Below are 56,946 nucleotides of genomic sequence, written 5' to 3'. Positions count from 1 at the left end.
CCCAGTGATACCGCCAGGCCACCGGCACCGCGGCAACCACCACGACCAGCGGTGCGATCACGAAGAGGATCAGATAGCCGACGCGGCGAGGTGCACCGATCGGCAGCACATCGGCACGCCGGGTCTCCCGCGCCGAATTGTGCCCGAAGTTCGCGGGAGTACTCATCGTGGTGTGTCTTTGCCGAAGGTGACCAGATGAGTCTTCTTGTCTTCGGGTGTGTTCCGGTTGACGATCTGCGAGAACGAGTGCGTCGACTCGATAATGCGCATGCCCTCGGGCGAAAAGGTCTGCGGTGTAAAGAGTCTGGGCGCCAGCAGTGGGTGGTTAAGCAACTCGGAGAAGGCGGCCACGACGAACATCCGCCCCATGAGGCGACCCCACAGCGCGCCGGGTGCGGGTTCTTCGGCGGCTTGGCCTACGTAATAGTCGATATCGTCGACGCTGCGATAGCGGTCCCGCAGACCCGCAATAACCGCTTGGTCGCTGGATATCTGTCGCCAGTCTGTCACCCGCTGCAGGCCCGCGAACTCGCGGTAGTCGTTGTAGGAAGCCATTTTCAGCTCCCGGCTCATCGAGATACTTGCTTCCTCGATCGGCAGCAGCGAGGGGTCGGTGTTGAACAAACCCAGTTTGCCCGCCGATTGGGTGGACAGGTCTTCGAATAGCGGGCCGAGACCGCGCTCCTGGACGAGTTTCCCATTGGTTCGAGTGTCGGACAACGGCACAGTGGTGCCGGCTATCCGGTATTCGGACGGGAGCATGCTGTGCCAGCGATACGACAGGCTGTATTCGACAGTGACCCAATTGGGTTGGATCCATGGGCCGCGGTAGGTGCGTCGCGGGTCCAGGCCGAACCGGAAATAGAAGGGCGTGAGATGGTTGACGTAGTTCTCCAGAGCTACGCGGGTGAGTAGCACGATCATCACATTGCGAGAGGTCTGAAATACTCGCTCGTCATCCCAGCCGGCATGTGCGCCGGCGATGATCCCGGCGATCCGGTTGTGTTCGCGCAGAAAGAGAGTGGAGAACAGTTGGGTGCCGATGGTGGAATTGGAGCCGTCGCCGCCCAATGCGAACAGGGTGTCGCGGTTGGCCTCCGGAATCTGCTCGAAACGGACCGGTACCAGCGCCGCGAATTCGTCCTTGACCTGCCCACCTGCACACAGCAGCGGCGGGAACTCCGCGTCGCCGATGAATCGACTCTTCAGCCGCCCGCCCTCGAATGTGCGCAGGGCGTTGCTCGTCTGCTCGGTGTGCCCGTAGAGCGGCCTGGCATCGACAATGTGCGTCGAGTCGATGCGGGCGGGATCGGGATCGTTTCCGCGGTGCAGGAATCCGTCCGTGAACCACTGCGACCAGGCGGGGAGTAGCGCGCTGGATCGTTCGGCGGGCCGGGTCGGCCCGGTTCGGCGGAACAATTCGGCGGTCTCCGCGGGTGTGGGTAAGTCGGCCCGCAATTTCTCGACCGGCGGCAATTGCCGTCCGATATAAGACCGGTCGGTCATCGACGGCCACGTGGTATAGGAGCTTCGAGTGCTCAATGGTTCGGGGCGGGTCGGCAGGTTTCGCATAGCAAGGTGCGTCAGCCAGCCATTGAGCCGGCGCTGAATCGGAGAGGCGCGGTGTAGCGCAGCCCATAGCGGCCCATAATGCGACAAAACGTGCGCGGCGAGTCGTGCGGGTCGTCCATCACGAGATGTATCTCGCCCGGGCATGACGGTATTGGGAACACTGGACATGAGACACCCTCACAGATAGGTAATGCCGCAAGTAGTGGAGTTGGGCTTCCCTTGCCCAGCTATCGATCTCGATCAATGCTATAGCCAGCGCGTAACTGTAAAGAAGTGTAACGCTCGATGAGCGAGCTCGGTATCGCTCTGGCGCAATGAGTTCCGCAGGTTTGCCCTGTTGCCCGACGAGTCGGCATTCGCATCAGACCGGTTGGTTCCTGGCGAAACGTGTAGTTCTGATCCTGAGGTTCTTCTTCGGAGATCCACAGGCTATGACCAGGACCGCGCGGCACTGTGGATGGAGTAATGGTGTCGGCGAAAGCGAGGTCCACGATGGTCGAGTTCGAGCTCACGGGGACGACTGTGACAGTGCATGTGACCGGAGCGCATCGGGTGCTGGCGCTGCGCGAGCAGGTGACTTTCGATCTATCGCAGATCACCCAGGTCGTGATGGCCGAAGTGGATCTGCGCCCGCCGTGGGTGCGCGCACCCGGCACCTTCTTCCCCGGCGTGATCGCGGCAGGCACCTTCCGTGGCAAGGGCCGCAAGGAGTTCTGGGACACCCAGTTCGGCGGCCAGGGCATCCGCATCGAACTCTCCGGAGCTCCCCTGACCCGCCTCGTTGTCGACGTGGCAGATCCGAAACTGGCCATGGCCACCCTGCGCACCGCTGCCGCGGCCGCCTGATTCGAGCCGCTACCCGGCGACCGGCGCCCCGGTCGCCCGGACCAGTGCGTTGTACAACCACACCTGTCCCGCACCGGCTGTGGTTGTGCTGCGCATGATCTCGCCCGCGCAGTGCCAATAGCGTTGAACGCGCTGGTCGTTATCGTGCCTGCCGGAGCGGAGGCGTTCGCGGAATCCGGGGGTGTCACGCATAGTGCGAGCGGTCGCGTGTGCGTCCACGAACCGGTCCAGTGCCGGGCACGGAAAAGGCTCGACGCCGCGGGCGATCAACGATTCGGCCATACCGCACGCCTCGGCGACTCCGGCGAGCAGACCGGCCCGGTCGCGAATCGTCATCGGGTCGCAGCGCCAGAGTTGCTGCGAGACAACCGTGCCGAATTCCCGGTCCCGGATGAGCGTGACGAGTTCGGCGTAACCGACCACCTGATCGGGTGTCGGATCACGCTGTGGCCGCGGCACATTCATCTCGACGAAGGCCTCGAACAGCTCCGCGGGCACCGGCGACAGCAGGCGCCGCCAGAACATGATGAGCGCATCGTGCGCACCGGGCCCGTCCTGCACCGCGGCCAGCAGTTCGAGTCTGGCCGCGCGCTCGGCCGGTGCCGCATTCTCGATGGCGGACAGCGACGCTCGCCGCCATGCCAGTGCGCCGAGTTCGATATCGACCGCCGCGCGCTCGGCGGCGACCGCCTCGGCCATCGACCGCTCGCCCGACAGCACCGCGGCGATCGCGGTCAAACCCAGCCCGAGCGCCCGCAACCGGCGAATCAGGAGCAGCCGATCCACCGCCGGAGTGCGATCGAACATGCGGTGGCCGCCGGAGCTGCGGACCGATTCCACAACGCCGCTGTCGCAATAGAACCGAATCGTGCGGACGGGCACCCCGGTGAGCTCCGAGAGCTCGCCGATGGTCAGCCACGCCTCGCGAATTGTGTGGTGAGTCACAATCGCTTGAACCTCCACTCGGGTGGAGTTCCTACGGTACTAGCGCCCTACCGGAAAGGAATTCACCCTGATGATCACCACACCCGATGAGATCTGGCGAGCGGTCTCCGCCGAACGCACCACCCTGGTGGAACTGCTCGAAAAGCTTCCCGAGACGGAGTGGGACCACGCTTCGCTCTGCGCGGGATGGCGTGTCCGCGATGTGGTCGCCCACGTGGTGCTGTCGAGCCGGCCGACAGTCCTCTCGCTGCTGGCCAATCTGATTCGCGCGCGCGGCAGTATCCCGCGGCTGAATCTCGACAGCGCGATTCGCTATGCGGATGCGACCAGCTCTCGGCAGCTGCTGACCGATCTGCGCGCTGTTGTCCCGATGCGCCGCACTCCGCCCGGCACCACTCCGGACGATCGTCTGATGGATGTGCTCGTACACATCCAGGACATTGCCCTGCCGCTCGGGCTGGAGTATGAAATGTCCACGGCATCAGCACGTCTCGCGCTCGAGCGGGTCTGGCGGACGCGGTGGCTGTTCCGTGCTCAGGAGCGGTTCTCCGGTTTCCGGCTCACCGCCACCGACACCACGTGGACAGCCGGGACGGGCCCGGCCGTCGAGGGGACCGTCGCGGATCTGTTGCTCCTGGTAGCCGGTCGAGATGCGCGACTTTCCGCGCTCACCGGAGAGGGTGCGGGCATGCTGCCGGAACGATCTCTGCGCACCCTCGGATAACGATCCGGCGGCGTCGTGGTCAGCGGATGGACACGTCGTGCGTGGACGGGGGTGGGAACGGGAATACCACCCCTGCAAGCTTTTCGAAAGCGGCGACCGAGGAGGACACCATGAACGAGCCCGTGTGCATCGACTGCTGGCGCCGCGACAACCTCACCTTTGTCCAGCGGCTGGATCCCGCGTTCTACCGGCCCGGTCCGGTGCACCGCTGCGCCATGCACCGCGCCCTGCACGAGGATCCCAGCACCGGCACCGGAACCATCCGCAAAGCTGCGTAATCCGAGTTCGGCGCGGGCCCTGCGCTTTTCGGCACAGGGCTCAACGCTTTTGGGCAGGGGGCCGAGCGTCGTGATCACCGGTGCGCCCGTGCCCCGGACGGTGTGAGCTGATACGGCGCGGCAAGATTGGCGAAATCGCGAATTTTGCTGTCGTCATTACCTTTTCGCCAGACCAGAACCACCCGGGCGTCCGGCATGCCAGTGAACGGGATGAACTGCACACCGGGGTGCGAGAAGTGGGTCGGCATAGCGGTCGTGGTCAGGAACACCCCCCGGTTGTTCGCGACGGTGCCGAGCATTTCCGGTTCGGTGCGCGCCGCCGGTAACCGGGGGATCGGGCGGCCGGTGGGGGTGAGCGCGGGCGGCCAGAAGGTGCGCGCCAATTCCGGCGGCACCTGCGGGGACGGGCCGATGACAGGGAGATCGGCCAGGTCCTCCAGGGTGAGGACCGCCGAGTTCGCCCTCGGGTGTGTTTTGGCTATTGCCAGCAGGCGCGGGAAGGTGGCGATTTCCGGTCCGATGACCAGACCCGGTTGCTCGACGGGCGCCAGGCACAGTTGCAGATCGATCTCCGAGCGGTACAGCGCGCCGAACACATCGGTCCACGGCACCTGGACGAGCTCGACCGGGCAGTCCGGGAACCGGGCCACATGGTGCGCGATCGGTTCGCTGAGCGTGCTGACATACGGACCGAGAAAGCCGATGCGCAGACCCTGTGCGGCGGAACGGGTATCGGCGACCACCCGCTGCAGTTCGGCGAAGGCCGGGCGCAGCCCGCGAAGCAGGCGCTCGCCCAGCGGGTTCAGCGTCACTCGGCGACTGGTGCGCTCGAACAGCAGTCCACCGACCCGGCGCTCCAGCGCGCGCAGCAGCTGACTCACCCGTGGTTGCGAGAGACCGAGTCGCGCTGCTGTGCGGCCGAAATGGAGCTCCTCGGCGAGAGTCAGGAAGATCTCCAATTCGTTGAGATCAATGCGATCGGTGTCCATAACTCCTCAGCCATTGATAATCCCTGCTTCTCAATAGTGGCCGATTCTCTCGTTGATAGCCAACGCGGGAGACTCGATCCTTGTCGGGTGGACAAAACGCAACGACTCGTCGTGGGTATCAGCGGTGCGACCGGCATCGCCTACGGTGTCCGCGTGCTGGAGCTGGCCCGCAAGGCCGGCGTCGAAACCCACCTCGTTGTCACCCCGGCGGCACAGCAGACCAGGGCGTACGAGACGGATTTGAACGCCCGCGATCTCGCCGCCATGGCGGATGTGACCTATCGGCCCGCGGATATCGGCGCGGCTATCGCCTCCGGCTCGTTCCGCACCGCGGGCATGATCGTGGCGCCCTGCTCGGTGCGGACGCTGTCGGCCGTGGCCTACGCCAATAACGACAATCTGCTGACCCGCGCCGCCGATGTCACGCTCAAGGAGCGCCGGAGGCTGGTGCTGATGGTGCGCGAAACCCCGTTCACCCTGGCGCATTTGCGGGCGATGACGGCCGTGACGGAAATGGGCGGCATCATCATGCCGCCGGTGCCCGCGTTCTATCTGAAGCCGGACTCGGTCGAGGACATTGTCGACCACACCGCGGGCCGTGCCCTCGACCTGCTCGGCATCGACGTTCCGGATCTGCCGCGCTGGGGCGAGTAGTCCACGAAACCTGTTCGGTCAGTTCGCTATTTGGCAGTAAGGACATCCCTGTATGACGCACCTGCGCAGCCTGCGTGAGTTCATTTCGGAGCTGGAGAGCATCGGCGAGATCCAGCAGATCGACGCCGAGGTGGACTGGAATCTGGAACTGGGCGCGGTGATCCGCCGATCCTACGATCTGCGCGCTCCCGCACCGCTTTTCACCAATATCACCGGCTACGGCGACAGCGGTTTCCGGGTGCTCGGCGCGCCCGGTGCGCTCAGTGGCCCGAAGCACCGGCTGGCGCGGATCGCGCTCGCGGTCGGTCTGCCCTATGACGCGACCGGTCAGCAGATCGTGGAGGCCCTGGCCGATGCGCGGTCCAAGCCGGGCATCGCGCCGGTGGTGGTGTGGCCCGCCGATGCGCCGTGCAAGCAGAACATCGTGACCGGCGACGATATCGATCTGTTCGCGTTCCCCACGCCGCTGATCCACGGCGGCGACGGCGGCCGCTACATCCAGACCTACGGCATGAATATCGTCAAGACGCCGGACGGCTCCTGGACCAACTGGTCGATCAACCGCATGATGATCGCCGATAAGAACACGCTGGCCTGCCTGATTCCGGGGCCGCAGCATCTGGGCATCATTCGTTCCAAGTGGATCGAGGCCGGCGAACCCATGCCGATCGCGCTGGCCATCGGCGTCGAGCCGGGGCTGCCGTTTGTCGGCGGTATGCCGATCCCCGAGGGCGAGGACGAAAGTCATTACCTGGGAGCGCTTTTCGGTGAGGGCATCGAACTGGTCGCGGCCGAGACCGTCGACCTGCTGGTACCCGCGACCGCGGAAATAGTGATCGAAGGGCACATCCTGCTCGACGAGACGATCATGGAGGGGCCGTTCAACGAGTTCCCCGGCTACAACGCCACCGAGGCCAGCCCGAAGCAGGTCTTCAAGGTCAGCGCGATCACCTACCGCGACGGCGCGATTCAGCCCGTGGTCGCCGCCGGTCCGCCGGTAGAGGAGGACCACACCATCATCGGCACCACCAGCGCGGCGGAGATCCTCTACCTGCTGCGTCAGGCGGAACTGCCGATCGCCTCGGCCTGGTACAACTACGAGGCCGCGGTGCACTGGCTGACGCTGTCGGTGCGCCAGGATTGGCACGAGACGACCGGGCTGGGTTCGCACGAGCTGGTGGACAAGATCGCCGAGGTGATCTTCACCGGTAAGCCGTCGGTCAATGCGCCCAAGATCCTGCTGGTCGAGGACGATGTCGACATCACCGATCTGGAACAGGTGGTGTGGGCCTTCGCCACCCGCTCGCATCCGGACCTCGATCGGGGCGAATTCCATTACGCCCACAAGGTTTCCGATCAGCTCGCGGTGTATCTCTCCACAGAGGAGTCGCACACCTTCATGGCGGGCAAGGTCATCTACAACTGCCTGCTCGCCGATCTGTACCCGGAGGGTAAGCGCCCGGTGAAGGGCAGCTTCGAAAACGGCTGGCCCACCGAGATCCAGGAGCGCGTGCTGGCCAATTGGGAGAAGTACGGCTACCGCTAGCACCGGCCGGCCCGGTCGTGGCGGATGTCGAGGGGTCCTCCGCTACGACCGCACCTCGGGTGCCGCCGTCGAACGCTCTTGCTCGCGTTCGGCGGCATTGGCGAGGTAATCGCCGAGTTCGCGGCGCAGCGTGACATCCAGCGAGCGGGCCAGCGTGGAGTGCACCGAGGTGACGGCCAGCTCGCGCATCTTGTTGAGCATGGCCGTGGTGTCGGCGATCTCGCTACTGGTCTCCGGCAGCCAGCCGCGGCCGTGTGCCTGTTCGATGTGCTGTTTGGCCGCGGTGATCATGGTCTGGGTGATGTCGTCGATCCGCTCGGCGACCTGCGCGTAGATCTCGATGAGAGTGCGCAGTTCGAGGCCGTACTCGTGCAGTTCGGCGAACGAGGTGAGCAGTGCGGTATCGGTGAAGGTGACGGTGTCGCCCTCGATGCGCACCAGCTTCATATCCGCGAGCTGGTCGAGCACGTCCTCGGTGTCCGCGCCGAGGATGGTGCCGACGAGTTCGCGCGGCACCTCGAAGGTTTCGGCCTCGCCCCAGGCGGCGGTGACCGCATGCTGCAGGCCGAGCACCTCGCTGAGATCCTTGCCGGTCTCCCAGCTGGTGATGAAGTCGCCGATATGCGAGGTGGTGAACCCGCGCTGCAGCAGTGCGTCGATGAGACGCAGCCGTTCCAGATGGGTGTCGTCGTAAATGCTTGCGCGCCCGGCCTTTCCGGCCGGTGGCGGCAGCAACCCGCGCTCCTGATAGGCGCGCACATTGCGGGTCGTCGTGCCCGCGGCGCGAGCGAGGTCGTCGATCCGGTACTGCGGCACCGATATCACCTCCCTCGCCTCGGGGCGCCGGCCGAGCCGGCGGCCGGAACACACACGGTCCTGGACCGACCGAGTCTATCGTCCTGGCCGCCGGCCGCCGTCACCTACGAATTCACCACGATCCGTGGCGCCGTCCGCTCCGCACCGACCGGCACGACGTGGTAGTCATCGAGCTCGACCGTGCGCAACTGACCGACGTACTGGGTGGCGAAGCCCGGGTACATGGTGGCATTGAACCCGTCCTCGGTCAGATACCAGCTGCGGCAGCCCGAATTCCAGGTGGTGCTGTCCAGCCGGCGCTGGATGGCGGCGTTGTACTCGTCCTGCCGTTCCCGGCGTACATCGAGCATGCGCAGATCCCGGTCGAGAACGGTGCTGATCGCCTCGACGAGATAGTTGATCTGCGCCTCCATGTACACCAGCGCCGAATTGTGGCCCGGGCCCGAATTCGGGCCGAAGGTGAAGAACAGATTCGGATAGCCGGATACCGCGATGCTCTTGTAGGCGAACGCGCCGCGCTGCCATTCGGTGGCGAGCACGCGCCCGTCCCGGCCCACGATCGGAATGGGCGTCCCGGCCTTGGACACCTCGAAGCCGGTGGCGAAGACAATGCAATCAGCCTGGTGCTCAATGCCTTCCGCGGTGCGGATACCGCGCTCGGAGATGCGCGCGATCGGCCACGTCACCAGTTTGCAGTTCTCACGCTGCAGAGCCGGGTAGTAGTCGTCGGTCATCAGCAGCCGCTTGCAGCCGGCGCGGAACTCCGGGGTGAGCTGACGGCGCAGCCACGGATCCTTCACCTGCCGGCGCAGCTGGGCACGGCCGACCATTTCCACGACCCGGGTCAGCGGCGTATTCCACACGACACCGAGCGCGACCGACTCGTGCCCGTAGAACCATGCTGCGCGCGACAGGGATTCGGCCGCGGGGACCCGCCGGTAGAGCTCCTTGGTCAGCGGGCTGGTCTGCCGGTTGATGCGCGGCAGCACCCAGCCCGGCGTCCGCTGGAACACCTTCACCGAGGCGGCCTTGTCGACCAGTTCCGGAATGATCTGCACCGCACTGGCTCCGGTGCCGACGACCGCGACCTTCTTACCGGTGAAGTCGTAGTCGTGATCCCAGCGGGCGCTGTGGATCTTGTGCCCCTGGTAATCCTCGATGCCTGGGATCTTCGGCAGGCTGGCATTGGCCAGCGGACCCGAGGCCAGCACCACGGTGCGGGCCCGGACGATATCGGCGCGACCCTCGACCGAGATATCCCACACGCCGGCGTCCTCGTCGAAGGCGATGCCGGTGATGTTGTGCCCGAACCGGAAATGCCGGTGCAGACCGAACTGCGTGGCCATCGATTCGATATAGCCGAGGATCTCATTGCTGCCCGAGTAGGTGTGCGACCAATTCGGATTCGGCGCGAAGCCGTAGGAGTACAGCCGCGACGGGATATCGCAGGCCGCACCGGGATAGGTGTTGTCGCGCCAGGTGCCGCCGATCGAGGCGCCGCGTTCGAAGATGGCGAAATCGCCGATCCCCTTCTGCTTCAGGCGAATCGCGGCGCCGATCCCGGCGAACCCGCCGCCGATAATGGCGACGTCGAGTATCTGGGTGTTCATGGGATCCTTCGTCATGCCGCGGGCTCGTAGGTGAGTTCCTTGGACCAGGTGGGCTGGCGCAGCCACCGCTGCGGTACGTGCGCGGAGACCTTGACCAGGGCATCGGCCATCAGGTGATACGGGTGCTCGCGATTGATCACCCAGCCGCTGTGCCGCTTGACGATCTGGAACATGGGCAGTCTGCGGGCGAATTCGCTGCGCTCGCCGACATTGGCGTAACGCTTGAACGCGGCGTACAGCTTCTCCTCGTCGACGCCCATCTCGACGATATTGTCGCGCATCTTGTTCAGCAGTGGCACGTAGCTCAGGACGCCGATGAGGAAGGTCGGCTTGACCCAGCCGCCGACCAGTTCGGTGAGCAGTTTGCGCATTCCGGCGTGCCCGAGCAGATCCATGACGGCGAAATCGACTGCGAGGTGCCGGGATTCGTCGGAATTGATCTTCTTGAACGCCTCCTGGCAGATGGGATCCTCGATCTCGTCCATGATGAACTTGATGAGCGCACCGTCCAGGGCGACCTCGAGCATGGGAATCACGGTGCCCAGGAACGACAGCGACATATCGTCGGAGTACTTGTCCAGGAAGTCGATGACCAGCTTGACATTGATATTCGGCTCGGGAATCTCGTCACCGTCGAGCATGCCCCAGCGCCGCATGAGCGCCAGTTCCGCATTGGCGTGCTTCTGCTCTTCGGCGTGGAAGTAGCGGTAGATCTCGCGCAGCGTCTCGGTGGGCGCCTTCTTCGCCATGGCGGCGAAACCGCGCGCGCCGACATTCTCGATCCACATGAGATCGGCCATGAACGGCTGGAGTTTGGCGTGCAGTTCGGGCGAGATCGTTTCCGCGCCCGGCGCATCCCAGTCGATATCGGCCAGCGCCCACTGCCGGTCCTTGATCTTCTGCAGCATATCGTCGAAATCCATAGCGTTCGCCATGTCAGACTCCCGTCTTGTCGGAGACCGAGGTCCGGTCGAGGGTGGTCGGATGCTCCTGCGGCAGTAGCCGATCCAGGAGGCCCAGCGCATAGGTGTACTGCGCGGGGAAGTAGCGCTTGAGACGCCAGACGACGTGTGCGTCCACTTGCGGCAGCACATACAGCTGGCCGCGATCGTGGGCGTCGAGGGTGGTGCGCGCGACATGCTCGGGGGAGAAGCCGGTCAGGCGCATGAGGGTGTCGGCCAGGCGGGCCGACTGCTGGGTGATGCGGCCGTCCCGCGCTACATTGGTCTTGACGAAGGTGGGGCACAGCACCGTGACCGCGACTCCGGTCCCGCTCATCTCGGCGGCCAGGGTCTCCGACAGCGACATGACCGCCGCCTTGGAGGTGTTGTAGACCGCCATCGAGGGCGCGGCCGCGAAACCGGCCGCCGAGGCCACATTGATGATGCCGCCGCGGCGGGCGGCGCGCAGTTGCGGTGCGAAGATCTCGCACCCGTGCACCACACCCCACAGATTGATGCCGAGCGCCCACTCCCAATCGGCGAAGCCGATCTCGCCGACATGTTTGCCGCCGATGCCGACGCCGGCATTGTTGATCACCAGTGTGATCGGGCCGCCGAAGACCGATTCGGCAAAGCGCGCAAGGACTTCCACGTCATCGCGCTTGGCGACATCGCAGCGGAACGGGTGTGCGGCGCCCGGATGATTCGACTCGATGAGCGCGGCGGTTTCCGCGGCGCGGACCTCGTCGATATCGGCGCAGATGACCTGGCCACCGCGAGCGGCGATTTCGAGCGCGAAGGCCCGGCCGATGCCGCTACCTGCTCCGGTCACCACGGCGCGGGCGTCGTAGCTGCGGCGGGGCCGGATGCTGAGGGGGATGAGTTTTTCCAGTCCGAACATGTCAGCCCACTCTCTCCGTGGCGGTATTGCTGGAATTCAGTGCGGCACCGAGGAATTCGGCGACACGCGCCAATGCCGGATCGGCCTCCGGGACGAGCAGGGGAAGTGCCTGGAAGACGTGCACCTGACCGGGCCAGATCTCCAGCTCGCACGTGCCTCCGGCGGCACGGACCATATCGCGCAGGTGCCGTGCGTCGGCGCTGAGCATTTCGGCGCCACCGACCTGAACCAGCATGGGCGGCAGAGTGATTCCCTTCGGCAACCGCAGGTGCAAGCGCGGGGAATCGGCGGGTAGGTCCCGGGTGTAGGCGTGCGGGAGCCGGGCGGCGATGCGGGCGGAGATGACCGGATCTCGGCGCCGCCGTTCCTGTTCGGCGGCCAGGCCGAAGGTGAGATCGATCAGCGGGGAGAACAGCGCCACCGCCGCCGGCTGCGGCCGGGCATGGCGGTCGTTCTCGATCAGCAGATCCAGCGCCAGATGCCCGCCCGCCGAATCACCGGCGATGACCAGGTCTTCCGCGGCGATGCCCTGCTCGAGCAGCCAGCGATATCCGGCCTCGACGTCATCGGCGGCGGCGGGAAAGCGATGCTCGGGGGCGAGGCGGTAGTCGGTCAGGAACACCGGCAGCCCGGTCTTCTTCGACAGCTGGGAGGCCAGTCCCCGGTGCGTGCGCGCCGAGCACAGCACATAGCCACTGCCGTGGATGTAGTAGATGGCGCGGGTGGCATTCGGGGCGGGACGGGGGACGATCCGGGAATCGACACCGGGCGCGCACACCCATTCGCCGCGTACCGGGCCGGATCTGACCGGAACGACGGTCGTGCCCGGCACCGGTGGACCCGCCGTGGCCATGATCGTCGCGATGAGCTTGCGTGCGAACCACACTCCCGGTGCGTTCAGCGGTACCGCATTATTGAGCGGCCGCAGCCCGATCCCGCATGCCGTGGCTGCGAGCCGGGATCGGGCGGAGGCTACCGCCGGAACGCCGGGGACCGAGGTCCTCGTTGACCTTGTCATGCCTTTAGAGTCACCGATGAATGTGCCAGTTGTCAATGGCACAGTTAGAAGTGGTGCTTGACTGCGGCAAAAAACGCCCCGGCCGAGTGCCGGCCGGGGCGTGTCGGGAGCGAGCGCTAGCGGCGGCCGCCCACGCGGTTGTAGACGAACAGCAGCACCACCGCACCGGCGAGGCAGGTGAAGAAGCTGAACCAGAGACCGGCGTCGCGGACGTCGACGCCGAAGATCTTCAGCAGGAACCCGCCGACCAGACCGCCGACGACCCCGACCACAATATTGAGCACGATGCCCTGCTGGGCGTCGGTTTTCATGATCTTGCTCGCGATCCAGCCCGCGAGCCCGCCGATAATGATCCACCCGATAATGCCGAGACCGAGCATGGCGTTCTCCTGTCTATCAACGGCTGACCTATCGCCTCAGCTTCACACACAATTCGAATAATCCGTTGTATCGGCAGGGTCGATTCGCGTGGTTTTCGAATACTTGTGTGGCGACTTTTCGGTTTTGTGATCACTCGCTGTCACAGGCGGTCGGCGCCGACCGCGGCGGCGATGAAGCGCCACAGTCCCTCGGTGGCCTCGTCGACCGACGGGCGGGGGTGGCGGCGCAGTTGTTCGGCGATGCCGTGGCGCAGTGCGCCCATGACGCAGGCGCCGGCGAGATCCGGATCGATGGCGGGATCCAATTCGCCGGATTGCTGGCCGGTGCGGATATTGCGGCCCGCCGATTCGATAATGCGCGCGAGTGCGGCGGCCTCCAATTCGGCGACCTCGGGTTCGGTGCTGATCGGTCCGAGCAGGAGTTCCGAGAGTGGGTCGGCGAAATGGTAGGCCACGAAATTGCGGGTGCGGGCGCGTTCACGTGTGCCCCATCCGATCGAGTCGGCGATCGTCTCGTCGGCAATGGCGGCAACCAGTCCGGCATGGAATTCCTCGTAGATCGCCACCAGCAGACCGGCTTTGGAGCCGAAATGGTGATACAGCGCGCCGGTGCTCAGCCCGGAGCGGCGTTTGAGCGCATTGAGATCGACGGTGCCGCTGCCCGCCACCAATTCCGCGCGCGCGGCGTCGAGCAGTTGTTGACGTCCGAGGGGAGCCCGTGCCATGCTGCGGAGCATAACAGAACTCAGTTATGTTTCGGAGGTGCGCCGTGGGCGCTGAGGTGTCATCCGTAACCGATCTTTCCGGTGATCTCGCCGGAACCTATCGCCGAACCGAAAGCAGCGGCAGCACAGTCGATCCCGCCGTGGTGGACGCGGATCTGGCCGCGGTACTGCGCGACGGCTACGTCATCCTGCCGGATCTGCTCACCCCGGAGGAACTCCAGGATATTCGCGACAGCACGGCGGAATTGCTGAATCTCAAGGGCCGCAACAATTTCGAAGGCCATGCCACACAGCGCATCTACAGTGTGCTGAACAAGACCCGCAGCTGCGACCGGATCGCCTCGCATCCACGGGTGCTCGCGCTGCTCGACCGGCTGCTCATGCCGAACTACCTGCTGTCCATGCTGCAGGTCATCAATATCCTGCCCGGGGAATCGGCGCAGATGCTGCATACCGATGACGGCTTCTATCCGCTGCCGCGCCCCCGGGCCGCGCTCAGCGCCGCAACCATCTGGGCCGTAGACGATTTCACCGCCGAGAACGGCGCGACCGATATCGTGCTCGGCAGTCACGAGTGGGGTGACATCCTCCCCGTCGAGTCCGCCGAACGTCAGCCCGTCATCATGAGCGCCGGATCCTGCGTCTTCTTCGTCGGCACACTGTGGCACGGCGGCGGTGCGAACCGCACCGATGCCGCGCGGCTCGCCGTCACCGCGCAGTACTGCGAGCCCTGGCTGCGCCCGCAGGAGGCCTTCACCCTCTCCACCCCGCACGATATCGTCCGCACCGTGGACGAGGACATTCGCCGCATGCTCGGCTACAGCATCCATCCGCCGTTCATCGGACAGGTCGACGGCATGCACCCCAAGCGCCTGCTGGACAACGATCCCGAAGGCGCGTGAGGGCGTCGGTCAGAGCTTCGGTGCGGCGGTGAGGAAGTCGATGACCACGCGATTGACTTCCTCCGGACGCTCCAGATAGCCGTAGTGCCCGCACTTTTCGATCTCCACATAGCGGGCGCGGGGGATGGCCGCGGCGACCTCACGGCCGAAGGCCGGTGGCAGCATGCGGTCGTCGGCGAACCCGACGACCAAGGTGGGCACGGTGATTCGGGCATATTCGGCGAGCCGGTCGCGGGAGCGATCCATACCCAGCTGTGCGCGGACGCCCGGCGACGGGGCGGTGCCCGCGCCGTATTCGAGAATGTCGAGCCATTCCTGGGCGCGGTTCGGATCGTGCAGGGTGTGCGGCGAGAAGTTCAGGATCGCCTTGATCGCCGCGGAGTATTCCGCGGGCAGTGTGATGCCCTGATCCTGCAGCGCCTGCTCGCCGCGATTGAGCATCTGCGACACCGGATGCGGGCGGCCGGTGGTGGCCAGCAGGACGGCCTTGCCGACCAGCTCCGGTCGCGCGAGCGAAAGCTCCTGCGCCACTCGGGCGCCCATCGAGGTGCCGACGAGGTGGGCGGGCCCGCCACCGAGATGTTCGATGAGCGCGGCGGTATCGGCGACAAGATCCTCGATGCGGATGCCCGCGGCGGATTCGTCCGAGGGCGCGATGCCGCGGTTGTCCATGGTGGCGACGCGGAAACCGGCCTTCACCAAGGCCGGAACCTGATAGGTCCGCCAGACGCGTCCGGGACTCCCGGTGCCCATGATCAGCAAGACCAGTGGGCCGGTACCGGTCACTTCGTAGCTGAGCCGGATTCCATTGAGAGTGGCGATAGGCAAGTTTCGGTCTTCCTTCAGTGGGCTGCGGTGCGGCGGCTGACTGTATCGCGAACGCCGTGCCCGAATCCCGCCGGACACCGGATGATCGTGTCCGTTGAATGGTCTTCATGAGCGAAACCGGAACGCAGAGAAGGAAAACAGCCCTGGTGACCGGGGCGAGCAAGGGCATCGGCCGTGCCGTCGCCGAGCGCTTGGCCCGCGAAGGTGTGCTCGTGGCAGTGCATTTCGGCCGGGACGAGGCAGCGGCGAAAGAAGTGGTCGCGGGCATCGAGTCGGAGGGCGGGCGCGCGTTCGCGGTCGGTGGTGATCTGGGCTCCGCCGACTTCGCGGCACTGCTGAACGAGGTGGACGAAGGCTTCCTCGGTCTCGGTGCGCCCGCGGGCCTGGACATCCTGATCAACAATGCGGGCATCACCGTGATGAAGGGTGTCGATGCCATGACACCCGCCGAATTCGACACCCTCTTCGCCACCAATGTCCGCGCGCCGTTCTTCCTGGTGCAGGGCATTCTGGACCGGCTGCGCGAGGGCGGTCGCGTGGTCAATCTGTCCTCGGCCGTCACCCGGATCGCGATCCCGGACATCCTGGCCTACACCATGACCAAGGGCGCGATCGACAGCTTCACCCGCGTGCTCGCCCAGGCCCTCGGCTCGCGCGGCATCACCGTCAATGCCGTAGCCCCCGGCTACGTCCTCACCGATATGAACGCCTGGCTCATCGACAACCCGGACGGACAGCGTGAGGCCGCCGCCAATGTCGCACTCGGCCGCATCGGCCGCCCCGCGGATATCGCCGATATCGTCGCCTTCCTGGTCGGCGACGACGCCCGCTGGATCACCGGCCAGACCCTCGATGCCAGCGGCGGCACCGCCCTCTAGCAGGGGTTATGGGCGGATGGTGAGGAGAATCTCCACCCGGGCGCGGGCTGATTGGGTATGGTCGATGGCGAGTCGCGGTCTGCGACCCACTGGACGATCGGAACCGTACCCAGGCAGCGCAAAGACGGTATTTCCTGAAAGGAATATCTGTCATGGCCTGGTTGGTTCTCGCGATTTCCGGTGTGCTCGAAGCGGTTTGGGCCACAGCGCTCGGTAAATCCGAAGGGTTCACGAAACTCGCACCGACTGCCCTGTTCGCCGGCGCGTTGTTGCTGTCCATGGGCGGGCTGGCCTATGCGATGCGGACGCTGCCCATCGGCACCTCGTATGCGGTGTGGGTGGGCATCGGCGCCGTGCTGACGGTGGGCTACTCGATGGCCACGGGCGCCGAGAGCGCCTCTGCGCTGAAAATGGTGTTGCTGGTGATGATCGTCGGCGGCGTGGTCGGGCTGAAACTGGCGCACTGATCGCGAGGTTCACCCGATCTGCTACCCGGCCAGCACGCGATGCCGGATGGTCTCGATCAGGCCGTCGATCGCCGCGAGTGAGGATCCTTCGTCCGCGCAGACGACTCCTGGGTACTGCGAGGAGCGCGCGACGAATGCCGCGTCCGGCGGGGACCATTGGACTTGGAATGCGGAGAGCTGTATCTGGCGTTCGATTTCGTCCATTGTGGCCTCGGTTGAAGAGCGACTTTGCTGGTTGACCACTGCCTATTATCAAGTTCTGACCGGCCGGTTCGAATTCCCTTACGGAACTTTGACGGCCTGCTCCGTTTCTTTTACGACCCAACATCTTTGAGGTCGAAGTCGGAATTGCGGTGCGCGTCACTATTGCGGATCGGGGATTGACATCTCCAGAATCCTCCACTCATGATTGGCGCCGGCAAACATTTCGCGAGGCGGAGGTTGCCGGAAAGCAAACATCCTGTGCAGCTTGCCGATTCGCGTTTCATCGGCAAGCGGATCAGTCACGCCTGCAGAAAGAAACTTGATGAAGTTCCGCAATATCGCTGCGACCGCCACCATCGCGATCGCCGCACTGTCGATCACCGCTGTCACCGCGAACACGGCCTACGCAGAGCCGAATGCGTCGAGCAACAACTCGGTCACCACGGATATCGCGCCGGGCATCCACTACAAGGCGAATATCGTCGATCACTCGGTCGTCATCGCCACCGATGCGGGCTCGCTGGCGGTCAAGGACAACCAGGTCCAGATCGTCGACGGCACCGGCGCGGCCGTGGCCACCGTGCCGCTGAGCTACCAGCGCGACGGTAAGTCCTTCCCGATCGCGGCGCAGATCGACGGCAATACCGCCACCCTGACCCCGAACACCGATCCGGCCGCCGGTCAGCCGATCGCCCCCAGCGCTCCGGTCATCAAGGAGGTCGACGCCACCGCGAACGCCAACTTCAACCAGGCGCTCAGCAACCTGACCAACGAGGTCTCCGTCGGCGTGGCGCTCGGCAGCCTCATCGGCACCGTGGTCGGCGCGGGCATCGGCTGCATCGCGGGCGGCACCGCGGTGGCCCTGGGCGCGACGGCGATCAGCATCGGCACCCTGACCATTCCGGGCTTCCTCGGTGGTTGCCTGGTCACCGGTGCGGCCGGCGCCGCTATCGGCATTGTGGCCGGCACCATCTTCGTCGGCGGACCCGTCGCGACCGTGGCGCTGTTCCAGTTCTTCAACGATCTGAACACCCCGCCGGCTCCGGCCGCCACCCCGGGCGCCTGAACAACCCATAGCGCGCCTGCACAACCCATAGCGTGTGGCGGTGGCCGGATTCCGGTCACCGCCACATTGCCGTCCGGCCTCGATGTGCGGCGTTCGGGTCCCGGCCGCGTTATGTTCAGGCCCAGATCAACTGGAAGTGCTGGTCGTGGTGCATGGTGTGCAACGACCGGCCGGTATCCGGCCACCGATCAGGAGTGCACATGACAGAGTCCACGCCCGCACCCTCCGAAGCGGCGGTGGCGACGATTCATCTGTCGCAACTGCTGAAGTCACCGGTGATCTCCGAGTCCGGGGAGTCGATCGGCCGCGTCGAGGATCTGATCGTCCGGCTGCCCGGCGGCGATGCCTATCCGCCGGTATCCGGAGTTGTGGTCGGAGTGGGCGGGCGGCACGTGTTCGTCTCGGCCGACCATATTGCCGAGTTCACGGCGGATCGAATCACCTTGACGCGCAACAAGGTCAACCTCACCGGCTTCGAACGCCGCGAGGGTGAGGTGCTGCTGCGCGCCGATATTCTCGGCCACCGGCTCATCGATGTGGCCGCGGCCGAATTGGTCCGGGCCTACGACGTCGAATTGGACGACACCGGCTCCGGCTGGGTGCTGGCGCGGCTCGACACCCGCCGTCCCGCCCGGTTTTTCGGCCTGCTCAAGACCTCGTCGGGGCATGCCTCGCGGGATTGGAAGGCGTTCGAACCGCTCATCGGGCACAGTCAGTCCATGACGGTGCGCGTCAGCGGGCGGGTCAGCGGCCTGAAACCGGCCCAGCTCGCCGATCTGCTCGAGGACGCCGATAAGCGCGAGCAGGGCGAGATTCTGGATCGGGTGCACAGTGATCCGGAGCTGGAGGCCGATGTCTTCGAGGAATTGGATCCGGACAAGGCCAGCCGGCTGCTCAATGACAAGAGCGATGCCGATGTCGCCGCACTGCTCGGCCGAATGCGCGCCGACGATGCGGCCGACGCGGTCATGGATCTGCGGCAGTCCCGGCGCCGGCGCGTACTGGATCTGATGCCCGCCGGACAGCGGACCAAGGTCATTACGCTCATGGGCTTCAACCCCGCCAGTGCGGGTGGCCTCATGAATGTGGACATCGTGTCCTGTGGGACCGATGCGACTGCGGCACAGGCGGTCTCGGTCATCGCGTCGGCGGTAACGCTGCAGCCGGAGGCGCTGCTGAAGATGCACGTACTCGCCGAATCCGGGCGGCTGGTCGGTGTGATCTCACTTGTCGCGCTGCTGCAGGCCCCGCCTGGAAGCCTGGTCGCCGACCTCATGGATTCCGATCCGGTGCGGGTCGGACCGGAGGCCGATCTCACCGATGTCGCGCTGCTCATGGCCGACTACAACCTCTACACCATTCCGGTCGTCGACCAGGACGATCATGTCCTGGGTGTGGTGACCGTCGACGATATTCTCGAGGCGACCATTCCCGAGGACTGGCGCCGCCGCGAGCCCGCGCCCCGCCCGGCCCGGGAATCGGGACCGCTCACGGCGGAGAACGCCGGCAGCGGGACCGGCGGTCCCGCGCGATCATGAGCAGCAATGACGAAAGACTCTCTGCCACAACCGAAAACACCGGACCACCCGTCGACCACGCGGACGTACCGGCAGCACCCGCGCCGGTAACAGCTGCTGCGCCGGGAGCAGCGGGTACAGGCGCGTCTGTGACGACCACCGCGGTCGCGCATGCGACCACGGCATCGGTCGAACCCGATGCTCCTATGGTCGCCCCGCCCCGGCAGTCGGCCGTGCTCGATACCGCGCATCTGGGTGATATCGAAGGCGCACTGGGCCGAATCAAGCTGTCCGACAGCGATCGTCCGCGCGATATGCGCACTCGGATGCTGACCATGCTGGCGATTGTCGGCCCCGGCCTGATCGTCATGGTCGGTGACAATGACGCCGGTGGTGTCGCCACCTATGCGCAGGCCGGCCAGAACTACGGTTACAGCCTGCTCTGGGTGCTGCTGCTGTTGATTCCGGTGCTGATCGTCAACCAGGAGATGGTGGTTCGGCTCGGTGCGGTCACCGGCGTCGGGCACGCACGCCTGATCAATGAGCGCTTCGGCCGCGGCTGGGGCTGGTTCTCCGTCGGCGACCTGTTCATTCTGAACTTCCTGACCATCGTCACCGAATTCATCGGCGTCTCACTGGCCGCGGACTACATCGGCATCTCGAAATACATTGTGGTGCCCACCGCCGCGGTGGCGCTCATCGTGATCATGGCCAGCGGCAGCTTCCGGCGCTGGGAGCGAGCCATGTTCGCCTTCATCGCGATTACGCTGCTGCAGATTCCGATGCTGCTGCTCTCACATCCCGATTGGAGCCGCGCCGCACACGATTTGGTGGTGCCGGGCGTTTCGGGCGGGTTCACCTCGGATGCGGTGCTGCTGGTCATCGCCATTGTGGGCACCACCGTGGCGCCGTGGCAGCTGTTCTTCCAGCAGTCCAATATCGTCGACAAGCGCATCACCCCGCGCTTTATCGGCTACGAGCGCGCCGACACCACCCTGGGCGCCTTCGTCGTGGTGATCGGTGCGGCGGCGGTGCTGATGACGGCCGACTATGCCGCTCGCGCAACCGATTCCGTCGGCAAGTTCATCGATGCCGGCGATATCGCGCACCTGCTCGGCGATGTGGACGGGAAACTGGGATCGATCTTCGCGATCGTGCTGCTGGACGCGTCCATTATCGGCGCGGCCGCGGTCACCCTGGCGACCAGCTACGCCTTCGGCGATGTATTCGGCATCAAGCACTCGCTGCATCGAGGGTTCAAGGACGCCAAGCAGTTCTACGTCTCCTATATCGCGATGGTCGCCCTCGCCGCGGGCATTGTGCTGATCCCGGGCGCGCCGCTGGGCCTGATCACCACCGCTGTGCAGGCGCTGGCCGGACTGCTGCTGCCCAGTGCGAGCGTCTTCCTGCTGCTGCTCTGCAATGACCCACAGGTGCTGGGGCCGTGGGTGAATCGTGCCTGGCTCAATATCGTCGCGGTCGTCATCGTCGCGGTCCTGCTGCTGCTGTCGGGCATTCTCATGCTGACCACGCTGTTCCCGGATATCGATGTGGTCGCCACCGCGGAGTATCTGGCGGTCGCCATGGTCGTGCTCGCTGTCGTCTCCATGGGTGCGCTGAAATGGCAGCGCCGCCGGTCGCCGCTGCCGCCCGCATCCGTGGTGCCGGTGATCAGCGCGAGCGAGAAGGACAGTTGGCGCATGCCGCCGCTGGCGCTGCTGGAACCGGTGACCTGGTCTGCCGGAACAAAACTCGGCATGCTCGCCCTGCGCGGCTACCTCGTGGTGGGCGCAGTCCTGTTGCTGGTGAAGGCAGTTCAGCTCGGTCGCGGATAATCCTCACGCCTGCGGGCGGCGGGAGCGGCGCAATTGGGAGCGCCGGCTCGGGCTGGCACCGCGATGCAGGCTCGGTCGCAGCAGGGCGATCACCACCGCCAGCACGATCAGCAGGACGATCGCCGAGCCGACCCAGACCTCGGTGGCGCTGTACGCCGGGACGCCGTCGGCCCCGAGCGTTGCGATCGCTTCGATACGGAATGAGATCACCAGACCAACGATATCGGCCGGTGCGGGCCGTGGCCCGTAAAGATTCCGCGCCGATCAGAGGAACGGGACGACCTGGGTGACGGCTTCGATGGGGTGACCGGCCTGGATCGGCTGGCCCAGGGACTGGATCTTCCAGACGCCGTCCTGCCGATGCACCTTGGCCACCACCATGCCGGTGTGCGGCCCGCCCGCGCTGAGATTGGCGCGGGTGAGCTCGGCACTGCTGCTGCCGTCGATGAGCCGCCAGAAGGCATTGCGGACCCGTTCGAAGGTGTGCCCGGCGTAGGAGGTGATCACGAAGACGATCGCGGTCGCGCGCATGGGCAGGCGGGTGAGGTCGACGGTGATGACCTCGTTGTCACCCTTGCCCTCACCGGTGAGATTGTCACCGGAGTGCCGAATCGCGCCGTCGCGGGTGGACAGCTGGCCGTAGAAGGCGGCGTCGATGAGATCGTTGCCGGCGAAGACCAGCGCCGAGGCATCGAGGTCGATCTCCGCCGGGCGCGATCCCCAGCGGCTCTGCACATGGACCGGATCCCAGCCCAGCGCCAGCTTCACATTCGCCAATTCCTTGCCGCCGTGCGTGCGCAGCGCGACATCCTGGCCGGGCTGCAAAACCGCGGACCAGGCGGGCTCGGTGGACTGGGCGGGTTGGGAGGTACTGCCGATCGATACGGCGTGCGCGGCCACCAGCGCGGCGAACCCACTGGCATAACCGTGCCCGACCGCCCGGGTCTGCCAGCCGTCGCCCGTGCGATCGAGATCGAGCGCCACGAGCGTCGACTCCGGGCCGAGCCCCTCGATGACGTACTCGTACAACGGGTTTGCCTGCGCGTCCGCGATGGTGAGATGCGGCGGCGGGTAATCGTTGAAGTGCGCATTGCGGTCATCGAGCGCCAGCACGATGCGAATGAACCCGATATCGGCCGGAATCTCGCGCAGATTGATCGCGAGCGAGGTCTGGCCCGGAATCAGGCGCACCCCCGGACCGGCGGGCTGGTTGTAGAAGACGAGGTCCTCGTCACTGCGCACCCGCCCCCGGGCAGTCAGTAGGAGTGCCGCCAAATCGACGCGGGCACTGTGGAATACGGTAACGACGAGTTCGGCGAGACCGAGCTCGCCGGCCTGGCCCTGGGTCAAGAGTGCGGCCGCCACACCTGTCACTCTACGGTGGTTTCGGCCCAGTTCGCCGTCATCCGGTGGTTACGCGAGTCAGCGCGCGTTCGGCCTCGATCGTGAGTCGTTCGACCAGTTCCGCGGCCGAGGGCGCATCGGTGACCAGATCTACAGACTGACCTGCCCATACGGGCGCGACCAGGCCGTTTCCGTGCGGGGCGCCGGTGCGATAGGCCCGCTGGGCGTCGAGATTGTGCACCAACTCGTCCTCGCGGCCGCGCCAGCGATCGACATCCTCGGTGCGCACGGTTCGGGCCGAATATTGCGGCGGCCAATCCGCGCCGCGCAGGATATCGGTGATCCGGCTGCGCTCGGTATCGCCGCCGCCGGCATCGATCAGCGCCTTGACGACCTCGGCGGGGACGCGCGCTTCGAGACTGGCCTGGAATCGGGTTCCGATGAGCGCCCCCGCGGCTCCGAGCGCCAGGGCGGCCGCGACCCCGCGACCGTCGGCGATACCGCCCGCGGCCAGGACCGGTGTGCTCTCGGCGAGGTCGACGACGGTCGGCACGAACGACATGGTGGACCAGCCCGCCCGGCCGTGCCCGCCCGCCTCGCCGCCCTGCGCGATCAGCAGGTCGACGCCCAGATCGAGTGCGTGCTTCGCCTCGTCGAGATCGGTGACCTGCACCAGTACCGGGATGCCCGCTCTGCGTACCCGCTGTACGAACGGAGCCGGATCGCCGAAGGAGAACATGACCGCGGCGGGGTGATGCTCCAGAACCTTCTCGATGGTGCTGATATCCACCGCCCACGCGAGAAACCCGATGCCCCAGGGCTTATCGGTCGATTCGGCGACGAGCCGCAGGTCCTGGCCCAGCCAGTCGTGATCGCCGCGGCCGCCGCCGACCATGCCCAGCCCGCCGCCATTGGATACCGCCGCCGCCAGCGCGCCGCCGGCCGCACCGCCCATGGGAGCGAGCGCGATCGGACTCTCGATTCCGAAGGTCTCAGTGAACCTCGTGGTCAACGACATAGCCCCCAGTGTCGGCACACGATTTCGGCGGGGTCAAGGAATTCAAGGGATGTTTGTGATTTCCAATAGCGCGAGTGCCTGCAGCGCCGTGCCGAATTCGGTGACGGTCGCCGGGTCGGTCAGGGAGCGCTGGGTCAGTTCTTCCACGCGGCGCAGGCGGTAGCGAACGGTATTGGCGTGCAGGTACATCCGGGTCGCGGTAGCGGCGGCGGATCCGCCTGCGGCATACCAGTTCTCGAGGGTTTCCAGGAGCCGGCGCCGCTCGTCGAACGGGAGCCGCAACAGCGGACCGAGTTGCACGCGCGCCATGCGCTCGGCCTCGACCGGTGCGGCGGCGATCAGCATGGCCAGGGGATTGTCGTCGAAACGAGCGACGCCGATGCGTCCGCGCAGGCCTGTCAGGGCCAGGCGTGCGAAGTGCAGCGCCTGCGGGGTCTCGGGCAGGGATTCGTACGGCGGGCTGATACCGACGCGGGTCCGATATTTGCGCAAGGTTTTCAGGACCGCCGCCTCGCTGTCGGCAGGCACGGCCAGCACCCCGATCTGCTGATCGGGCAGCAGCCGCCACGCGGAGGTGATCCGGTGCGCGCGCAGGGCGGATTCGATGCCGGGCAAGGCTTCTCGGCCTGGTGCGGGGACATCCGCGGCGGCGACCAGGAAGCGGGCGCTGACCGGCAGTCCGAGAATGCGGGTCGCCTCGCCCAGCGTGGTCGGATCGGCGATCACACCGGTGAACAGCGCCTCGACCAGAACCGATCGCTCGTGCTCGCGCTGCAGCAGGAGCTCCGAGGACTTCTCCCGGTACGACGTGGCCACCGCCACCGAGTACTCGCCCGCGAGCGCCCACACCTCGGCGGCCAGCGAAACCAGCACCGCGTCACTCACCCCGGGATGGCGGCGGGCCTCGGAAACCATTTCGGACCAGAGGAATTCGAAGCCGAGCCGGAAGGCGTGCAGGGTTTCGGCCAGCGGCACGCCCTGCTGGGCGCGCAGCCGGCCGGTCTCCTTCGGCGGCTCCGGATCGACCGGCGCCGTGGAGGTGAAGTGCTCGATCATCAGGGTCAGGTTCCGGGTGCACGAGGTGCGGATCGACGCGAACGGGACCTGCGCCTCATTGCGATAGGACTCCAGTTCCTGCTGGAACCGATGGGCCAGCGCCAGCCCGAGAGCGTCGATGCGGTCGAGCAGTGCGGCGGCCAGCTCGATGACTGCTTCCGATGGCTTGCTTCGCTGCATCGGACCAGGTTACTGCGGGTGTGTTTGTCGCCGAGAACAATCGGCCACCGGTGCTGTTGTCCGTGCATCCATGGGCCGGGGCCCGTTGCGGTGCGACGATCGTCCGCACATGGACTCACAGGAGCGGGCAGTGTTCACCTTCACCAGTAGTGACGGCGTCGATATCCACGTGCGGGCATGGCTCCCGGACACCGAGCCGGTCGGCATCGTCCAGATCGCGCACGGGATGGGGGAGTACGCCGCACGCTACGGCCATCTCGCCGAACGTCTTGCGGCCCTGGGTTATGCGGTCTACGCCGGCGATCATCGCGGCCACGGGCACAGCATGGCCGGCGTCCCGGGGGAGCTGGGTGTGAACGGCTGGAACCTGCTGGTCGAAGACCTGGTCACCCTCACCGGTCTGCTGCGCGGCAAACACCCCGGGGTGCCGCTGGTGCTCTTCGGCCACAGCCTCGGTTCGTTCGCTGTCCAGCAGTACATTCTCGACCATTCCGCGCTGGTCGATGACGTCGTATTGTGCGGCACCACAGCGGTGGACGAGCTCTTCGTGAATATCGCTGCGGCCGAGGGGGATCTGCTCGGGCTGTTCAATGCGGCCTTCCAGCCCACCCGCACCACCGCGGACTGGCTCAGCCGCGACGAATCCCAGGTGGATGCCTATATCGCGCATCCGTGGTGCGGGTTCGACATCGATGCGGCGAATATGGCGCTGCTGGCGGCGGTGGCGTCCGAGCGTCTGTCGGCCCCTGCCACCGTGCCGAGTGATCTGCCGCTCTACGTCATGGTCGGGGACCGTGATCCGCTCAATGACGGTCTGCGCCTGAGCAATCTGCTGGTCGAGCGCTATCGGCGGGCCGGCCTGACTGACCTCACCTACCGCGTGTACGCCGGAGCCCGGCACGAGATTCTCAATGAGACCAATCGGGACGAGGTCGAATCCGATCTGATCGCCTGGATAACTCGCGGTTAGCCGGCGGGGAGCGGTGACGACTCGCGCGTTCGCGGCGCGCGGAGGCCGGTTTGGCCCGGTCGCGGGCCGGGCACCCCCGAGGGGTTGGGGAGCACGGCTATCCGAAGGAGATCCCCTCGATGAGTCACCAAGCCAACTTTCCGGAGACCAGCACTCGACCCGGAGAGTCCCTTCTGGATTCTGTTCACTGTTCCGGTCTCGCACTTCTGCTGTGCGGCATCATCATTCTCGGATCGAGCCTGACCGCGGCCACCGACGGCTTCGACGGCTGGACGATCACCTGGTCGCTGATCAGCGCGCTGTGCCTATTGGCAGGCGCTGCAGTCATTTTGATCGAGCACCAGCACGCCCGCACCGACGGTTCGGTGCATTCCATGCAGAAATAGCGATGGCCGGAAAGAAATGATCGAGCCCCGCGGATGGCATGGGCTACATGCCAACTACGGGGCTCTGTTTCAGCCGTTACGGCTGTCGTGGCCGGTGTCGGTGGGTCAGGAGATGATCATCAGGGGCTGGGTTTCGGTTGCGGGGCACGCGGATTCGACTACGGCGGTCAGCCGGATGCGGGAGTCTCCGACGATGCCGGTGAATGCGCGCCGCCCGCCGGCGGCCTCCCGGTCCGTGGTGGCATCCACCATCTGCAAAGCCATGGCCCACTTCATCAGTTGGGCGTTCGCCTCGATTTCCGGTATATCGGGATGAATTGTCCCGCAGAATTCGGCGGTTCCGGTCGCGTGTGAGGCGAACCGGCCGCAGCAATCCCACATCCATGTCACGTGCGGTAGCGGTACTCCCGCGGCTGCGGCCGCATAGGAGTTCACCGTCTGCGAAAGATTCTCGATCGCAGCCATCGTCAGCGATTCGGTCACAGCCGAAAGGTTGCCACCTGCGGGAACAGCTAGCCCGCAACTCCTTTGAGTGCGCGTGTCGGCGCGCGCGGCGGGGTTAACTAAGCTGCTGCTCCATGGCCCTGAGCGCAACATTGCACACCTTCGCCGTCCAACTGGCCGACGTCGATCGCGGCGTCTACGTAGATTTGGATTTGCGGGTCGCGCGCCACCCGTCCGAGACCGCCGAATACATGCTGACTCGGGTTCTGGCCTACTGCCTCGAATACGAGGAGGGAATTGCCTTCAGCGAAGGCGGCATTTCCGCGACCAAGGAACCGGCGGTAGTCGTGCGGGACCTCACCACGAGCGTCACCGCCTGGATCGAGGTCGGGGCGCCCGATGTGGACCGCGTGCACCGCGGCAGCAAACTGGCCGGGCGGGTGGCCATCTACACCCACCACGATCCGGCCAAGGTGCTCTCGCAGCTTCCTGCGAAACGAATCCACCAGGGGACGGAGATACCCCTCTACAGCTTCGACCCCGGATTCATCGAGTCCGCGGTTCCCGCCATCCAGCGGCGCAACAATGTCACCCTTTCCATCACCGAGCGCCTGCTCTACCTGGATATCAACGGCACCGCCGTGCAGACCCAGATCGAACGGCACTCGCTCCGATAGCAGGCCGGTGCGGCCGACGACAGTGCCGTCGCCGGCCGCGAACAGTTCGAATTCGAGACAGCCCGCTGTCACGGCATCGACTCGGGATTCCAGCCCGAGCACAGTAGGTCGAGGGAATCGATGCGGTCGGTGGCGGTGGCGAATACATGCTGTTCGGCCACCCGCGCCGCGCCGTCGGCATCACACATGCGAATTCGCCAGCGCAGGTAGAGTTTTGCCCCGAGTCGGCCGGCGGAGGCATCCAGGACTTCGAAGGTGTCGCCGCCGCCGAACCATTGGCGGAAGCGGGCTTCGGTCGCGTCGGCGCCCTCGGCGTCGAAGGGACCGGGCGGTATCAGACCGCGGAAGTGGACATCCGGGGCGAGACAGGCCGATAGTGCGCTGAAGTCGCGGTTGGCGAGTGCTTCGAGGAACAGTCCGGAGACGGGCCAGCCGGTTTCGGTGGTGGGGTGTGTGGTAGTCATACGCTCTTTTTACGAGCGTCGGGCCACGGTTACATCGGGTGATCACCCGATCTTTCGGCGGGGTCCGTCTCGGTGGTGATCAATCCATGGCGCATGGCGAACATGGCGGCGGCGCCCCGGGTCGTGACGCCGATTTTGGTATAGATGTGTTCGATATGGCTGCCGACGGTGCGCGGGGTGATCGAAAGTTGTTGCGCGATCACTTTGTTGGAGCGAGCCCGGACCATCAGGCACAGGACCTCCACTTCGCGCGCGGTGAGTCCGGCGACCTGCACGGTGCGGCGTGGTACCGGCTGATCGGCGGCGATGAGTACCGCGCGCACCGCGTCCGCGTCGAGCCGGCCGGCGGCGACCTCCGCGTTGAGCAGCGCGGCACCCGCATCCGGGGTCAGTGCGCCGCGATGCGGGCGGTCTTCGCGCACGGCCTGATAGGTCTGGGCGGCAGCCAGTACCCGCGCGGCGAATGGTATTGCGGCGCCGGACAATCCGCGCGGATAGCCGGATCCGTCCATGCGCTCGTGGCACATACCGGCGATCGTACCGAGCTGTCGTAGTGGAAGGCTCCGGGAAAGTACCCGCTCGGTCAGGTAGGGGACCATCCGCACGCGTTCCCACTCCGTGGCCGACAACCCACCCGTCTTGTTCCAGATACCGGTGGAAACGCCGATAACGCCGAGCCTGCACACCAGAGCTGCTCGTACGATGTCGGTCACCTCGGCGGGCGACATTCCGCGGAGGCGGGCGGCCGTTCCGGCGAGAGCGGCGGTAGCGCGTGAATGTCCCTGGAAGCACGGTGCTTTCAGGTCGGCGTAGTCGGCGAAGGTTTCCAGGATCGCAGTCAGTTCGGCATCCGGTATCGACCGGTCCAGTGGCGCGCAGCCCTCGATGACAACACGCCAGGCGTCGACCGTATCCATACCGTCGAGGATGTCGTCGCGCTGTGCGCAGAGCTCGACCAGTGCCGGATCGAATTCGGAGCCGCTACGATCTCGGAGCATCCCGATAGCGGCGTCCGGCCCGCCGACACGGCAGAAGACCTCGGCATCGTCCGCGATCTGGACCACTCGCATGACCGCCGCGATCTGTAGGCCGGACAGCCCATTCGGTACCCCTCTGCCGTCCCATCGTTCGAAGGCCTGCGGCAGGGCGATCCGTACCGAGTCGGGCAATCGCAGCCGATCGGCAATATCGGCCGTGGTCTGGCAGTGGGTGACGAAGGAATTCGCCGCATCCCGGAAGCCTCCGGCCAGGAAACGGCCCGCCATGGTGATTCGCCGCATCGGGGACAGGCCGGGGCCGAGGTGACGGAGTAGGAAGCTCATCATGGGCGGCCCCGCCTTGTCGACCAGATAGCTGTCCGCCCTGATCTGGAGATCGTCGCCGAACCATGCGGCCATTTCATGGGAATCGGCGACGCAGCCCACCCAGGCCAGCAGCGAGACGTAGAAGGCGGCGGCCTGATCCTGCTCGGAGAGCCCTGCGGCCGCGGCCAGCCGGGTGGCTATCACGGTTTGGCGCAGCACATGCTCTTCCGGCTGGCCCAGTCCGAGATCGGTCGCCAGCGACAGGGACGCGACGAGTTCTGCCAGCCGCGGTCCGGGGGACACTCGCTCCACCATTGTGGTGAGCATATCGCCGGTACGCGGGAGCCGTGGCAAGGTTTGGTAGCGGACTTGTTGCCGTTTCCGATAGGCAAGTCGTCCGGCTTCCGAACACAGCGTCATACGACAATGCAGGGAGATGCATTCATGGGTTTTGCTCGTACGTTCGCTACCTGTGCGACAGGGTTCGCCGCATTCGGATTGGCTGCCGCCGGTACCGCTGGTACCGCTGCCGCCGATCCGGTCGCAATTCCTTTCCAGATCAATCCGGCGCCTTTCGGGAATCCGAACGGCAGTTTCGATGCCTTCCCCGGCCGCTGCGCCGCCGTGGTCGGTACACAGCCCGGAGTTGTTGTCATTACCGGTTCGATGCCCGGTGGCTGGGGATGTCCGCTCTCCTCATCGGTGAGTTGGATCAACCTTTCCAACGGTGCGACGGGAGGTGCGGTGCTCTCCGACGGGTTGAACGGTATTCCGGCGGCGGCGACGTTGCAGACGGGCGTCGGCCAGGTCGCGCTCATTCTCAATACCGCGAGTGGCGGCACCACCACGCCGGGGTTGGCCACGTTCTACGTGCCGTAGTGCTGTCGTGCCGGGCGCCGAAAAGTATTGCGGTTGTTCGGCGCCGGGCTGGCGAGGTACGGTGCTGAATATGCAGCGCGCACAGTCGACTACGACGCCGGACTACATCCCGGCGCGCTGATTCATGTTCTGACATCGAGCCCCGGGCGAGTGCCCGGGGCTTTCTCGTGTGGTCACTCGCCTGCAGTTTCAGGAGGAGACCATGCACGACCACCGCAAACTCGGCCGCGAGCTGGACCTGTTCGACACCGATCCACTGATCGGGGCGGGCCTGCCGTACTGGCTGCCCGATGGGGCCATCGTGCGGCACGCCCTGGAGGAGTACATCCGCGATGCGGAACGGCGGGCCGGGTATCGGCATGTGTATTCGCCGGTGCTCGGCAAGCGGGCGCTGTACGAAATATCCGGGCACTGGGAGCATTACAGCGACGATATGTATCCGCCCATGGCGGTCGGCGGGGAGCAGTTGGTGCTGCGGCCGAGCCTGTGCCCGCATCATGCGCTGATCTATCGATCGCGCTCGCACAGCTATCGCGAACTGCCGCTGCGGATTGCGGAGCTGGGTGGCATGTATCGCTCCGAAATGTCCGGTGCGCTGGGCGGTTTGACCCGGGTGCGCGCTATTCAGCTCAATGACGCGCACATCTTCTGCACCCTGGAGCAGGTTGCCGAGGAGGCGGTGGGGGCGCTGGAGCTGATCGGCTCGGCGTATCGCGCGCTGGGTATCAGCGCGGCCCGGTACCGGCTGTCGCTGCCTGGTCCGGAGGGGAAATATGTTGCCGGACAGGATATGTGGGAGCAGGCGAGCAAGCTGCTCGTCGCGGCGCTCGACGGGGCCGGGCTGGAGTACGAGGCGGTGGCCGGGGAAGCGGCGTTCTACGGCCCCAAGATCGATGTGCAGGTGCGCGACAGCGCCGGGCGGGAATCGACCCTGTCCACCGTGCAGGTGGATTTCTACCAGCCGCAGCAGTTCGACCTGCACTATGTCGGCGCGGACGGGGCGAAGCATCGGCCGGTGATGGTGCACCGCAGCATTATCGGCAGCGTCGAGCGGGCCGTGGCGCACGTGATAGAGCAGCACGGCGGCGCGTTTCCGGCCTGGCTGGCCCCGGTGCAGGTGGCGGTGCTGCCGGTCTCCGAGAGCGAGAGTTCGGCTGCCGCACAGTTTCTGGACCGCTGCACCGCCGCCGGGCTGCGTGCGCAGGTCCTGGATGCGGGCAGTCTCGGTGCGCGGGTGCATGCTGCGCGGCTGGTGCCGTACCAGGTGGTCATCGGGCCGATCGAAGCGGCGAACGGGGAGGTCGCGGTGCGGCTGCGCGACGGGCGCCGGCTCGCCGCGCAACCCGCCGACGTGGTGGTCTCGCACGTCGGCGGGTTGGTGAGCGATCACAGCGCTGACCTGTGGGCGGCCTGAGGCGGGCCGGTGTTGTGGCGAGTCGAACCGGCTGCGTCGCATCTCAATTCGATGGGACCGGTCCGTGTTGCGCGCGTTATGCTGCACGGCGAAACCGCCTGGCTCCGGTAGCCCGGGGCGGCGGTGGAACATCGTGGGGACGCGGCCGGTACGGCCGTATGACAGAAAGGCCGAAACAATATATGCGAGGCATGGCTGTGCGAGGGGCGCAGGGGCGCCGCCACAGATCCCGGGGTGGATGGCTCGAGCGCACCGTAGCGGGTGCCGTTGTGGCTGTATTGCTGCCGTTCGGGGCGTCGGTGGCAGTGGCAGGTCCGGCGTCGGCGGAGTACGACCCGTCCGGATTCGACTTCATGGTCGACTCCAGTATGGGGACGATCAAATCCCGGATCTTCCGTGCGGCCGATGGCAATACCGACCGCGTGGTTTACCTGCTCGACGGTGAGCGGGCACAGAACGACCTGAACGGCTGGGAGCTGCACACCGGCATTCCGGCGGCCCTGGCCAAGTTCAATATCAATGTGGTGCTGCCGGTCGGCGGCGAATCCAGCTTCTACGCCGACTGGAATCAGCCGAGCAATTTCTTCGGCGTCAATCCTGATGCGTCGGCGCTGCCGGGGCGGGACTCCGGATCGGCCGTGGGCGGCTGGGACGAGACGCAGGGCAAGACGAATACCTACCAGTGGGAAACGTTCCTCACGCACGATCTGCGTGATGCGCTGCGGGATCGGCTGGGCTTCAGCGATAGCCGCAATGGCGTGTTCGGGCTGTCCAGCGGTGGCAGTGCCGCGGTGGTGCTGGCCGCCTACCACGCTGACCAGTTCGTCTATGCCGGTTCGCTTTCCGGCTATCTGCACTCCTCGGCGCCCGGTATGCGGCAGGCCCTGGGGCTGGCCATGATCGCGGCCGGTGGCTACAACATCGACGCCATGGCGCCGGCGGACAGCCCGGCCTGGGATCGGCTGGACGCGGTGTCGTTCGCGCCGCTGCTGATCGCCAACAACACGCGGCTGTACATCGCCTCGGGTAGTGCGATTCCGGCGCAGCAGGATTTGTCCTCGGCGGATGCGGTCATCCAGGGCATGCCGCTGGAGGGCATCGCGCTGGCCAATACCAAGGCATTCCAGTCGCGGCTACAGGAGCTGGGCTACGACAATGTGACCTACGACTTCCCGAGCATCGGCGTGCACAACTGGGGCAACTGGGAACAGGTGGCCAACCGGCTGCTGCCCGATATCGCGCAGCACATCGGTAAGCCGCTGCCCGCCGGTGCGCAACCGGCGCCCCCGGCCGACGGTCCTCCGGGTGGCGGTCAGCCGCCGGCCGGTGGCGCTCCGCCCGCGAAATAGTCTGTTCTGCACAGAGATCCGCCGCTGCCCGATAGTCGGGCAGCGGCGGATCTGTTCGGTGTCAGCGAACTAGCACGCCAGGGCGCTAGTTGGTCTTGATGGGTGCGTCATCGGTCCAGCCCCAGCGGTTTTCGATCCGCACCGTGATATCGGCCTGAGGTGCCCTGGCATTCGAGACGAACTGATAGCGCTGCAGTTCGCCCCAGTCGCGGGTCCAGTCGTGGTCGAGATAGGCCGGGACGGTGCGCGGCTGCAGCAGCAGATCGATCCAGCCGAGCGGCCCGCCTCCGGTATCGTCCTGCCAGGTTTCGGAGACCTGCGAATTGAGCTTGTCGGGCAGAATGCGCCAGCCGGGCACCTCCGCGACACCGTCCTTGTGATCGAAGGGGTGCTGGCACGGGAAGGCCAGGCCCACATGGAAATCCGCCAGTACCGGATCGGTGCTGCCCACCACGGAATTGAGGGTGGCCAGGCGCGGGAGCCGGGGCGGGGTGACGGCCAGCCACTGCTTTCCGGTGGGATCGTCGGCCTTGGCCACCAGGCGAATCGCATTGGTCTGCGCGGGAATTCGATCGAGTGCGATCGGCAGATTCCGCCACATCGGGGCGCCGCCGATACTCGGGGGAACAAGATCGCCCAGGGACTTGACGGTGCCGTCATCGGCGCGGTGCGCGAACTCGACCTGCAACTGCTGACCGTCGACCGCTCGGCCGCTGTCGTCGACCGAGGCGATCTGACCGGCGACGGTCAGAATCAGCACCTGGTAGGCCGAGTCCTTGTGTGCGGCGGTGAGATCCAGCTGGTACCACTGGGTGGTCAGGTGGGCCGGTTGCTTGTCGCCGGTGGTGTAGCTGCCCAGTACCGGTGTGCGGGCCGGATCCAGGCCGAATGGCAATTCGGTGGTACTGCCATTGATTCCGGTCACCTTGCGGGTATTGCCGCCGGGGCCACCTGGACCGCCGGGCGGGGGACCGGGCTTCTTGCCGCCGGGTCCGCCGCTGCCGCTGGGCGGGCCGCCCGGACCCGCGTCCGGGATGAGTTCGCCCAGTCCGTTGGCGGTGAATCCGGCATTGTCCGCGGCGAGGCTGTCGGCGGTGGTGCCGGTGTAGGGATGCAGTAGTGAGTCCGCGGTATTCGTCTCTACCAGAACGTCATCGGCCATGGCACAGGAGTGACCCGCGAGGGTGCGGAGATTCGACAGCGCGACCGAATAGCCCGGGTACTGGTCGTAGGCGGCGTGCGCCATCGAGGCCACCTCGAACAGCACCAGTGCGGCCGCGGCGACGGTCAGCGGGCGGAACGTGAATCGACTGAAACGCGTTGTGCTGCTGTTCTTTGCGGCGCCAGGCGCGTACGGCTCACGGTAGTACTGCCAACCGGCCACCGCGACGCACAGCACCGCCAGGCAAAGGAACAGCGTGGCGATTCCCATACCGCCCAGCAGTGGTGCGCGATCCGGCCAGGACACACCGTAGCCGGAGACATACCACCAGCCGTTCGAGCCGGTGAAGGTGACAGCGAGCAGGAACAGCACGGCCGCCGCGAACAGCGAGCGTGTGTAGCGGGCGCGAATCACGGTGCTGCTCACCGCGACTGTTGTTATCGCCGCCAGCGCGGCAGCCAGTCCCGCGTACACACCGAAGTGGTGGGTCCACTTGGTGGGGGTGAACATCATCAGCAGCAGGGACATGAACACGATGCCGAGCACCCGTGCCACCGGTCCGCGTGCGGTGCTCGGGATCCGGCCGCCCTTGCCGCGGGCCACCAGGACGCATATCGCCAAGCACAGCAGCATGCCGAGAATGCCGAAGCGCCGGGACAGTGAGCCGTCGGGGGTCAGTGACAGCAGCGACTCCCACCGGGTGGGCTCATCGATCCAGGAGAAATCGGGGCCGACGAGCTGGCGCACACGGGTGGCTTCCAGTACGGATGCCAGGGTCTGATCCGCGAAGACCACCACCAGGACGAGTGTGCCGGCCGCCAGGACAGGTGCGAGAAATGCGCTGTAGCGCAACAGCATTCGTGTCGACCGGCCGGAATCGGTGCGGGCGCGGGCGATGAATGTCTGAAGTATCGGCCGTGATCCGGCGAGCAGGGCGGCCACGCAGATCAGTCCGCTCGGCCCGGCCGCGAGCGAGAATGCCGCGACGAGTACGGCGACGGCGGCGGGGAGCAGTCGCCTGGTGGCGATCGCGCGCTCCATCGAGCACCAGGTGAGCAGTGCGCCCAGTGCGATGAGCGGTTCGGGACGCAGGCCGTTGTTGTACGGGAGCCATACGGCCAGGAAAACCAGCCCGGCCGTCCACCGCGCCACGGTGTTCGCGCGTACTCGGGAACCCAAGCGTGGCAGCACTTCCCGGCTGATCACCAACCAGCACAGCAGCCCCGCCAGCAACGAGGGCAAGCGCATCCAGAGACTCGCGTCGCTGATCCGCGTCATCTGCGCGAGCACCTCGTACGGCCAGCCGAACGGAGCCTCCGCGACCCCGAACCAGCGGTAGTAGTTGGCCGTATAGCCCGCATGCTTGGACACCCGGGCCATGGTGAGGATGTAGCCGTCGTCGGAAGTATTGGCGCCGATCGCATGCCACAGCAGCAGGGTGCCCATCACGACCGCATCGGCGACGGTGAACCGCCACCAGCGCGCGGGAAGGAACCGGCGCTTACGGCGTCCGTCGGAGGTGTCGAGGAGGTAGAGGCAGACCAGCGCGACGAGGGTGAACAGCACCGCTCCGGCGATTGCCGCACGCTTCAGCAGGCTTGGGCTGGAGGAGAATCGGGAATCGATATCGGCATGCAGCTTCGCATCCCCGAGCCGGGTGCGATCGAGATCGGTGTAGATCCCGACAACCTGCGGCCGCACATCCTTGTCGACCGTAGTGCGGAAAGGTGTGCCGTCCTTATGATTCAGGCCGGTCAGCTCCGCAGTGGTGGCAGTGGCGGTCGAATGCACTTCGAGCGCCGAGCAGAGCGGAGCCGGCGCATTCTCCTGATTGGCAACGGGCGCAGAGCCATTCCCCAGCGCGGTATTCGCGCCGGAGTCTCCGTTACCGCCGGGCGGGGGGCCGATGGCCGGCGGCGTGGCGCCTGCGGATTGCGGAGCGCCTGCCGGTGGGTTCACTCCAGCGGGCGGGTTCGCCCCCGCAGGTGGAGCTGCGCTAGCGGGCGGGGTTGCGCCTGCAGGTGGAGTTGCACCAGCGGGTGGGGTTGCCCCTGCCGGAGGCGTGACTCCCGCAGGTGGGGTCGCTCCAGGAGGTGGAGTCATGCCCGGCGGAGGAGCCATTCCGGGGGGTGGGGTAGCGCCTGGAGGCGGAGTTCCGCCCGGCGGGGGATAGGGAGCGCCCGCGGGTGGCAGTGGGGCGCCTGAGGGCGGGGTCGCGCCGGATGATGCGCCGGAGCCGATTCCATTCGCCGGAGCCCCGCCCGGTGCCGGAGCGGTCCCCGCCGTCGGCGGCGTCCCCCCGCCGGATGCGGCATCCACGCCGGTGATATCGCTCAGTGAGGCGGTCAACAGCGGGATATCGCGCAGCAGCACCGACAAGGTCCGCCCCGAACCTGCCTTGTCCTCGATCCGAGCCAGCAGCCCCTTGGCGCTCGCCTCGGGCCCCTGCCCCGGAACCGTCGCCAGCACGGTGCCGCTGGGCAGATCCCGCAACGCCGTGCAGGGCACACTCAAATCGAGGGTCAGCGGCACATAATCCACCAGCGCCGCAGTGACCTGAACCGACTGCCCCTGCGGCCAATCCAAGCTCGCTCGATCCTGCCTGACCGGAAGTAGCGGTGTCAGCACCGCCAGCAAAATACCGAGCACCCCCGAAATGAGAGCGACCAGCTGAACTCGGACGAATCCGGAAGAGTCTGCACGCACAATCGACGATGCTAACCACCGCACCAGCGAAACCCCCTGTCACATAATCGGAATCGAGCGCACCCCGTAGCCCCGCCGCCCGCGTACCGACCCTGCCTTGTTTGCACCGCCCCAGGTCGAAACCCCGCCGAACGCGGCAGAACCCCCAAACGTGCGCTCAACGATCTCGCGCAGATACTAAGCGCCCGCACAGCCCATGGCTACGTGTTTAATGCGGCACTGGCACTGGCACTGGCACTGGCACTGGCACTGGCACTGGCACCGCCCGGCCGCGCCGGTGCGGCCAGCGATGCACTGAAGGTATCCGGGCGGCGATGTATCGAGGCCGTTAGGGCCATTTGTGAACACGGAATGTTTCATTCCGAAACATCAACGCCACCAATGGATCTTGCTGTAGCGTCCTCGCCAGAACGGGTCGATCGGGCCCGGCTCGCCTTGGAGAGTGTGTATGAAACTCACGAAGTACATTGCGGCCCTTGCTATGTCGGTTGCCGCGATCGTATCCATGAACACCGGACAGGCCGGCGCCGGCGCGATCGGTTCGGTGCTCAATACGAATCAGGTACTGGCCCAAGGGGATTACTTGACGACAATAGCCCAGGACAGTCCAGCCTTCGCCATCCTGCAAGGAGACGGCAACTTCTGCGTCTATCGCGGAACCGGGCCGAGTAACAATCTGGGCGGCGTCTGGTGTTCCAGCACCTCCGGTCATTCACAGGTTTTCGCCACCATGCAGGGCGACGGAAACTTCGTCATCTACAAAGGCACCGGCCCCGGCAACAATCAGGGCTACCTCTGGGGCACCGGCGCCCATAGCGGAGCCTCCGGTTTCTACCTCGAACTCAACGGTTCCGGCTTCGGGCACTCGAACCCGAACCTCCAGGTAGTCGGATTCCCCTCCAGCGGCAGGAACACCTGCTACTGGTCCAGCGACGGCAATTGCAACTTGGGCGGTTAGCACCGCAACGGCACCCGCGGATCAGTCGAGTGCGTGATCTTGGCGGAGATAGTGCAACAACCTGGCTCGGTGCTGGCGGCGTCGTCAGCACCGAGCCAGCAGCCCTCAGAGGTGTTCGGCGGCAACTCGTGGGGCGAGAACGGCCACGACAAGCGCCCGGCGACAACACGAGCCCACGCCCATGACGCGAAGATCAGCCCCTAATGACCGGCCCCGACAACTGGCGCCCCGATCCACACTTCCCGTCCTCCGCTTTTAGTTTTCGTCTCGAGAACGGGACCACAGCCGGTCGACCCCGCCGGTACCGCAGGTAATCCGTCTCAACTGCGGAAGGTAAGCCGGGTACCCCTCCCCACGTGCCCAGCACGGCCATCTCGGGCTTTGCCCGCACCCCCTGCTGACCAACCCTGTCCGAGGGGCAAGAAACCCAGGTGCACCGACGGTTTCGGCATAGAAACCCTCGGCGACCATGGACGGAACAGCGGGTCTCTCAGCGGCACAACGGTTATCAGGTCTATCCCGCCTAAACACCTGCTGTGCGGTCGGAGAGAAGGCCTGTGCAGTGCCTGCTTCGGGGGGATTCGAGACCGAGACAGGCCGGTGCACCTGGGTTGCTTGCGCCGAGAGGCGGTGGTGGGTCCCTGGGTGCGGGCAGGGCCCGAGATGGCCGTGCTGGTGGCGCCGGGTGGGGTACCCGATTTACCTTCCGGGCCAAGGAGATACCTGCGGTACCAGCGGGGTCGACCGGCTGTGGTCCGGTTTCAGAGACACAACACGAAAAGACAAGAGCCGAAAGACAAGGACGCCTGGAAACAAGGGATCGAAGAACACGAACCCGGAAGGCCACCTCGGGCAACGGCCTGCCGCAGGAGCGGGATCAGGCCCGCAGGGCAGGGCAGGGGCAGGGAAGACTCGCGGTCTGGCGTGGTGGTGTGGTCCGGTGGGCGAGCGGATTCGGTGGTGGCCCTCAGTGGTGTTGCCGCCCTGCGGGTACGCGTCCGGGGCGAGGAAACCTGTTGTCGCGGTGGAGTTGTCATTGTTCGGCGAGCGAACCGGCCCGAAAGCCGATGCGACAACGACCTCTAGCACCGACAGGAACAACCTGTCGGTGACACCAGGGGCGGGAAACCTATTGTCGCGGTGGGGGTGTGATGGCCCGGCGGAGCACCCGGTACCGAACCGGTGACAACCCCGAGGCACGACACACCCTGCGAGGCCGCAGCGACGGCGGAACCTCGGTCAACAACTCACCCGGGTGATGCAGGTGATTGACCCGTGGCGTCCGGGACGGATCCACATGAGCGGGGGCGATCCACGCCGTCCGGCCCGGGAAATCCGAATCCTGACCGAGTTTGATCGTTTTCCACCCGCGTGGGCCGTCCTTCACCAGGGCGTGGCAGTGATCGCACGCCAGAGTGAGGTTCTCGATGTCGGTGGGGCCGCCCTTGCTGAACTCGGTCACATGATGGGCCGCCGCCATACTCGCCGGAGCCGAACACCCCGGGCGGGTGCACCCGCGTTCGGTGGCGATCAACGCCAACCGCTGTGCCGGGTTCGCCAACCGGATTTCCCCGATATGCAACGGCATCCCGTTCTTGTTCTTCACGAGGATGAACGTCTTGGAGTCGCGGGCCATCAACTTGAGGGCGTTCTCGACCGGGATCTGCCCACCGGTCGCCAAAGTCGCCACCCCCGCAGCGCGTTCGACATCTTCGATGTCGATGGTCATGATCGTCGACACCGGCAGGCCGCGATGCGAGCCGAGCTTGGCGGGGTTGAAGTCCGGGTGCAACACCGCCATGAGGGCATCGTGCTGGCGTTGGGCCTTGCTGCGCTCGTCCCGGGCCGCGCACGCTTCCAGCACCTCCCGCGGCACCGGGTTGTCCTCATCCTCAGCCCACGGGCTTTCCTTGTCCGCAGGGTTGCACATACCCGGACGCGCCAGCTTCGCCATCACCGCATCGAACGCCGCACGAGCATCCGGGGTGAGCTCGACAGTGAGGGTGGACATCAGGTCGTAGCGTTGTGGGCTCAGGATCGCGCTGCGCTGGTTCTGCCGATCCGCGTCCTCGGTCAGCTTGCCGTCCGGGTCCAGGTAGCCCAGGATCATCTCCCCGATCCTCGGCAAATGCGTCGGATCCAAGGCACGGGCCTGCCGGGCGAGTTGTTGTTCGGCGTAAGCACGGGCCTCGGGAGCGACCTTGCCGGGCAACCGGTTCATGACCTGCCGGATCACCCGCACATGATCGAGCGAAATCGCACCCTCGTCCAAAGCCTGGGCCGAACACGGCAGCACCGGGGCCGGGTCGGGCTCGTCACCGACGCGGTGCCACACCGCGAGGTCCTCCGCGGTGCGCCACCGGTTGATCGCGTCCCCGTGCGAAATGTGCAGCACCGATTGCAAATACAGGGCCGGGCTACCGGACCCGTTGAGAGCGGGCAAGGACCGTGCGCAGGCTTGCACGATCAGATCCCGTTGCACCGACGCCAACCGGCGAGTGCTGGTTTCGATCTGCTGCATCAACGCCACAATGTCGGTGTCCGACACCGGAATCAACGACAGGTTGGTGAGGGAATCGACCGCCGCGACCAGTGCGGCTGCACCGGTCGCGATAGCGGATTCTCCCCCTGATTCCATGCCTCTATTCTACTCCCGGAAAACAGACCCGGAAAGGTGAATTCCGTTGTGATATAAGGCTATTCAGAATATTCGGGTTTTATCTTTCGTCTTGTTCTTGTGTCTTGCTCTTCTTGTCCAGGCGTCTTTGTATTTTGTGCTCTTATCAGTGGAAATGAGGGCGGAGGTGTGGGGTTTGGTGGGCGATGTCAGGCAAGCCTCGATTATCGGTGTCGCTTGCGCGAGTCCTCCGGCGAGAACACGTCTTCAGGCCGTGCGCGCTGTGGCTGAACGGACTGTTCGGTTGTAGGTGGGCGAGTGGCGGCCGGGGGCTGGGAGGTCGGGGTTGCTCGTCTAGGCTGGCGGTTATGGACCCGAACATTTTGTCGGTGTACACAGGTTTGGTGGTCGGCGTGGCCGTGGATACCGTTTACGGGATTCTGGTTGCTGTCTCGCCGGTTGTCGGTGACCCCTTCGGGGTGGTGGCGCATCCAGAGTGTGTGCTGGGGGCGCTGTCGGCCGGCACGTTCTGTACCGGGTGAGGGTGTGACTGCCGCGGAGGCGCTCGATGATCTCGGCGCCGTTGTGCGGCTGCGGCGGCCGGTGCGGCGCGTTGTGTCGCTGGTGCCGTCGCTGACCGAGGCTATTGCGGTGAGTTGCCCGGATCTGTTGGTCGGCGCTACCGAGTGGTGTACGCATCCTCCGGAATTGGCGGTCGAGCGGGTTCGGGGGACGAAGAATCCGAATGTTCGGCGGATTGTCGAGATTGCTCCGGATCTGGTGGTGTGCAATCAGGAGGAGAATCGGCGGATCGATGTCGAGCGGCTTCGGGATGCCGGTATTGCGGTGTGGGTGACCAGGATTCGGACGGTGGAGGAAGCGTTCACATCCATGGGCCGCCTCTTCACCGTGGGCCTCGACGCCGGGATGCTGGACTGGTTGGGTCAGGCCGAGGCGAGCTGGGCTCCACCGCCGCCGAAAACGCTACGCAATGCGGTGATTCCGGTGTGGCGGGATCCCTGGATGGTTGTCGGGCGGGACACCTTCACCGGTGATCTTGCGCGGCGGCTCGGATTGCGACTCGTCCACGTGGACCTGCCGGAGCGGTATCCGACGGTGTCCACTCAGGAGTTGGTGGCGAACGTCGATCTTGCCGTGCTTCCGGACGAGCCCTACGTTTTCACCGAAACCGATGGCCCGGAAGTCTTTCCGGGCATAGCTGTGGCATTGGTCGAGGGCCGCCACCTCACCTGGTACGGCCCCTCATTGGTCACCGCCCGCGAGTCGCTGACCGACCGATTGGCACAAGCCGACGTTCGGCCACACCTAAATTAGCTTGCCGACCCCCGGCCGACTCTGCGAACGAGGCCATACCGCCTCTCGACCGGCAGGCCGCGCGTTCGATCCGCGCCGGGGGCACCGAAATCACCCATCGTTGCCGCAGAATGGGCCCTAGGTAGTGGCCGCCGCTTCGATGGGAGCTAGCGCTGTGCATGATGACCGTCGGTTGATCGAGAGTCGGCTCGGACGGGTGCTGGGGGAACGGATCGTTCCGGCGATCTATCCGGAGTCGGTGCCGCTCAGGGCATCCATGTGGGTTGCGCCGGATGAGCCGGTGCCGGTGGCGGAGGGGTTGGCCGGGCCGCGCACCGGGGTCGCGTCGGGGGACCGGTGGGGTGCGCCCTGGGGGACGAGTTGGTTGACGGTGGAGGGGACGGTTCCCGCGGCGTGGGCGGGTAAGACTGTCGAGGCGATCATCGATCTCGGGTTCGATCGGAATATGACTGGATTTCAGTGCGAGGGGCTGGTTTATCGGGCGGATGGGTCGCCGGTCAAGGGGTTGCATCCGCGTAATCAGTGGGTGCGGGTCGCGGCGCCCGCGGTCGGCGGGGAGGAGGTGGTGCTGCATGTCGAGGCGGCGTCCAACCCGATCATTCCGTTCTTTTCGCCGACCGCCCTGGGCGACAGGCTCACCGCCGGTGGAGAGCCGCAGTATCGGCTGGGGCGGATGGACCTCGCGATCTTCGACGAGCAGGTCTGGCAATTGGTGATGGATCTGGAAGTGCTCGGCGAGCTGATGCACGAGATGCCCGAGGATCCGGCCCGGCGCTACGACATTGTGCGGGCGATCGAGCGCGCGCTGGACGCCATCGATCTGCAGAATGTGAACGCGACCGCCGAGGCTGCGCGCGAATGTCTGGCCGAGGTGCTGGCCGCGCCGGCGATAGCGTCGGCGCACACGATTTCCGCTGTCGGACATGCGCATATCGATACGGCCTGGTTGTGGCCGCTGGGGGAAACGGTGCGCAAGGTCGCGCGCACCACCGCGAATATGACCGCGCTGCTGGCAGACGAACCCGACTTCATCTTCACGATGTCCCAAGCCGCCCAATACGACTTCCTGAAACAGCATCGGCCCGAGGTCTACGAGCGGGTAAAGAAGGCGGTGTCGGACGGCCGGTTCGTGCCCGCCGGCGGGATGTGGGTGGAGTCGGATACGAATATGCCGGGCTCGGAGGCGATGGCGCGGCAGTTCGTGTACGGGAAGCGGTTCTTCCTGGAGGAGTTCGGGATCGAGAACCAGGAGGCGTGGCTACCGGACACGTTCGGATTCGCCGCGGGACTGCCGCAGATCATCAAGGCGGCAGGGGCCAAATGGCTGCTGACACAGAAGATCTCATGGAGCTCGATCAATCAGTTCCCGCACCACACTTTCCTGTGGGAGGGCATCGACGGGACCCGCATCTTCACCCACTTTCCGCCGGTCGACACCTACAACTGCTCGATGCAGGGCAGTGAGATCGCGCACGCCGCAAGGAATTTCAAAGACAAGGGCCGTGCCTCGATGTCACTGGCGCCCACCGGGTGGGGCGACGGCGGTGGCGGCACCACGCGGGAGATGGTCGCCAAGGCCGCCAGGATGAAGAACCTCGAAGGCTCGCCGAAAGTGCTGTGGGACAAGCCCGCCGACTTCTTCGCCAAGGCCGAGGCCGAGTATGCGAACACGCCGGTGTGGGTGGGAGAGCTGTATCTGGAATTGCATCGCGCCACCTTGACCAGCCAGGCGAAGACCAAGCAGGGTAACCGTCGCAGCGAGCACCTGCTGCGGGAAGCCGAGCTGTGGGCCGCCACCGCGGCGGTGCGCAAGAACGCCGAATACCCTCGTGCTGACTTGGATCGCCTCTGGAAGACGGTGCTACTGCACCAGTTCCACGATATTCTGCCGGGCTCGGCGATCGCCTGGGTGTATCGCGAGGCCGCGCAGACGTACGCGGCGGTGACGCAGGAGCTGACCGAGATCATCGAGCGGGCCCAATGGGTGCTCGGCGGTGAGCGGGCCGGACCGAACGGCTTCAATTCGACGCCGCACACCTGGCAATCGGTACCGGCCGGGGCGGCCGCTGTCCCGGAGCAGTCCGGCTCGTGCTCGGTGACCGCACGCGCCGAGGGCGGCTTCGTCCTCGAAAACGGTGTGCTGCGAGTGGAAATCGATGTGCGCGGGCTGGTCGTATCGGTCTTCGACCTCGCGCACCAGCGTGAGACCTTGCCGCCGGAATCGGTCGCGAACCTGCTGCAGCTGCATCCGGACCTGCCGAACTCGTGGGATGCCTGGGACGTCGACCGTTTCTACCGGAACCGGGTCACCGACCTCGTCGAGGTGGATTTCCTTGCGGCAGGCCCGGATTCGACCGAATCCGCCGTGGTTCGGGTCGGCCGGTCGTTCGGGTCCTCGAAGGTCGAGCAGACCCTGTCGCTGCGGGCGGGCGCACGTGGCCTCGATATCGACACCGGCGTCGACTGGCACGAGACCGAGAAATTCCTCAAACTCGCGTTCCCCCTGGACATTCACGCCGACCGCTACGCCTCCGAAACCCAGTTCGGGCATATGTTCCGGCCGACCCACACCAATACCAGCTGGGAGTACGCGAAGTTCGAAGCCTGCAATCACCGGTTCGTGCACGTCGCCGAGCCGGGCTGGGGTGTGGCGCTGGTCAACGATTCGACCTACGGCCACGATGTCACCCGCACGGTCCGGGCCGATGGCGGGACCACGACGACGGTGCGGGCGTCGCTTGTGCGGGCGCCGCGGTTTCCCGATCCGGAGACCGACCATGGCACGCACACCTTCCGGCACTCGCTGATTCCGGGCGCCTCGATCGGCGATGCGGTGTGTGCGGGCTACCGCATCAACCTCGCCGCGCCCATCACGCCGACCGTTGCCGAGGCGGTCGCGCCGCTGTTCACCATCGACAACCACGCAGTGGTGACCAGCGCCGTCAAGCTCGCCGACGACGGTAGCGGCGATGTGGTGCTCCGCGTGTATGAAGCCGAGGGCGGCCGGGCCTCGGCCCTTGTCACCCTCGGATTCGATACCTCCGGATTGCAGGTTTGCGATCTGCTGGAGCGGCCGACAGAAAGCGATACGCCCGCAGTTCTGGACGGTTCGGCAGTGCGGCTGCAGCTGCGCCCTTTCCAGCTGGTCACCCTCCGGTTCTCCCGCGTCTGACCCGGCGAATCGCGTCGAAGTCACAAATCTCACCGCGCTGGTCGAGCGGCCTCGGGCATAAGTTCGGCGGTTCGAGGATTGTCACAGGAGGCGGGTGTTCGTCGCCCGCCACCGAACTTGCCGATTTCTCTGAAAGCTGGTGCTCGTATGCCCATCGCACTGTCCCTTCTCGACTTGGCGTCGATCGCGCCCGGGCAGACCGCGCGTGACAGCTTCGACAACAGCGTCAAGTTGGCGCAGGCCGCGGAGCGCAGTGGGCATCGCCGGGTCTGGTACGCCGAGCACCACAATATGAGCTCGATCGCCTCCAGTGCGACGAGCGTTCTCATCGGCTATGTGGCGGCGCATACCGACACCATCCGGCTCGGAGCCGGCGGGATCATGCTGCCCAATCACTCGCCGCTGGTGATCGCCGAGCAGTTCGGCACGCTGGAGACGCTGTTCCCCGGTCGCATCGATCTGGGTCTGGGCCGCGCACCGGGCAGCGATCAGAAGACCATGCTGGCCCTGCGCCGCAATCCCGCCTCGGCGGATTCGTTCCCGCAGGATGTGCTCGAACTGCAGGGCTACCTGTCGGGTCATTCGCGCATCCCGGGCGTCAAGGCCGTGCCGCGCGCGGAAGGCATTGTGCCGCTGTACATTCTGGGCTCGTCGCTGTTCGGCGCTCAGCTCGCCGCGCATCTCGGCCTGCCGTACGCCTTCGCGTCGCACTTCTCGCCCGATGCCCTGCACCAGGCGGTTCGCGCCTACCGTGACGGGTTCCAGCCGTCGGAGCAGTTGGCCGAGCCGTACGTCATGGCCGGGGTCAATGTCTTCACCGCCGACGATCACGACCAGGCCGCGGAGCAGAAGACCATCTCCTACCGGGCGCGCACCCGGGCATTCATCAAGCGCAGCGCGGCCGGGGTCGATTACACCGATGACGAGATCGACGCCTTCCTGGCCTCGCCGAACGGGCACCAGCTGGCATCGATGACCAAGTACACCGCGGTCGGCACGCCCACCGAAGTTGTTGCGTACCTGGAGGATTTCGCCGCCGGCATCCAGGCGGACGAACTCATCCTCGCCCACCACGCCCACCGCATCGAGGACCGCGTCCACTCCGTGGAACTCACCGGCCAGGCCATGGCCGCCCGGGAGCCCGCCACCCGCTGAGTGCACCTCGAGAGGGGGACTGTCACTCCCTTCCTGACCGGGCCGTTCGGCGTGACCATTCTGATGTACCCGTCATCGGACAGGAAGCAGGCAGGCATGGACATCAGCGAGCGCACCGTTCTCATCGTGGGAGGGACCTCCGGGATCGGGCTCGGGCTGGCCCGTCGCTTCGTCGCGGCGGGTAGCACGGTCATTGTCGGAGGGCGCAATACCGGCAGGGTTGACGATCTCGAGACTGTCGAGATCGACGTTGCCGACCCTGACTCCATTGTTCGTGCCCGCGACGAGGTCCTCGCGCGACATCCCGGCCTCGATGTCGTGGTGACGATGTCGGGCGTCATGCTCGTCGAGGACCTGCGCGACCCCGCTCACATCACCCAGGCGGAGACCACCATCGCGATCAATCTCCTCGGAACCATCCGGGTGATCGATGCCTTCACCCCGCATCTGATCGAGCGCGGTGGCGGCAACCTCATCACGGTTACCTCCGGCATCGCCTTCCTTCCGTTCCCGCTCATGCCCACCTATGCCGCGTCGAAGGCAGGAGTGCACGCATACACCGAATCGCTTCGGGCGCAGCTCGCGGGCACGGGCGTCGAGGTCACCGAGCTCATTCCGCCCGCTGTCGCGACGGCCGGTCAGGAGCAGGTCAACCCCGCCGCGCTGCCGCTGGATGGCTTCCTCGATGAGGTCATCGAACTGCTCAGCGAGAATCCGACCTCGAACGAGATCCTGGTCAAGGGCGTTCTCATGCATCGGTGGGCAGAACGCGACGGCACCTATGCCGAACTCGTCGAGCGCCGCTCCCGGTCCCTCAGCACCCTGCCCGGACGCTGACGGACCCTCGGAGACCTAACTCAGCACTCGTCGCAGGTAGGCGGTTCGCGCCGCATCGGCGAGTTGTGAGAGGGCGGCCTGTGGTGCGGCAATGGAGAATCCGTGCCACGCGCCCGGCCACAGGTGCAGTTCGACGGGCACCCCGGCCTGTGACAGGCGCGCGGCATAGTCCAGCACCTCGTCGCGGAAGGTCTCGACCTGGCCGACATCGAGGAAAGTCGGTGGCAGGCCGGATAATTCGGTCGCGCGCGCGGGAGCCGCGTACGGCGATACGTCGGGGCCGCCGGGTGCCTGGCCGAGGTACATCGCCCACGCCTCGGTATTGGCGGTGCGATCCCAGAACCCCTCGCGGTCGAGTTCCTGGCTCGAGGGTGTGCGGCCACGGTCGTCGAGCATGGGGCACCAGAGGATTTGGTGAGCGAGCGCCGGACCGCCCCGGTCCCGCGCCAGCAGTGCGGTCGCCGCGGCCAGCCCGCCGCCCGCACTGCTGCCGAAGATGATCAAGCGTTCGGGGTCGATGTCCAGCTCCTCGGATTGTGCTGCGACCCAGAGCAATCCGGCATAGCAGTCCTCGACCGGGACGGGGAAGGGATGCTCGGGGGCCAGCCGGTAGCCGACCGAGATCGCGACAATGCCGAGCTCATCGACCCAGCGGGCCAGGGTGTCGGCGAGCTCCCACTCGTCGCCGGCGATCATTCCGCCGCCGTGCGTGTGATAGACGCACGGCCACGGGCCGGGTCCGCGAGTCGGGCGCATGATGACCACGGGCAGCTCCGGGCCGCCGTCAGCGCCCGCGATCGTGCGCTGTTCGATCCGCACCGCGCCACTGCGCCGCAGCTGATCGGGATTCGCGGTGCTGGAGTTCATCTTTCGGTACTCGGCCAGCGCGCGTGGCGCGGTCCAGCCGAGCTCCCGCATGTCCGGAGGGTAGGAGGCGAGGATTGCTTCCAACTCCGGGTCGAAGGGCGGGTGAGTGCTCATCGGGGGTGTCTCCTGTCGGATGGTTCGCCCAGCCTCTCGCGGATGTTGCCGCTCGGGTACCGCCATATGGCAGTTGGTCGATCAGAATGCCCGCCACTCGGCGATATGATTCTGCGGTCGTCGAAGCGAGGAGTGGGTATGGAAGAACTGCTCCAACGGCTTGCCTCGCTCGATCCTGCCGCCGAGGGCGCGGTGCGGGCGATCGCCTACTTCGACAAACTAGTGGAGGGCCGGGCGGGGCTGGAGGCCTTCGTCCGTGCTGCGGCAATCCTGGCGGGTTGCCCGGCGGGCTTGCATGATCCGGACCGTCACGTGCTCGTCCGTATGCATCCTGATGGGCATCGGCTCGACGCCGGTTCCATGCTCGGCGAATGGCCGATGGTCGAGCTCGCCGGGGGAGAGGGCGGGCGCGTCTGGCTGGAGCGGGATGCCGGTCCGAGTCCGACCGATGCGATCATCCTGGAACGGCTGGCCGTCGGCGTGCGGCTCGTGCTGGACCGCACGCGCGGGCGCGGACCCGCTCGTGATCCGGCCAGTGTCGAGGCGCTGCTCAGCGCAGACACCTCCGCGAGCGCCCGTCGGCAGGCCGCGCGTCGTATTGCCTTGCCCGCGGATCTTCAGGTCACAGTGGTGGCGATGCTCGTCGAGCCGGATTCGAGAGCACCGGAATCCGCGGATCTGGGCAGGTGGAGTGCACAGCTGGGCCGGGTGCTGGCCGCGATCGTGCCCGCCGATCTCGAGCCCGAGACATCAGTGCGGCTCGGACTCGGTCCTGCGGTCGAGTGCGCCGATCTCCCGCGCTCGTGGCAGGGTGCGCTACAGGCGTTGCGGCTCACCGGAATTGACGGTCCCCGCCAACTGCGATACGAGGACCTCGGTGGGATGGGCATTATCGCCGAGCGGATCTCGCCGGCGGATGCACTGGTCGACGATGTGCTGGCGATTCGAGCGGCGCAGGACCAGGTCCCCGGTGCGCTGCCGACTCTCACGGCCCTCGCCGAACATGACAGCCTGCGTGCGGCGGCGGCAGCGCTGTATCTCCACCACTCCACACTGCAGGCCCGAATTCCGCGCCTCGCAACAGTTCTCGGCTATCGGCCCGATACTGCGCTCGGCCGCAATCGCTTGCACATCGCCCTGGCTCTGAACCGTATCAACCTCAACGGGCTACTGCCCTAGCGTGACCCCGGCGCGGTCTCAGGGCCAGCTATCAGACCTCGGCGTGGTGTGCAGGGCCAGCATTACAGCGTCGGTGTGATCTCCAGAGTGAGCCATTACGACCTCGTCTCGGTCTCCGGGCTCAGGCGGTGCTGGAAGAAGGCGAGGATTTCATCGCGGGCGGCGATGGTCGGCTGGCCTGCCTCATCGATCAGGTGGGCGGTGACAACGCTGTGCGGACTCGCGACGTGCACCGAAAAGAACGGCGCCGTTTCGGGATTGGCCGCATGGTCGGGGAGGACGCGGCCGACGAATCGGTCGCCCAGGGCTTCCTGGTAGGCGGCGAAACGCTGGGCGCGGCAGAACTTGTCGCCCGCGAATCGGTAGGCGAGCACCGTGAGGTCGTCCTTCTCGAGCCGATTGCGTACGGCGGCAAGCTCATCGGGGGGACTCTCCAGACCCGCCGGGTTATCCATCGGCAGTGTCGGCTGGGAAAGCACGGGGGCGAGCACGGCGGGTTCGAGCATCATGGACAGTGCGAAATTTCCGGTGAAGCACATGCCGATCGCGCCTACGCCCGGACCGCCGCACTCGTCCAGGGCCAGCCGTGCGAGTGGTCGCAACCAACTGGTGACGGGACTGGACTCGGCTGCGGCGAAGGCTCGGAACTCGGCACTGACACAGGCCTTTCGGAATACCGCCGCACCTTCGTCCGCGGTGGCGACGACTCCGTCCCGGCCGAACAGTGACGGCATGTAGACAGTGAACCCGGCATCCCGTACCCAGCGGCTGAAACGAGCGACATGCGGGCTGATGCCCGGCATCTCCGTCATGACGATCACGGCCGGGCCGGATCCGGCGATATACACCCGCTTCGTGACGTTTTCGAGGGTGATCTCACGAATGGTGAAGTCCGACAACGCATCATCGGCGGACATATTCTGCTGCGTCATCGTCAGACTTCCCGGATTCCGTTCGTGAGCGTGGTGAGTAGGGGGAGAAGCAGTGCCGACAAGGTGCGGCGCTGGCGTTCGGCGGGCCACGATTGCGGCTCCAGCGTGGCCCGGGTGCCGACTCCGTCGATCGCCGCGAGGACCGAATCCGCGAAGACACCCAATTCCTGCGGTGCGGATGCGCCCTGAAGCGTCGAGAGCCGTCGCGTAATGCGCTCGACGATCTCCTCGTAGTAGCGGCGATGCACGGCGGCGAGGCGCTCATCGGTCATCGCCCGCCCCCAGAAGGCCAGCCACACCCGCCATTCGCCGAGCCCCTGCGCATCCAGGGGAAGGTATCCGCAGAACAGCTCGATGCAGCTCACCAGGCCGATCGGTACATCGGTCGAAGGCGCGGGCCGCTCGAGCATGCGCCGGACAACCTCCGACAGCGCGGCTTCCAGCACCGCGTCCTTACCGTCGAAATAGTGCGTGACCGCACCGGTCGTGACATTCGCGGCCGCCGCCACATCCCGCAGCCGCGCCCCGTCGATCCCGGCCTTGTCGATCACCGCGACGGCGGCAGCCGCGATCGTCCGCCGCTGCTCGGCAAAGTCGACCTGTTTTGGCATAACGGTGATTATGTATCAAAGACGCCCGGTCGCCAAGCCCTCGGTGGCCACCGGCTGCGGTCAGGAATTTCTGCCCATCAGCCGCAGCAGCCGGTCCTGCCGCGTCCCGGCACCGACATTCGCAGGGGCCGCGAAGAACCGGTGGGAGGTGTCCACGGACGTCGGCATTTCGGAGAGTCCGGCGTAGATCTCCCCGAGATGCTCGTCGATCCATCCGATCATGTCGGTGTCGAGTAGCTCCTCGGCACCGATGGCCCGAGCCAAATCCCAAGTGTGAATGACGGTATCGGTGGTTCGCACCGCCAGAGCCTGTCGGCCGGACGCTTTCCCCATCGGGTAGTCGAGAATCTGATCCACAACCCCAGGCGCCGCAAACGCCTCCCTGCTTTCGTGCACCGATGCGACGTACGCGGACACCGGATCATCACCCAGCGCATCGACGTCCCGCATACGCAGGAATTCCTCGCGGCCGCCCCCGCTCACAAGCTGAACGTAGTTGAGGTTCCCCCGAACCATGTGGTTCACCAACTGGCGCACATTCCACTCCGTACACGGCGTCGGCCCCACCCACTGACCAGCCCCTACCTCCCGCAGCCTCCACTCGAATTCCGCGCTGGCCACTACGAACCGGTCAACGATTCCCTCGAAAGCCTCACCCATACAACAAGTCTGTCCGCCGACCACATCTGATACGCGCGGATATCGGACGCGGCATTGCACGCACAGGGTCAATGTGCGATGGCCACCCACATCGGCAGCAGCAGAAGCGCGACCACCGAGGTCTTGATGACCACCGACGCGGCGAGGTCGACATCGGTGTCGTACTGGGCGGCGAAGATGAACAGGTTTTGCGGGGCCGGCATGGCCGCGATGACGGTGAGGTAGCCGAGCCAGGGTGCGCCGAGGCCGAATACGCAGCGGGCGATCGTGAATGCCAGCAGCGGGAACAGCACGCATTTCATGCCGATCAGCCAGTACTCGTCGCTGCTGGTCCCGCGTAACCGAATCCCGCTGCCGCCCAGATGAAGTCCCAGCGCGAAGAGGGCAACCGGGGATGCGGCCGCCCCGGTCATGGAGAGCGTGTCGGTCGCCCAACCCGGGACCGACAGGTGTCCGAGGTTGGCGGCGATCCCGGCGTAGCAGGCGACCACTATCGGTGTGGTCACCGCGGCCCGTAGTCCCCGCCGAACACCGCCGGCCGGGGTCGCGGCTTCCGAATCAGTCGGCGCGCCTGTGGATTCCATAATGGCGATGACCACCACGGTCAGCACGCAGACCTGCAGCAGGATGACGGGGAAGATCGGTGTGGCGTCGCCGAACAGCAGCAGGAACACCGGGATGGCGAAGTAGGCGGTGTTCACCTGGCAGGCAGCCATGATCCGGAGCGCGGTGGCGCGGGCATCACATCGAGTTACGGTGCGGGCCACCGTTGCGACCACGGTCATGCCCAGCACGGCGGTGGTGGCATAGGCGGCGATCGCGGCCGGGTTGAACACCTGCCGCAGGTCGGCGCGGTAGAAGCTGCCCAGTAGGTAGGCGGGGATGGCGAGGCGGAAGGCGAACTCGGAGAACGCTTTCGACAGTGTGGCATCGATGATCTTGCGGCGGGCGAACAGCACCCCCATGCCGCAGATCAGCGCGACCGGTGCCAGCTTTTCGAGTGTGCCGAGAAATCCTGTCACTCGGCACGCCTATCACCGGCCACCGTGGCTGGTCTACTCACACGCGCGCTCCATGGTCACCTGGACGGTAGAAGCGTGCGGTCAGTGTGCGATGAAGACGCCCTGGGCTCCCGTGCTGGCTATGACGGTCGATCCTTGGGAAAGGTTGGCTGTGACGGTGCCGCCGGAATCGGTGGGGAGGGCGCGGCCAGGGGCGACCAGACGGCCTGACCAGGTGTGGGGAGCGCCGTCGCAGGTGACGAGGACCGAGCCGTCGAGTTGGACGGCGATCGGCCCGCCGATGCCGCCTTGGAACATCTGTTCCAAGGAGCCGTTCACGATAGTGACGCCGGCGGTGCCGCCTCCTGCGCAGGTGGCGGAGCCGTTGATGGTCAAGGTGGTGACGTTGTAGCTCATCTGCCGGTCGACGGAGATGGAGGCCGGTGGCTGTGCGGAGGCGAAGGCGGCGGTGATGCTCAGGCAGCCGGTGGCTGCGATGAGAACCGCGGTTCGGGCGGGGTGGCGGGTATGGAGCATGGCGTTCTCCTGTCGATGCATGATCACAAGATGCCTGTACCTAGATCATCCCCGCATTCTCGGCCGGTGGTACCGGTTGGCGGCCTCGAATTCGGGCGCCGCTCCTGCGCACACCGCAGCTGCCGGTCACGGGCTCGCGACCGGTACCACGCAAGAGCCTCAGGCGTGATGAGCGCCCGGCGGCGGCAGCTGGGGGAGCGGCAGGCTGTGCAGCCAGTCGTCCCATAGCGACCGCAGCGGGGCCGCGCTGTAATGCCCTGCCAGATCCATGAATTCGTCGGTGGTGACCGAGCTGTGGCGGTAGCGGGTGGTCCACTCGCGCAGCAGGTTGAAGAATTTCGGATCGCCCAGCTGCAGGCGGAGGGCGTGCAGGGTCAGGGCTCCGCGCTTGTAGACCCGGTCGTCGAACATGCGGGCCGGGCCGGGATCGCCGAGCAGGATGTCCTGGGGCTGGTGGGACAGGCGCAGGCGGGCGGTGCGGGCCAGCTGGTCGGCGCTCGCGCCGCCGGAGGCCTCGGACCAGATCCATTCGGCATAACAGGCGAAGCCCTCGTGCAGCCAGATATCGCGCCACTGGCGGATGGTGAGGCTGTTGCCGAACCACTGGTGCGCAAGCTCGTGTGCGACAAGGCGTTCCGATCCGCGGTGGCCGTCGCAGTGATTGGCGCCGAAGGTGGAGATGCCCTGCGCTTCGATGGGGATTTCGAGCTCGTCATCGGTGATGACAACCGTGTAGGCGTCGAAGGGGTACGGGCCGAACTTATCGGTGAAGACCGCCATCATCTCCGGCTGGCGCGCGAAGTCGTGATCGAAGGCGGCGCGCAGGCGCTGCGGCAGCACGGCCTGCATGGGCACCGTACCGCGCGGGGCCTCCAGCCGATGCTTCCGGTACGGCCCGACCTGCACGGTGGCCAGGTAGGTCGCCATCGGTTCGGGCTGCTCGTACACCCAGGTGGTCTGGCTGGCCTTGGTCTGCTTACGCATGAGCGTGCCATTGGCCAGCGCGTAGTACGGGGTGTCGGTGGTGATCGAAATGCGGTAGCTGGCTTTGGAACTCGGGTGATCGTCACACGGGAACCAGGAGGCGGCGCCATTGGGCTGACTGGCCACCAGCGCGCCCTCGGTGAGCTCCTCCCAGCCGACCTCACCCCACGGGCCGCGCACCGGTTTCGGCGTGCCCGCGTACTGCACGACCAGCGCCAGCGCCCCGCCGGCGGGGACCCTGATCGACGGCGTGATCACCAGCTTGCCTTGCTGGTGTGTGTATTTCGCGACCTTGTAGCCGTTGACCAGCACCTTGGACACGGTCAGCGCCTGAGAGAGATCCAGTGCGAAGCGATCCCGCACACCGGTGCTCACCGCCGTGATCTCGGCCCGCCCCGCCAGCCGGTTGCTGGCGACCTTGTAGACCAGTTCCAGGTCGTACCGCGACACCCGGTAACCGCGATTTCCGTTCTGCGGCAGGTAATCGTCGATGGCGTCTTCGGAGAATTTGTTCGGCATCATTCGCCGGCCTCCGCCCGATCGGTCCACGGCGCAATGGGATTGCCCCACCAGCGGGTGGACGGCGGCACGGTGTCCCCACGCATGACCAGTGAGGCGGGGCCGACGGTGGCGCCCGGGCCGATGCTCGCGGCGGGCAGTGCGACGCAGTGCGGGCCGAGGGTGGCGCCCGCGCCGACGGTGACGGTGTCCATGGCCATGATTCGATCGTGGAACAGGTGGGTCTGCACCACGCAGCCCCGTTCCACGGTCGCGCCGTCGCCCAGAGTCACCAAGTCCGCCTCGGGTAGCCAGTAGGACTCGCACCATACCCCGCGGCCGATCTCGGCGCCGAGTCCGCGAAGCCACAAATTGAGTACGGGCGTACCGGTCGCCGCGCGTGCGAACCACGGCGCCGCAACATGTTCCACGAAGGTATCGGCGACTTCATTGCGCCAGACGAACGAACTCCACAGCGGATGCTCCTCGGCGCGAATGCGTCCCACCAGAACCCATTTGGCCACAACGGAACTCGTGCCCGCGATCGCGCCCGCCGCCAGCAGCACCAGGCCGCTGAGCAGCGCGGTGGGCAGATGCCCGAGGGTCTGCGCCAGCCATGCGAGGGTGAACAGCACGCCCAGGCCGATGGCGAAGGTCACCAGCACCGGAAGCAGACGGCAGGTCTCGACAATGCCCCGCGCGATGAGCAGCCGCGGCGGCGGATCGAAAGTGCGTGCGGTATCACCGGTTCCGGCGGTGCGGCGCAGGCGCACCGGCGGGCTGCCCAGCCATGACGAGCCCGCCTTGGACTTCGACGGTGCGGCCGAGAGCACCGCGACCAGACCGTTCTTCGGCACCCGGCGGCCCGGCGCGGTCATGCCGGAGTTGCCGAGGAAGGCGCGCTTGCCGACCTTGGATTCGCCGATATGCAGCCAGCCGCCGCCGAGTTCATAACTGGCGATCATGGTGTCGTCGGCCAGGAACGCACCGTCGGCGACCGTGGTGAACTTCGGCAGCAGCAGCACGGTGGAGGCCTCGACGCCCTTGCCGATCTTCGCGCCCAGCAGGCGCAGCCACACCGGGGTCAGCAGGCTGGCGTACAGCGGGAACAGGAAGGTGCGCGCCGAATCCAGCAGGCGTTCGGTGGCCCAGGTCTGCCAGCCGATGCGGCTGCGCACGGGGTGATAACCCTCGGTGAGCCCGATACTGAGCAGTCGCACCGCGACGATCGTCACGACGGCGTACACGCCCAGACTGATCAGCGTCGCGATCGGCAGCAGGGCGAAGGCGTGGCCGAGAGCCGTTGTCAGCGTGGTGGTCTTGCGAATCTCCCAGGCGATGAAGAGCCCGCCGGTACCCAGGCCGAGAATCGGCACGGCCGCCAGCAGCATCGAGGTGATACCGAAGATCGCGACCCAGTGCCGTGCTCGCGGCGGCGTGTGATCGGGCCAGCGGTGCTGTGCCTTACCGACTTTCACCGCCGGTGAGCCCGCCCACGACTGCTCGGCCTTCACCTTGCCGGACACCGCGGAACCGGCGGCGATCTCGGCATTCTTACCGATCTTGCTGCCGGGCAGCACGATCGAGCGTGCGCCGACCACCGCACCGGGACCGATCTCGATATGGCCGATGTGCACCACATCGCCGTCGATCCAGTACCCGGACAGGTCCACCTCGGGTTCGATACTGCAGCCGTCGCCCAATTCGAGCATGCCGGTCACCGGCGGCAGCGTGTGCAGATCCACGCCCTTGCCGATCTTCGCACCGAGCGCCCGGGCGAACGGCACCATCCACGGTGCGCCGGAGAGGTTTTCGGCCCCGCTGGCCTCCGACAGTCGCACCGCGGTCCACAGTCGCAGGTGCACCCACCCGCCGCGCGGATAGCTGCCCGGCTGCACATTACGCAGGAGCGTCCGTGCACCCGCCACACACAGCGCCATGCGCCCGGGCGGGGAGATGAAGAGCAGGAAGGCGATCAGCGCCCACCACCACGACAGGCGCGGCAGCCAGGGCAGCGAGCCGGTCCAGGCCCCGATATTGCCGACTATGCCCAGCCAGGTGAGCCATTGCAGGCCGGTCAGCGTGGTCAGCGGGATGGTGGCCAGCACCTGGAACCACTGGGCGCGCAGGGGAACCGGGCGCACCACGCGATCCACGACCGCGACGGCCGGGGCGCTGGCATCCAGCAGCGACGCCAGCGCGCCGAGTCGCGGGTGGTCGTACAGGTCGGCGACGGTGATGCGCGGCTGCCGTTCCCGCAGCGCGGTGACCAGCTGTGCGGCCGCGAGCGAACCGCCGCCCAGATCGAAGAAATCGGCATTCGGATCGCTGACCTCGGCGCCGAGAATCGAATCCCACAGTCCGGCAACCCATTGCTCGGTGGCGGAGAGTCCCGGATCGGCGTCGGTCGCCTTCGGCAGCGGCCACGGCAGGGCATTGCGGTCGACCTTGCCGGAGGTGCGGGTGGGCAGTTCCGCCACCACCGCCAGCCGGG

General features: G+C 66.2%; 54 protein-coding genes (2 of these 54 running past the window's edge). 24 read left to right on the top strand and 30 right to left on the bottom strand.

The annotated features are described in order from the left end of the window. A protein-coding gene (locus ABZX86_RS26710; RefSeq protein ID WP_355127397.1) for an acyl-CoA desaturase crosses the window boundary here: on the bottom strand, positions 1-166 show its 5' portion. The gene continues 809 nt to the left of window position 1, outside the view; 166 of the gene's 975 nt are visible here — the first part of the coding sequence; the start codon lies at positions 164-166; its stop codon lies off the left edge, out of view. Then, complete coding sequence (locus ABZX86_RS26705; RefSeq protein ID WP_355127396.1) at positions 163-1,506, bottom strand: peroxidase family protein; 1,344 nt, start codon at positions 1,504-1,506, stop codon at positions 163-165. Before ABZX86_RS26705 ends, ABZX86_RS26710 begins: the two co-directional genes overlap by 4 nt. Positions 1,507-2,064: 558 nt before the next feature. On the opposite strand from ABZX86_RS26705, the gene ABZX86_RS26700 reads away from it, so the two are divergent. Continuing rightward, positions 2,065-2,418 carry a hypothetical protein gene (locus ABZX86_RS26700; protein WP_355127395.1) on the top strand — a complete coding sequence of 118 codons (354 nt, stop codon included), beginning with the start codon at positions 2,065-2,067 and terminating at the stop codon, positions 2,416-2,418. A gap of 9 nt (positions 2,419-2,427) precedes the next feature. Here ABZX86_RS26700 and ABZX86_RS26695 read toward each other — a convergent pair whose 3' ends face one another. Further along, positions 2,428-3,363: a MerR family transcriptional regulator gene (locus tag ABZX86_RS26695; RefSeq protein WP_355127394.1), complete on the bottom strand. Its 936-nt coding sequence runs from the start codon at positions 3,361-3,363 to the stop codon at positions 2,428-2,430. Between the two features lie 70 nt (positions 3,364-3,433). Between ABZX86_RS26695 and ABZX86_RS26690 the strand changes: the two genes are divergently transcribed. Together ABZX86_RS26690 and ABZX86_RS26685 are read left to right on the top strand one after the other, a co-directional pair. Next, the gene (locus ABZX86_RS26690) at positions 3,434-4,087 is read left to right on the top strand and encodes a maleylpyruvate isomerase family mycothiol-dependent enzyme (protein ID WP_355127393.1); all 654 of its coding nucleotides are present in this window, start codon (positions 3,434-3,436) and stop codon (positions 4,085-4,087) included. Between the two features lie 110 nt (positions 4,088-4,197). Next, positions 4,198-4,365 (top strand): hypothetical protein, encoded by a 168-nt coding sequence (locus ABZX86_RS26685; protein ID WP_327146190.1) that lies wholly within the window; start codon positions 4,198-4,200, stop codon positions 4,363-4,365. A gap of 74 nt (positions 4,366-4,439) precedes the next feature. Here ABZX86_RS26685 and ABZX86_RS26680 read toward each other — a convergent pair whose 3' ends face one another. After that, complete coding sequence (locus ABZX86_RS26680) at positions 4,440-5,354, bottom strand: LysR family transcriptional regulator (protein ID WP_355127392.1); 915 nt, start codon at positions 5,352-5,354, stop codon at positions 4,440-4,442. Positions 5,355-5,441: 87 nt separating this feature from the next. Here ABZX86_RS26680 and ABZX86_RS26675 point away from each other — a divergent pair, with 87 nt between their 5' ends. Both ABZX86_RS26675 and ABZX86_RS26670 read left to right on the top strand, forming a co-directional pair. Then, positions 5,442-6,008, top strand: a complete 567-nt coding sequence (locus ABZX86_RS26675; protein WP_355127391.1) for a UbiX family flavin prenyltransferase — start codon at positions 5,442-5,444, stop codon at positions 6,006-6,008. 52 nt (positions 6,009-6,060) lie between these two features. Then, complete coding sequence (locus ABZX86_RS26670) at positions 6,061-7,554, top strand: UbiD family decarboxylase (RefSeq protein WP_355127390.1); 1,494 nt, start codon at positions 6,061-6,063, stop codon at positions 7,552-7,554. Positions 7,555-7,596: 42 nt separating this feature from the next. Here the strand turns inward: ABZX86_RS26670 and ABZX86_RS26665 are convergent, their stop codons facing one another. From ABZX86_RS26665 to ABZX86_RS26635, 7 genes are all read right to left on the bottom strand, one after another. After that, a complete protein-coding gene (locus tag ABZX86_RS26665; RefSeq protein WP_355127389.1) occupies positions 7,597-8,370 on the bottom strand; it encodes a MerR family transcriptional regulator in 774 nt (257 codons plus the stop codon). 104 nt (positions 8,371-8,474) lie between these two features. Continuing rightward, the gene (locus tag ABZX86_RS26660) at positions 8,475-9,980 is read right to left on the bottom strand and encodes an NAD(P)/FAD-dependent oxidoreductase (RefSeq protein ID WP_355127696.1); all 1,506 of its coding nucleotides are present in this window, start codon (positions 9,978-9,980) and stop codon (positions 8,475-8,477) included. A gap of 11 nt (positions 9,981-9,991) precedes the next feature. Beyond that, positions 9,992-10,915 (bottom strand): ferritin-like domain-containing protein, encoded by a 924-nt coding sequence (locus ABZX86_RS26655; RefSeq protein ID WP_327146195.1) that lies wholly within the window; start codon positions 10,913-10,915, stop codon positions 9,992-9,994. A 1-nt stretch (position 10,916) separates the two neighbouring features. After that, positions 10,917-11,822 carry an SDR family NAD(P)-dependent oxidoreductase gene (locus ABZX86_RS26650; RefSeq protein ID WP_355127388.1) on the bottom strand — a complete coding sequence of 302 codons (906 nt, stop codon included), beginning with the start codon at positions 11,820-11,822 and terminating at the stop codon, positions 10,917-10,919. 1 nt (position 11,823) lies between these two features. Beyond that, positions 11,824-12,840 carry an alpha/beta hydrolase gene (locus tag ABZX86_RS26645; protein ID WP_355127387.1) on the bottom strand — a complete coding sequence of 339 codons (1,017 nt, stop codon included), beginning with the start codon at positions 12,838-12,840 and terminating at the stop codon, positions 11,824-11,826. Positions 12,841-12,956: 116 nt separating this feature from the next. Next, complete coding sequence (locus ABZX86_RS26640) at positions 12,957-13,220, bottom strand: GlsB/YeaQ/YmgE family stress response membrane protein (RefSeq protein ID WP_355127386.1); 264 nt, start codon at positions 13,218-13,220, stop codon at positions 12,957-12,959. 140 nt (positions 13,221-13,360) lie between these two features. After that, the gene (locus ABZX86_RS26635) at positions 13,361-13,945 is read right to left on the bottom strand and encodes a TetR/AcrR family transcriptional regulator (protein WP_355127385.1); all 585 of its coding nucleotides are present in this window, start codon (positions 13,943-13,945) and stop codon (positions 13,361-13,363) included. Positions 13,946-13,989: 44 nt separating this feature from the next. Here ABZX86_RS26635 and ABZX86_RS26630 point away from each other — a divergent pair, with 44 nt between their 5' ends. Then, positions 13,990-14,847 (top strand): phytanoyl-CoA dioxygenase family protein, encoded by an 858-nt coding sequence (locus ABZX86_RS26630; RefSeq protein WP_355127384.1) that lies wholly within the window; start codon positions 13,990-13,992, stop codon positions 14,845-14,847. Positions 14,848-14,856: 9 nt separating this feature from the next. On the opposite strand, the gene ABZX86_RS26625 is transcribed toward ABZX86_RS26630, so the two are convergent. Beyond that, positions 14,857-15,675 (bottom strand): alpha/beta hydrolase, encoded by an 819-nt coding sequence (locus tag ABZX86_RS26625; RefSeq protein WP_355127383.1) that lies wholly within the window; start codon positions 15,673-15,675, stop codon positions 14,857-14,859. A 107-nt stretch (positions 15,676-15,782) separates the two neighbouring features. On the opposite strand from ABZX86_RS26625, the gene ABZX86_RS26620 reads away from it, so the two are divergent. Then, on the top strand, positions 15,783-16,553 hold the full coding sequence (locus ABZX86_RS26620; RefSeq protein WP_355127382.1) for an SDR family oxidoreductase: 771 nt from the start codon (positions 15,783-15,785) through the stop codon (positions 16,551-16,553). A 152-nt stretch (positions 16,554-16,705) separates the two neighbouring features. Then, a complete protein-coding gene (locus tag ABZX86_RS26615) occupies positions 16,706-17,020 on the top strand; it encodes a multidrug efflux SMR transporter (protein WP_355127381.1) in 315 nt (104 codons plus the stop codon). A 21-nt stretch (positions 17,021-17,041) separates the two neighbouring features. Here the strand turns inward: ABZX86_RS26615 and ABZX86_RS26610 are convergent, their stop codons facing one another. Next, the gene (locus ABZX86_RS26610) at positions 17,042-17,224 is read right to left on the bottom strand and encodes a hypothetical protein (protein ID WP_355127380.1); all 183 of its coding nucleotides are present in this window, start codon (positions 17,222-17,224) and stop codon (positions 17,042-17,044) included. Between the two features lie 322 nt (positions 17,225-17,546). Between ABZX86_RS26610 and ABZX86_RS26605 the strand changes: the two genes are divergently transcribed. The 3 genes from ABZX86_RS26605 (at position 17,547) to ABZX86_RS26595 (ending at position 21,642) form a co-directional block, all read left to right on the top strand. After that, complete coding sequence (locus tag ABZX86_RS26605; protein WP_355127379.1) at positions 17,547-18,290, top strand: hypothetical protein; 744 nt, start codon at positions 17,547-17,549, stop codon at positions 18,288-18,290. A gap of 200 nt (positions 18,291-18,490) precedes the next feature. Then, a complete protein-coding gene (locus ABZX86_RS26600; protein ID WP_355127378.1) occupies positions 18,491-19,828 on the top strand; it encodes a CBS domain-containing protein in 1,338 nt (445 codons plus the stop codon). Positions 19,829-20,013: 185 nt separating this feature from the next. After that, positions 20,014-21,642 (top strand): divalent metal cation transporter, encoded by a 1,629-nt coding sequence (locus tag ABZX86_RS26595; protein ID WP_355127695.1) that lies wholly within the window; start codon positions 20,014-20,016, stop codon positions 21,640-21,642. A gap of 3 nt (positions 21,643-21,645) precedes the next feature. Here the strand turns inward: ABZX86_RS26595 and ABZX86_RS26590 are convergent, their stop codons facing one another. Genes ABZX86_RS26590 through ABZX86_RS26575 form a run of 4 tightly spaced genes read right to left on the bottom strand, consistent with a single transcriptional unit; the run spans position 21,646 to position 25,240 of the window. Beyond that, positions 21,646-21,852 carry a hypothetical protein gene (locus ABZX86_RS26590; protein WP_355127377.1) on the bottom strand — a complete coding sequence of 69 codons (207 nt, stop codon included), beginning with the start codon at positions 21,850-21,852 and terminating at the stop codon, positions 21,646-21,648. Positions 21,853-21,906: 54 nt separating this feature from the next. Beyond that, a complete protein-coding gene (locus ABZX86_RS26585) occupies positions 21,907-23,007 on the bottom strand; it encodes a TerD family protein (protein WP_355127376.1) in 1,101 nt (366 codons plus the stop codon). A gap of 37 nt (positions 23,008-23,044) precedes the next feature. Next, positions 23,045-24,004 (bottom strand): nitronate monooxygenase, encoded by a 960-nt coding sequence (locus ABZX86_RS26580; protein ID WP_355127375.1) that lies wholly within the window; start codon positions 24,002-24,004, stop codon positions 23,045-23,047. 42 nt (positions 24,005-24,046) lie between these two features. After that, on the bottom strand, positions 24,047-25,240 hold the full coding sequence (locus ABZX86_RS26575; RefSeq protein ID WP_355127374.1) for a helix-turn-helix domain-containing protein: 1,194 nt from the start codon (positions 25,238-25,240) through the stop codon (positions 24,047-24,049). A gap of 109 nt (positions 25,241-25,349) precedes the next feature. Here ABZX86_RS26575 and ABZX86_RS26570 point away from each other — a divergent pair, with 109 nt between their 5' ends. Beyond that, positions 25,350-26,210: an alpha/beta hydrolase gene (locus ABZX86_RS26570; protein ID WP_355127373.1), complete on the top strand. Its 861-nt coding sequence runs from the start codon at positions 25,350-25,352 to the stop codon at positions 26,208-26,210. A 119-nt stretch (positions 26,211-26,329) separates the two neighbouring features. After that, positions 26,330-26,596, top strand: coding sequence for a hypothetical protein (locus ABZX86_RS26565; protein ID WP_355127372.1), 267 nt, complete (start codon positions 26,330-26,332; stop codon positions 26,594-26,596). A gap of 105 nt (positions 26,597-26,701) precedes the next feature. Here the strand turns inward: ABZX86_RS26565 and ABZX86_RS26560 are convergent, their stop codons facing one another. After that, complete coding sequence (locus ABZX86_RS26560; protein WP_355127371.1) at positions 26,702-27,079, bottom strand: hypothetical protein; 378 nt, start codon at positions 27,077-27,079, stop codon at positions 26,702-26,704. A gap of 95 nt (positions 27,080-27,174) precedes the next feature. On the opposite strand from ABZX86_RS26560, the gene ABZX86_RS26555 reads away from it, so the two are divergent. Next, the gene (locus ABZX86_RS26555) at positions 27,175-27,717 is read left to right on the top strand and encodes a YaeQ family protein (RefSeq protein WP_355127370.1); all 543 of its coding nucleotides are present in this window, start codon (positions 27,175-27,177) and stop codon (positions 27,715-27,717) included. Between the two features lie 68 nt (positions 27,718-27,785). On the opposite strand, the gene ABZX86_RS26550 is transcribed toward ABZX86_RS26555, so the two are convergent. Both ABZX86_RS26550 and ABZX86_RS26545 read right to left on the bottom strand, forming a co-directional pair. Further along, positions 27,786-28,181 carry a nuclear transport factor 2 family protein gene (locus tag ABZX86_RS26550; RefSeq protein WP_355127369.1) on the bottom strand — a complete coding sequence of 132 codons (396 nt, stop codon included), beginning with the start codon at positions 28,179-28,181 and terminating at the stop codon, positions 27,786-27,788. Positions 28,182-28,210: 29 nt separating this feature from the next. Beyond that, complete coding sequence (locus tag ABZX86_RS26545) at positions 28,211-29,800, bottom strand: HD domain-containing phosphohydrolase (protein ID WP_355127368.1); 1,590 nt, start codon at positions 29,798-29,800, stop codon at positions 28,211-28,213. A gap of 129 nt (positions 29,801-29,929) precedes the next feature. Here ABZX86_RS26545 and ABZX86_RS26540 point away from each other — a divergent pair, with 129 nt between their 5' ends. The 3 genes from ABZX86_RS26540 to ABZX86_RS26530 all read left to right on the top strand — a co-directional run bounded on the left by ABZX86_RS26540 (position 29,930) and on the right by ABZX86_RS26530 (position 33,127). Further along, on the top strand, positions 29,930-30,364 hold the full coding sequence (locus ABZX86_RS26540) for a hypothetical protein (protein ID WP_355127367.1): 435 nt from the start codon (positions 29,930-29,932) through the stop codon (positions 30,362-30,364). 169 nt (positions 30,365-30,533) lie between these two features. Further along, positions 30,534-31,778, top strand: coding sequence for a threonine--tRNA ligase (gene thrS / locus ABZX86_RS26535; protein ID WP_355127366.1), 1,245 nt, complete (start codon positions 30,534-30,536; stop codon positions 31,776-31,778). A 269-nt stretch (positions 31,779-32,047) separates the two neighbouring features. Beyond that, positions 32,048-33,127: an alpha/beta hydrolase family protein gene (locus ABZX86_RS26530; protein WP_355127365.1), complete on the top strand. Its 1,080-nt coding sequence runs from the start codon at positions 32,048-32,050 to the stop codon at positions 33,125-33,127. Positions 33,128-33,212: 85 nt separating this feature from the next. Here ABZX86_RS26530 and ABZX86_RS26525 read toward each other — a convergent pair whose 3' ends face one another. Further along, entirely contained in the window at positions 33,213-36,917 is a 3,705-nt protein-coding gene (locus ABZX86_RS26525; protein ID WP_355127694.1) for an arabinosyltransferase domain-containing protein, read from the bottom strand. A gap of 526 nt (positions 36,918-37,443) precedes the next feature. Between ABZX86_RS26525 and ABZX86_RS26520 the strand changes: the two genes are divergently transcribed. Further along, positions 37,444-37,953: a hypothetical protein gene (locus tag ABZX86_RS26520; RefSeq protein ID WP_355127364.1), complete on the top strand. Its 510-nt coding sequence runs from the start codon at positions 37,444-37,446 to the stop codon at positions 37,951-37,953. A gap of 1,129 nt (positions 37,954-39,082) precedes the next feature. Here ABZX86_RS26520 and ABZX86_RS26515 read toward each other — a convergent pair. Beyond that, a complete protein-coding gene (locus ABZX86_RS26515) occupies positions 39,083-40,591 on the bottom strand; it encodes a DUF222 domain-containing protein (protein ID WP_355127363.1) in 1,509 nt (502 codons plus the stop codon). A 347-nt stretch (positions 40,592-40,938) separates the two neighbouring features. Between ABZX86_RS26515 and ABZX86_RS26510 the strand changes: the two genes are divergently transcribed. The 5 genes from ABZX86_RS26510 to ABZX86_RS26490 all read left to right on the top strand — a co-directional run bounded on the left by ABZX86_RS26510 (position 40,939) and on the right by ABZX86_RS26490 (position 47,069). Further along, the gene (locus ABZX86_RS26510; protein WP_327146223.1) at positions 40,939-41,112 is read left to right on the top strand and encodes a hypothetical protein; all 174 of its coding nucleotides are present in this window, start codon (positions 40,939-40,941) and stop codon (positions 41,110-41,112) included. 4 nt (positions 41,113-41,116) lie between these two features. Continuing rightward, positions 41,117-41,905, top strand: coding sequence for a helical backbone metal receptor (locus tag ABZX86_RS26505; protein ID WP_355127362.1), 789 nt, complete (start codon positions 41,117-41,119; stop codon positions 41,903-41,905). 154 nt (positions 41,906-42,059) lie between these two features. Beyond that, entirely contained in the window at positions 42,060-45,077 is a 3,018-nt protein-coding gene (locus ABZX86_RS26500) for a glycoside hydrolase family 38 C-terminal domain-containing protein (protein ID WP_355127361.1), read from the top strand. Positions 45,078-45,224: 147 nt separating this feature from the next. Beyond that, positions 45,225-46,232 (top strand): LLM class flavin-dependent oxidoreductase, encoded by a 1,008-nt coding sequence (locus ABZX86_RS26495; protein ID WP_355127360.1) that lies wholly within the window; start codon positions 45,225-45,227, stop codon positions 46,230-46,232. Positions 46,233-46,328: 96 nt separating this feature from the next. Further along, a complete protein-coding gene (locus tag ABZX86_RS26490) occupies positions 46,329-47,069 on the top strand; it encodes an SDR family NAD(P)-dependent oxidoreductase (RefSeq protein WP_355127359.1) in 741 nt (246 codons plus the stop codon). A 15-nt stretch (positions 47,070-47,084) separates the two neighbouring features. Here ABZX86_RS26490 and ABZX86_RS26485 read toward each other — a convergent pair whose 3' ends face one another. Further along, positions 47,085-48,050, bottom strand: a complete 966-nt coding sequence (locus ABZX86_RS26485) for an alpha/beta hydrolase (protein WP_355127358.1) — start codon at positions 48,048-48,050, stop codon at positions 47,085-47,087. Positions 48,051-48,188: 138 nt separating this feature from the next. Between ABZX86_RS26485 and ABZX86_RS26480 the strand changes: the two genes are divergently transcribed. Further along, positions 48,189-49,229: a helix-turn-helix domain-containing protein gene (locus ABZX86_RS26480; protein ID WP_355127357.1), complete on the top strand. Its 1,041-nt coding sequence runs from the start codon at positions 48,189-48,191 to the stop codon at positions 49,227-49,229. A gap of 95 nt (positions 49,230-49,324) precedes the next feature. Here the strand turns inward: ABZX86_RS26480 and ABZX86_RS26475 are convergent, their stop codons facing one another. The 7 genes from ABZX86_RS26475 to ABZX86_RS26445 form a co-directional block, all read right to left on the bottom strand. Then, positions 49,325-50,161 (bottom strand): dienelactone hydrolase family protein, encoded by an 837-nt coding sequence (locus ABZX86_RS26475; RefSeq protein WP_355127356.1) that lies wholly within the window; start codon positions 50,159-50,161, stop codon positions 49,325-49,327. A 2-nt stretch (positions 50,162-50,163) separates the two neighbouring features. After that, entirely contained in the window at positions 50,164-50,772 is a 609-nt protein-coding gene (locus tag ABZX86_RS26470; RefSeq protein ID WP_355127355.1) for a TetR/AcrR family transcriptional regulator, read from the bottom strand. A gap of 60 nt (positions 50,773-50,832) precedes the next feature. Continuing rightward, a complete protein-coding gene (locus ABZX86_RS26465; protein ID WP_355127693.1) occupies positions 50,833-51,432 on the bottom strand; it encodes a TIGR03086 family metal-binding protein in 600 nt (199 codons plus the stop codon). 68 nt (positions 51,433-51,500) lie between these two features. Then, the gene (locus ABZX86_RS26460) at positions 51,501-52,454 is read right to left on the bottom strand and encodes an AEC family transporter (protein WP_355127354.1); all 954 of its coding nucleotides are present in this window, start codon (positions 52,452-52,454) and stop codon (positions 51,501-51,503) included. Between the two features lie 81 nt (positions 52,455-52,535). Continuing rightward, positions 52,536-52,970, bottom strand: coding sequence for a hypothetical protein (locus tag ABZX86_RS26455; protein ID WP_355127353.1), 435 nt, complete (start codon positions 52,968-52,970; stop codon positions 52,536-52,538). 159 nt (positions 52,971-53,129) lie between these two features. After that, complete coding sequence (locus tag ABZX86_RS26450; protein WP_355127352.1) at positions 53,130-54,476, bottom strand: M1 family metallopeptidase; 1,347 nt, start codon at positions 54,474-54,476, stop codon at positions 53,130-53,132. Then, positions 54,473-56,946, bottom strand: the 3' portion of a protein-coding gene (locus ABZX86_RS26445; protein WP_355127351.1) for a Pls/PosA family non-ribosomal peptide synthetase. 1,417 nt of this gene lie beyond the right edge of the window; the window shows 2,474 of its 3,891 coding nt (coding positions 1,418-3,891); its start codon lies beyond the right edge, outside the window; it ends in the stop codon at positions 54,473-54,475. Before ABZX86_RS26445 ends, ABZX86_RS26450 begins: the two co-directional genes overlap by 4 nt.

This window comes from Nocardia sp. NPDC006630 (assembly GCF_040611495.1).
Lineage (GTDB): Bacteria > Actinomycetota > Actinomycetes > Mycobacteriales > Mycobacteriaceae > Nocardia.
The sequence above is the reverse complement of the archived record's forward strand: the minus strand, read 5'-3'. Positions and strand labels throughout refer to the sequence as shown.

Bases quoted from the DNA above. Each gene is read 5' to 3' on its own strand.
- ABZX86_RS26670 (WP_355127390.1), top strand. From the start codon at position 6,061: ATGACGCACCTGCGCAGCCTGCGTGAGTTCATTTCGGAGCTGGAGAGC.
- ABZX86_RS26645 (WP_355127387.1), bottom strand. From the start codon at position 12,840: ATGACAAGGTCAACGAGGACCTCGGTCCCCGGCGTTCCGGCGGTAGCC.
- ABZX86_RS26575 (WP_355127374.1), bottom strand. From the start codon at position 25,240: ATGCAGCGAAGCAAGCCATCGGAAGCAGTCATCGAGCTGGCCGCCGCA.
- ABZX86_RS26495 (WP_355127360.1), top strand. From the start codon at position 45,225: ATGCCCATCGCACTGTCCCTTCTCGACTTGGCGTCGATCGCGCCCGGG.
- ABZX86_RS26465 (WP_355127693.1), bottom strand. From the start codon at position 51,432: ATGGGTGAGGCTTTCGAGGGAATCGTTGACCGGTTCGTAGTGGCCAGC.
- ABZX86_RS26515 (WP_355127363.1), bottom strand. From the start codon at position 40,591: ATGGAATCAGGGGGAGAATCCGCTATCGCGACCGGTGCAGCCGCACTG.
- ABZX86_RS26610 (WP_355127380.1), bottom strand. From the start codon at position 17,224: ATGGACGAAATCGAACGCCAGATACAGCTCTCCGCATTCCAAGTCCAA.
- ABZX86_RS26480 (WP_355127357.1), top strand. From the start codon at position 48,189: ATGGAAGAACTGCTCCAACGGCTTGCCTCGCTCGATCCTGCCGCCGAG.
- ABZX86_RS26450 (WP_355127352.1), bottom strand. From the start codon at position 54,476: ATGATGCCGAACAAATTCTCCGAAGACGCCATCGACGATTACCTGCCG.
- ABZX86_RS26485 (WP_355127358.1), bottom strand. From the start codon at position 48,050: ATGAGCACTCACCCGCCCTTCGACCCGGAGTTGGAAGCAATCCTCGCC.
- ABZX86_RS26605 (WP_355127379.1), top strand. From the start codon at position 17,547: ATGAAGTTCCGCAATATCGCTGCGACCGCCACCATCGCGATCGCCGCA.
- ABZX86_RS26655 (WP_327146195.1), bottom strand. From the start codon at position 10,915: ATGGCGAACGCTATGGATTTCGACGATATGCTGCAGAAGATCAAGGAC.
- ABZX86_RS26545 (WP_355127368.1), bottom strand. From the start codon at position 29,800: ATGGTGGAGCGAGTGTCCCCCGGACCGCGGCTGGCAGAACTCGTCGCG.
- ABZX86_RS26650 (WP_355127388.1), bottom strand. From the start codon at position 11,822: ATGTTCGGACTGGAAAAACTCATCCCCCTCAGCATCCGGCCCCGCCGC.
- ABZX86_RS26455 (WP_355127353.1), bottom strand. From the start codon at position 52,970: ATGCTCCATACCCGCCACCCCGCCCGAACCGCGGTTCTCATCGCAGCC.
- ABZX86_RS26510 (WP_327146223.1), top strand. From the start codon at position 40,939: ATGGACCCGAACATTTTGTCGGTGTACACAGGTTTGGTGGTCGGCGTG.
- ABZX86_RS26640 (WP_355127386.1), bottom strand. From the start codon at position 13,220: ATGCTCGGTCTCGGCATTATCGGGTGGATCATTATCGGCGGGCTCGCG.
- ABZX86_RS26615 (WP_355127381.1), top strand. From the start codon at position 16,706: ATGGCCTGGTTGGTTCTCGCGATTTCCGGTGTGCTCGAAGCGGTTTGG.
- ABZX86_RS26555 (WP_355127370.1), top strand. From the start codon at position 27,175: ATGGCCCTGAGCGCAACATTGCACACCTTCGCCGTCCAACTGGCCGAC.
- ABZX86_RS26660 (WP_355127696.1), bottom strand. From the start codon at position 9,980: ATGAACACCCAGATACTCGACGTCGCCATTATCGGCGGCGGGTTCGCC.
- ABZX86_RS26565 (WP_355127372.1), top strand. From the start codon at position 26,330: ATGAGTCACCAAGCCAACTTTCCGGAGACCAGCACTCGACCCGGAGAG.
- ABZX86_RS26620 (WP_355127382.1), top strand. From the start codon at position 15,783: ATGAGCGAAACCGGAACGCAGAGAAGGAAAACAGCCCTGGTGACCGGG.
- ABZX86_RS26470 (WP_355127355.1), bottom strand. From the start codon at position 50,772: ATGCCAAAACAGGTCGACTTTGCCGAGCAGCGGCGGACGATCGCGGCT.
- ABZX86_RS26580 (WP_355127375.1), bottom strand. From the start codon at position 24,004: ATGTCGTTGACCACGAGGTTCACTGAGACCTTCGGAATCGAGAGTCCG.
- ABZX86_RS26490 (WP_355127359.1), top strand. From the start codon at position 46,329: ATGGACATCAGCGAGCGCACCGTTCTCATCGTGGGAGGGACCTCCGGG.
- ABZX86_RS26705 (WP_355127396.1), bottom strand. From the start codon at position 1,506: ATGACCGACCGGTCTTATATCGGACGGCAATTGCCGCCGGTCGAGAAA.
- ABZX86_RS26550 (WP_355127369.1), bottom strand. From the start codon at position 28,181: ATGACTACCACACACCCCACCACCGAAACCGGCTGGCCCGTCTCCGGA.
- ABZX86_RS26595 (WP_355127695.1), top strand. From the start codon at position 20,014: ATGGTCGCCCCGCCCCGGCAGTCGGCCGTGCTCGATACCGCGCATCTG.
- ABZX86_RS26475 (WP_355127356.1), bottom strand. From the start codon at position 50,161: ATGACGCAGCAGAATATGTCCGCCGATGATGCGTTGTCGGACTTCACC.
- ABZX86_RS26520 (WP_355127364.1), top strand. From the start codon at position 37,444: ATGAAACTCACGAAGTACATTGCGGCCCTTGCTATGTCGGTTGCCGCG.
- ABZX86_RS26600 (WP_355127378.1), top strand. From the start codon at position 18,491: ATGACAGAGTCCACGCCCGCACCCTCCGAAGCGGCGGTGGCGACGATT.
- ABZX86_RS26570 (WP_355127373.1), top strand. From the start codon at position 25,350: ATGGACTCACAGGAGCGGGCAGTGTTCACCTTCACCAGTAGTGACGGC.
- ABZX86_RS26635 (WP_355127385.1), bottom strand. From the start codon at position 13,945: ATGGCACGGGCTCCCCTCGGACGTCAACAACTGCTCGACGCCGCGCGC.
- ABZX86_RS26685 (WP_327146190.1), top strand. From the start codon at position 4,198: ATGAACGAGCCCGTGTGCATCGACTGCTGGCGCCGCGACAACCTCACC.
- ABZX86_RS26700 (WP_355127395.1), top strand. From the start codon at position 2,065: ATGGTCGAGTTCGAGCTCACGGGGACGACTGTGACAGTGCATGTGACC.
- ABZX86_RS26690 (WP_355127393.1), top strand. From the start codon at position 3,434: ATGATCACCACACCCGATGAGATCTGGCGAGCGGTCTCCGCCGAACGC.
- ABZX86_RS26680 (WP_355127392.1), bottom strand. From the start codon at position 5,354: ATGGACACCGATCGCATTGATCTCAACGAATTGGAGATCTTCCTGACT.
- ABZX86_RS26540 (WP_355127367.1), top strand. From the start codon at position 29,930: ATGGGTTTTGCTCGTACGTTCGCTACCTGTGCGACAGGGTTCGCCGCA.